The organism is Pseudomonas sp. NFR02, assembly GCF_900119375.1.
Taxonomy (GTDB): domain Bacteria; phylum Pseudomonadota; class Gammaproteobacteria; order Pseudomonadales; family Pseudomonadaceae; genus Aquipseudomonas; species Aquipseudomonas paracarnis.
The window spans coordinates 515577-573247 of sequence record NZ_FPJJ01000003.1 but is presented as its reverse complement, the minus strand read 5'-3'; the positions used below and the strand labels follow the sequence as shown (position 1 = coordinate 573247).

Genomic DNA, 57671 nt, shown 5'->3' with positions numbered 1-57671 from the left:
CGGCTTTATCAACACCCCGCAAGCGACGCTCACCACCGGCAAAGCCGTGATTGAAAACGGCCAGATCAATCGCTACCAGGTGGACCAGGGCAGTGTTGCTATCGAAGGCGCCGGCCTGAACGCCAGCAACGTCGATCAGTTCGAAATCATCACCCGCGCCACCACCATCAATGCCCAGATCCAGGCGAAAAAACTCACCGTCATCGCCGGTCGTAATGACGTCGACGCACGCACCTTAAATGCCACCGCACGGGCCGCAGATGGCAGCCAGGCGCCGGATCTGGCGATTGACTCGTCGGCGCTGGGCGGCATGTATGTGGGCGCAGTCAAGCTGGTGGGGACCGAGGCGGGTGTCGGTGTGAAGTTGTCGGGGGACATGGTCGCCGGCGGTGATATTCAGATCGATGCCGGTGGCCACGTGGTCATGGGCCAGACAACAGCGGCCGGCGCCATTAACGTGAAGGCCCGCAGCGTGGAAGCCCAGGGCGTGGTCGCGGCGGGCAGCGTGCTTGAGATGAAGACGCAAGGCGGCTTGCTCAATCAAAAAAGCCTGGCTGCGCGTGATCGCGTGGCGCTGCAAAGCGGTGGGGTGTTGACCAACAACGGCGTCATCGAAGCGGGTGTCAACGCTGATCGGACGCGCAATGCTCAGGGCGATATCCACGTCACTGCCGCCCAGTTGAATAACAACGGCAAGACCGTCATCGCCAGTCGTGACCTAGCCGTGAATGTGGATGGCACTCTCGACAACCGCGGCGGCACCCTTAGCGCGCAAAACCAGCTGAAGGTGACGACCGAAGAACTGGATAACCAACAGCAAGGCCGCGTGTTGAGCGCCTCACGCCTTGAGCTCAATGCCGGGCAGTTGCTCAATACTGACGCAGGCCTGGTGGTGGGCGACCGAGGGCTCAGTGGCCGCATCGGGCAGTTGGTCAATCGCAAGGGCGAGCTCTCAAGCCTTGCTGACGTCACCTTGCAGGTCGACAGCCTGGACAACGTCGCCGGCCTGATATCTGCGGGCCAGGCGCTGCGCTTGACTGCCAGCGCGGCGGTGAACAATCAAAACGGTCGCCTGGTGGCCGGGCAGATGGTGCGGGTCAACGCGGGGCAACTGGACAATAGCCAGTCAGGCATCCTCACCAGCCAGGGCGAGCTGGGGCTGAATATCGCCGGCACGTTGGATAATCAGCAGCAGGGCCGCATCGAATCGGGGGCCGCTGCACAGGTCAATGCCGGGAACTTCAATAACCAACAACATGGCGTGCTCGCCAGTGGTGGCGCCCTTGAACTGGCGGCCGGCCCGGTCAATAACAGCCAAGGTGGATCAATCTACAGCGCCAAGGCTCTCAATGCCCGTGTCACCAGCCTCGACCAGCATGACCAAGGGCGCATTTACAGCAATAGCGACCTAACCCTGGACCTGAGCAACGGCCACCTCGACAACCACGATGCAGGTTTGATCAATGCCAGTGGCCAGCTGGCGCTGAATAATCTCAATAGCGTCGACAACCGCAGTGGCGAGATTTCCAGTGCCCGTGGGTTTAGCGTCGCGGCGAACAGCCTCGACAACCGCGCTGGCAAGCTGCTCAGTGATCAAGCCTTGGGCTTGCGTATCGCCCAGGCACTGAACAATGGTGCCGGTCAGATTGCAGCCAGCGGCCTGGATATTGACGTTGCCAGTTTGCTCAACGACCAACGCGGTCGAGTTCACAGCCGTGATCGGCTTAACGCCCGGGTGGGTGGTTTGCTCGCCAATCAAAGCGGAAGTTTCAGTGCCGATTCAGGCGCACAGTTGACCGTAGGTCACCTGGACAACAGCAATGGCGGCCAACTCTTCAGCCAAGGCGATTTGAGCCTGAACCTCAATCGGGGTCACCTCAACAACCAAGGCGGCTTGATCAACTCCCCAGGCCAGTTGTTGCTGACTCAACTGAACAGCGTCGATAACCAGGGCGGCGAAATCTCCAGCACCCAAGCCTTCGATCTGAATGCGGATCAACTCAATAACAGCGCCGGCAAGTTGCTCAGCGAGCAAGCCTTGAGCGTGCGCATTGCCCGCGCCCTGGACAATACCAAAGGTGGGTTAACCGCCAAGGCCCTGGAGGTACGTGCGGGCACACTGATTAACCAGGCCGGTCGACTCGCTGCGGTGGAGGGCCTCAACCTGCAAGTCGATGGCGAGCTGGATAACCGCAGCGCGAAGGTGCTAGGCAAGCACCTGGTGCTTGGGGTTGGGACGCTCAATAACGACCAGGGCCTGGTGCAGGGTGATGGAACGCTGGTGCTCCAAGCGGGTGGCGCGATCAGCAACCAGGCAGGCACATTGGCCGCCGGGCAAAGCGTGACCGTCAACAGCGCCAGCCTGGATAACCGTCAGGGCACCCTGACCAGCAATGCGTCGCTGACGGCGCGTATAGCCGCGAATATGCTCAACCAAGCGGGGCTGGTGAGCGCCGGCACTGACTTGCAGGTGAACGTTGCTGACTTGAACAACTCGCTCAACGGTCGTATTGCCGCTCAGCAGGTACAGATCAGTGCACAAGGCATCGATAACCGCGCGGGCGGTAGCCTGTACGCCAAACACCAACTGGGCGTCGATGTTGGCGGTCAGTTGAACAACGCCCAAGGCACGCTGCGCAGCGATGCTCGCCTGACCATCAATGCCGGTGGTTTAACCAACGATGACGCAACGCTATCGAGTGCTGGCGAGCTGAAGATTGCAACGGGCAACCTGAGCAACCAAGGCGGAGAACTGCGCAGTGCCACTCAGTTGGGGATGACCGTTACTGCACTGGACAACAGTCGTAACGGGCATGTCGTAAGCCAAGCCGATGTAAGCCTGGATATGCAAGGTGGTTACCTAAACAATAACGGTGGTTTGATCAACGCGCCGGGGCAATTGCTGCTCAAGCAACTGGGCAGCGTTGATAACCAGGGCGGTGAAATTTCCAGCGCCCACGCCTTTGAGCTGGCGGCAACCGCCTTGAACACAGCGGACGGCAAGTTACTCAGCCAACAAGCCTTGACCCTGCGAATCGCCCAGGCACTGGATAACACCCGTGGCCTGATTTCCGCGGCAGCCTTGCAGGTCAGCAGCGCCAGCCTGGACAACCAGGGCGGCAAACTGAGTGCCGTTTCCGACCTGAACCTCGGCGTAGAAGGTGTGCTGGACAATCGCAACGGTGAATTGCTGGGTCAGCACTCGACAGTCGAAGTGGCTGCGCTGAACAACAGTCAAGGGCGCATCCAGGGCGATAACCGCTTGATCTTGACCAGCCACGGCGCGGTCAACAATGACAAAGGCACGCTAGCTGCCGGTCAGATGCTGACGGTCAATGCTGCCAGCCTGGACAACCAGTCCAAGGGCCGTCTGACCAGCAAGGGTGAGGCGCACCTTGTGGTGGGTAGCGTGGATAACCGAGGTGGCAGCATCACGTCGGTCGGGCAGTTGCAAGTCAAGGGGGACGAGCTGGACAACCGTCAGGCCGGGTTGCTCAATTCGGGTAAAGCCATGAACCTGTCCATCGGCAAGCTGGACAACCGAGGGGGTGAAGTTTCCAGCGTTACCGAACTGACGATGATGGGCCGTGAGCTGGACAACAGCAATGCCGGTCGCGTACTGGCCAATAGTACGCTCCAGCTGACGCTCGCCAGGCTGAACAACCAGCTCAAGGGCCTGATTTCTGCGCAGCAGGATGTCAACCTCAAGGCAACCAGCCTGGATAACAGCGCCCAAGGCAGTGTCTACGCCAAACGCAACCTGGACGTGACCCTGGCCGGGCAGGCTGACAACAGCCAAGGCGTCATGCGCAGCGACGCCGCCTTGCAACTGCGCAGCGCCAGCTTTGGCAACAACGGCGGGCGTATCAGCAGCGGCGGGGCGTTACTGTTGAGCGCCGCCAATGCCCTCGCCAATCAGAACGGCGAGGTGCTCAGCGCTGATACGGCGACGGTGAATGCAGGCAGTGTCGACAACAGCCACGGGCGCATTGTGGCTGACGGTGCACTGCAACTGACCACAGGCGTATTGCTTAACCAACATCAAGGCCGTGTCACCAGCGCTGATCGCCTCAACCTGACAGCGACCGACGTAGACAACCGCTTCGAGGGCCGTATCGCCAGTGGCCAGGCGCTCAACGCCAGCCTCAGCAGCCTTGACCAGCGCGGAGCCGGTGAGTTTTACAGCAACAGCGAACTGACCCTGGACATGAACCAGGGGCACTTGAATAACGCCGATGGCTTTATCAACGCGCCAGGGCAGTTGTTGCTCAAAAACCTCAAAAGCGTCGACAACCGTAACGGTGAAATTTCCAGCGCCAAGGCCTTTGCCTTGCGTGCCGACACCCTGGACAACAGCGGCGGCAACTTACTCAGCGACCAAGGCTTGACCCTCAAAATCGAACAGGCGTTGCTTAACGTCAAAGGGCTGATTTCAGCCGCTGGTGTCGAGCTGGGTGCCTCGCGCCTGGACAACCGTGAAGGCAAGGTCAGCAGCGCTCTGGATGCGCGCCTGGCGGTCAATGAGGACCTGCTTAACGACCAGGGCGAAATCGTCAGCGCAGGCCACACGCAGCTGAAGGCGGCCAGTTTGGATAACACTGCCGGGCAGGTGCTCGGTGATGTCAGCCTGGATGTGAAGGTCAAGGGCGCGCTGAATAATCAGGCCGGCACGCTCGGGGCCGGCACCTCGTTGAACGTGCAGGCCGCCAGTCTGGATAACCGCCAGGCCGGGAAACTGGGCAGCGACGGCCAACTCAAGGCCACGATTGATGGGTTACTGGACAATCAGGCCAAAGGGCAAGTGTTGGCCAAAGGCGCGATGGAACTGCGTGCCGGTCGTCTGGATAACCGCGAAGGGCGGCTGACCGGGCAGGACCTGTTGACGCTGCACAGCGCCAACGTCGACAACCGTGGTGGTGTGATCCTTGCCCAGAAGGACCTTCAGCTCAATGTGGGTGAGTTGGACAATCAGCAAGGTTCGCTCAGCAGCAAAGCGGCCCTGAGCTTCTCCGGACAACAATTGCGTAATCAGAAGGGGCTGGTGAGTGCAGCAGGGCCCCTGCGACTGACTGCCGATAATGTGCAAAACGCGGCTGGCCGAATCGCCAGCCAGGCGGATCTACAGGCAACTATCGGTGTACTGGCCCAACAGGGCGGTGAACTGGTTGCCCAGGACGAGCTGAGCTTGAGCGGGGCTTCCCTGGACAATCGCGATGGCGGCCTGGTAGGCGCCACAAAAGCGCTGAAACTGACGGTCGACGCCATTGATAACCGTGCGGGCGAGATTTCCAGCCAGAGCAGCATCGACTTCAAGGCGCAGCACCTGGATAACAGCGCGGGCAAACTGATCGCCGGTATCGCATTGGAACTGGCCGTGGCCCATGTGATCAACCAGGCCCAAGGGATGATTTTCGCCCGGGACAACCGCTTCAACGGCGCGCGCCTGGATAACGGCCAAGGCACTTTCGCGGGCCAGCAATCGCTGAGCATGTCGCTGGTCGCCATTCCCGGCACTGAACTGGATGGTCGGCTGGATAACCAGCTGGGCAAAATCAGCAGCGAAGGTACCCTGCAGGTGAGCAGCGCGACGCTCAACAACGACGCGGGTGCCGTCTCTTCGGCGGGTGCGCTCACACTTGCTGCCAGCGGTGCTATCACCAACCAGGGCGGCGTCATGGAGACCGATGCCGCCCTGACGCTCACCAGCGCGAGCCTGGACAACGGCCCCAAAGGCCTGCTCAACAGCCGTGGCGCGCTGACCCTGGCCACCGGCACGCTGAACAACACTGGCCGTATCACCAGCGCTGATCGCCTGGACCTGGCAGCCACCCAGGTGGCCAACAGCGGACGTATCGCCAGCAGTAAAAATCTTACCGCCGCGATCACCGGCCTGAATCAACAGGGCGGTGAACTGTTCAGCAACACCCAGCTCGACCTGGACCTGAACCACGGCCAACTGAGCAACGTGGGTGGCCTGATCAATAGTCCGCTGCTGATGTTGAAAAACCTGGCTGATATCAATAACCAGCGCGGCGAAATTTCCAGCCAGCAAGCCTTCGTGCTGGCGGCTCGCAACCTGGATAACGGCGGTGGCAAGCTGATCAGTAACCAGGGCCTGATCCTGCAGATTCAAGACGCTTTGGGCAACGCCAAAGGTGCGATCAGCGCAGCCGCCCTCAACGCCAACAGTGCTCGCTTGGACAACACTGATGGTTTGCTCAACAGTCGTGGCGTCATGGACGTCTCTGCCACCCAGGCGCTGGATAACCAGCGCGGAACGCTGATTGCCGACGGCGCCATGCGGCTGTCTTCCGCTCGACTCGACAACCGTGACGGTGATGTATCGGGCAAAGCCTTGGTGACGGTTGATATCGATCAGGTCGATAACCGCGGCGGTCAACTCATCAGCACCACAGCCGTGGATGTGCGTGGTGCGGTCCTGGACAACCGCAAAGGCCTGGTTGGCGCCGATAAGGCGGTGAAACTGCTGGTCGATCGGGTCGACAACCGTGGTGGCGAACTATCGACCAACGCCGACCTGACCGTTACAGGGCACACCTTGGATAACAGCGATGCGGGTCGTGTGCTGGCCGGGCAATCCTTAAACCTTACGCTCACCCAGCTGCTTAATCGCAACCAAGGCCAGCTCAATACTCAGCGGCTGATGCTGAGCGCTCAGGACCTGGACAACAGCAACGGCAAACTGCTCGCCCAGCAGCTTCTGCAACTTGAGCTGAAAGGGGAGCTGAATAACACTCAAGGCGTGCTCAACAGTGAAGGGCGCCTGCGCGTCGATGCGGCGAGCGTAGTCAACCGTCAGGGGCGGATTTCCAGCGCCGACGCGTTGGTGCTGGGTTCGCAGGGGGCTCTGGACAACGAGGGCGGTGAGCTCGTGACTGACAGCACGCTGCAACTGCGCAGCGCTAGCCTGGGGAACCAGAAGGGCGTGCTCAGTGGCAAAGGGGCGGTCAGTGTAACCACTGGCGCGCTGGATAACACTGGGGGCCGTCTCACCAGTGGCGACACCTTGGAGCTGAAGGCTGGGCTACTGAACAACAGCGCCGGCAACATCGGCAGTGCCCAGGCCCTGACGGCCAGCGTCGATGGGCTTGATCAACAAGGTGGCAAGCTGTTCAGCAACGCGGGCCTGACCCTGGACCTGAACAATGGCCAGCTCAACAACCAGCAGGGCCTCATCAACGCGACCGGGCCGCTGGTGCTCAACCATCTCAATGGTGTGAACAACCAGGCCGGTGAAATCTCCAGTGGCCAGGCCTTCAATATCGTGGCGCGCAACCTGAATAACAGCGGTGGTCGCCTGCTCAGCAACCAGGGCCTGACACTGCGTATCGACCAGGTACTCACTAACATCAAGGGTTTGGTTGCAGGTGCAAGCCTGAGTGCGCAAGCGGCCGTGGTCGATAACAGCGGCGGTACGCTCACCAGCCGTGGTGCCCTTGAATTGACCAGCACGGGGCTGCTGAGCAACGGGCAACAAGGTTTGATCAACGCCGCGCAGGCATTGATAGTCAACGCGGGCAACTTCAATAACCAGGGCGGCAGCCTGCTGGGTACCAGCGCGCTGACGCTCAATGCGTTGGCCGTGGACAACAGCGCCAAAGGCCTGATCAACAGCCAGGGCAGCCTGGAACTCAATGCCCTGAGTTTAGACGCCAGTGACGCCGGCGAGGTATCGGCCAAGGGTGATATGGACCTCACGCTCACGTCCATGGCCTTGCGTGGCGGCAGGTTGATAGGTGAGCAGCGCCTGAGCGTCGACTTGGCAAACGGTGATCTGGATAACCGCAAGGGCCTGATCTTTGCCAAAGGCCCGTTGACCTTAAAACGCCTACGCGACCTGCAAAACCAGGGCGGCGAACTGTCCAGCCAAAATGCACTTAGCTTGACGGGGCGCAGCCTGGACAACAGCGCCGGCACGCTTATCAGCCAACAGTTACTCACGCTCAATGCAGGCGACGTGGTTAACCGCGGCGGCCTGATATCGGGTTGGCAGGGCCTCAACCTGATCGGCACTCACTTGAATAACCGTGACAAAGGCACGCTGTCCAGTCGCAACGGCGACCTTGACGTGCGCCTCAGTGGCAGCTTGCTCAACAGTGGCGAAGGGGCGTTGGCCAGCCAAGGGCAGTTGAGTGTCAGCGCCGCGAGCCTGGATAACAGCAACAAAGGTGTTATCTCCAGCGGCGCGCAGCAGACCTTGAACGTGATTGGCGCATTGAACAACACCCAAGGTGGGTTGATCGACAGCGGCTCGACGCTGGATCTGAGCGCGGCCGACCTCGACAACAGTGCCGGTAATATCACGGCCCTGCGCAACCTGAACTTCCTGGGTGGCAACTTGCTCAACACCGGTGGCTCGCTGATGGGTAACGACCATCTGGTGCTCAACCTGCAAGGCAACCTTGGCAACGTCAACGGCAAGATCGCAGGCACTGGGTCGTTGGTACTCCAGCGCGCCATCGAGGTGGATAACCGAGGCGGCCAACTGGCCAGCCAGGGACGCCTGTCATTGGCCATGGGCGGCCTGAACAACAGCCAAGGCGGCACCGTCGCGGCCAAAGGTCCGCTGGCCATCGATGCCAGCGCCATCGTTCAAAACAACGCTGACGGTTTGATCTACAGCCAGGACGGCGACCTGCGCATCAACGCCTTTGGCCTGACGAACGCGCAGGGCAAGTTGCAGGGGCAGAACGGCCTGCGTGTCGAGGTCAATGGCGATCTCGACAACCAAGGCGGCAATATCATCAGCCAGACCGGTGACGTGCACCTCAAGGCCGGGAACCTCGACAACCGTAGCGGTGTGCTCGCCAGTCTCAAGGGCGCCATTGAAGCCGGTGTGGTGGGAGTGCTTCGCAATGGCCATGACCTCAATGGCAGCCCCAAGGGCGGCTTGATTCAAGGCCAGCGCCTTCTACTCAATGCCGGTCAATTCGATAATCAGGGCGGCTATCTCGGCGCGCAAACCAGCGATGCATGGCTGACGGTTGCCACCCTCAATAACCAGCAGGGCGCGTTGTATGCCAAGGGCCTGATGCGCATCAATGGCAGCGCCCTGGAAAACAGCGCCGGCCAGATTGCCGGTGACCAGATCGCGCTTGGCCTCGATGGCCAACTGACCAACCACAACGGCCTGATCGAAAGCACCAACAACCTGACCGTGGCCGCCAACGCCATCGATAACCAGGGCGGCAAGTTGCGCGCCCTGGGACGCGCCGGCAAGACAGAGTTCCAGATCGGCAGCGTGTTCGACAACCGTAACGGCGCCGTGGAAACCGCCAACCAGGACCTGACCCTGGCGGCCGCCAGCTTCCAGAACAACGGCGGCCAATTGCTGCATGTGGGTGAGGGCACATTCGACATCTCGTTGCCCAACGTAACCGGCGCGGGCGGCACTGTTGTAACTCGTGGTGGCCTGACTCTGAACGCGGATACCTGGACCAACACCAGTGTCATTCAGGCAGGGCGATTGAACGTCAACGTCAATCACTTTACCCAGACGGAAACCGGGCAGTTGCTGGCTTCGACGCACCTGGAAGGTAAGGGTGGCAGTTGGGTGAATAACGGGTTGATTGCCAGTGATGGCACGCTCAGCCTGGGGCTAACGGGGACCTACGGCGGCAGTGGGCGTATCAGCAGCGTAGATACCCTGAACGTCGGCGCCGCTTCGTTAAACCTTGATGCTGCTTCAAGTATTACGGGGGGCCGGGGGGCTACCATCAGCGTCGCAGGCCAAATGACTAACTCGGGCCGTATCAGCGCCATGGGCAATTTGGCGATCAGTGCTGGAGCGCTGACTAACGCGGGCACTCTTGGCAGCAGTGAGGGCATGCTGATTGACACGCAGACCTTGCTCAACGAGCGCGGCGCGATCATCAGCGGTGGTGACATGTCGCTGCTGGCCGAGAGTTTTACCAATAAAAACGCGGATGTTTACAGCCTGGGCAAACTCTTTGTCGCCCGGGATATACAGGGCAATTGGGCGGGCACCCTGAACAATATTTCGGCCAACCTGGAAAGCGCGGGCGATATGACGCTCCATGTGGGCGCGATAGAAAACAAAAAAGAATTCTTCAATGTTTCATCGACATTGGTTTCCGGCGCTATCGGGATGAGAGGCACGTCGGCACGGGCCGGGCACATGGTATTGATGGAAGAATATGAATCCAAGGTGGATGCGGAGTCGGTGTCCGCAAGCATCTCGTCCGGCAGGAACCTGGATGTTCAGGGACGTAGCCTGTTGAACTCTGCCTCGGTTATTTCGGCCACCGGCAATATCAGTGCTGCGCTGGAAAACTTCAGTAACGTTGGCGCCACATTAGGAAAGTATTCGGTTCTCAAGTCTTTCGACCTTCCTAACCTCAAGGAAGACAAGAATATCTCCCGTTTCTGGCGTTCGATCATGGATTACAACGCTGCGAATGATCCGTCCTATAAGCTTCAAGGCTCCGGTTCGAGACGCGCGGGAACCCTGCATTTCTGGGATCAAAACTGGAACGAGTCGATGGTGACGCCCTACACAAGAATGGGGGGGACGGCTCAGCGACAAACCAACCTGACGTTTGGTTGGAAAACGTACACGACCTTCAATGTCAATTTCCAAGCCCTGTTTCCTGCGCCAGCCTACAACGCGGGCACCAGGTCGGCATTACCGGCCACTCTGAGTGGAGTCAATTTCTACGATCAGCGGATGATCTCCAAGCCCGGCAGTGCAGGCACTGCCCAAGCCATCGTTCAGGCTGGCGGTGCGGTTCAAATCAATGCCAGCAAGAATCTGGTCAACAGTGTCATCCAAGAGGGCCAGCCGATATCGACAGGTTCCGGACGTGGGTTTGATGCCACTCGTCCAGTCAATAATGCTGTTGTTGCAATCGACTTGAATGCGCAGCTGCCACCGGACTTGGCCCAACAACAAGTCAACCCCTTGACGCTACGCGGGTTCACCTTGCCCACGGGCACTCACGGACTGTTCCGCCTCAGTAGCCGGGCGGGTGAGGATGCCCAGGCCACCCAAGCCACCAGTGGCCCACAAAGCTGGACCATGGGCGGTGCGACCCTCGGACTGGCTCAACGCCAGGATGCACAACCGGCGCTTGAAACGCGCACCTTCGATTTCAAAAGCGTCACTCAACAGGGCGCAGCTACGCGTCAGGTGGACTCCACTGCACGTCAGGTCAGTGGTGTCACCGCCACCACCAGAACACTTAACGTTGCCGGGGCCGGCGATGTGGCCAACGGCAGTGGCTGGACGCCCAGCCAGATCACCCCAGGTGAAATCGCCCGGGGCGACGGTATCAACGCCCAAGATCCGTCCAGCGGTTCAACGCCGCCAGTGGCGAAGGTCACAGGGCCTGCGGATCAGCCAGACCTGGCGCTGACCCAAAGGGACACCCACGTTCAGGTCGCCACACCGGGCGAGCCCGCTCGGCCGACGTTGAACATCCCTGGCGTGACGCCGGTTATGCCAGGCGTGCAGCCGGTGGTGAACACACCCGTCGCACAAGGTGCGGGCAGCAGCCCAACCCAGGTCGCGGAGGTGATTGCCCAGCCGGTCAATGCGCTGGCGCAAACCACTCCGGTCGCCAGCCAGACCATCAACCGCGTGCAAGGCTTCACGCCTACCGCGCCAAAGTCGCAACCACATAAATACCTGATCGAAACCAACCCGGTGCTCACCGACCTCAAGCAGTTCATGAGCTCCGACTACTTGCTCGCAGGGCTGGGTTACAACCCGGACGAAAGTGCCAAGCGCCTGGGCGACGGGCTCTATGAACAACGCTTGATCCAGCAGGCCGTGCAAGCACGCACAGGGCAGCGTTTTATCGACGGCCAGAACACCGACGAAAAGCTGTTCAAGTACCTGATGGACAATGCGATCCAGAGCAAGCAGCAACTGAACCTGGCAGTGGGCGTTACCTTGACCTCGCAACAGGTCGCGGCGCTGACCCATGACATCGTCTGGCTCGAACAGCACGAAGTGAACGGTGAAAAGGTGCTGGTGCCGGTGCTGTACATGGCCCAGGCCGACAATCGTCTTGCACCCAATGGCGCATTGATCGCAGGCAACGACCTTAACCTGATCGCCGGCGAAAACCTGGAGAACGCCGGGACCCTGCGTGCCACCAACAACCTGTCCGCCAAAGCGGGCAATGACCTGATCAACAGCGGCTTGATCGAAGCCGGCAACCGCCTCGACCTGCTGGCGGGTAACAACATCGTCAACAAGTCCGGCGGCATCATCGCCGGACGCGATGTCACGCTGACGGCGATCAAGGGGGATGTGATCAACGAGCGTGCCGTGACCCGCACTGGTAACGGTACTGCCGAGCGACGCGACTATCTCGACAGTGCGTCACGCATCGAGGCTGCCAATGACCTGACGATGAATGCAGGTCGTGACATCGCCAATACCGGTGGCGTACTGCAAAGCGGACGTGACACCACATTGGTCGCTGGCCGCGATGTGCACATCGATGCCGTTGAGCAACGCAATGGCTTGGATCTGGGCAGCCGCCTGCGCACCGAAACCGTGACGCAAAACGGTGCCAGCGTGGAGGCAGGCCGTGACCTCAAGGTATCGGCAGGGCGTGACTTCAGCGCCATTGCCAGCCGCATCGACGCCAAGCGTGACTTGAGCATTACGACCACCGAAAACCTGAGCATTTCGTCGGCCGCCGACGAACAGCATTCCTCCAGCAAGTCCAAGAAGGTCACCCAGTCCAAGGACCACATCAGCCAGGTTTCCAGCGTGCTGACGGCCGGCGGCGATGTGTCGCTCAATGCCGGTAAAGACCTGGAACTCACCGCCAGCCGGATTGCCGGGGGCGGCAACGTGACCCTCGATGCACAGCGCGATGTGAGCATCCTGTCGGCACTGGACGAAGACGCTTCGTTCTACTCGAAAAAGAGCAAGGGCTCATTCGGTCGTAGCAAAAGCCAACAGCGGGAGAGTTACGACAGCACCAACGTGGCCTCGGTCGTTGAAGCCGGTAAAGACCTGACCATCAATACCACCAAGAAGCCTGATGGCGGGATGAGCATCGATGGCGGGCGTGACGTCACCGTGATCGGCAGCCAGTTGAAGGCCGGTGGCGACATGTTGCTGGGGGCCACGGGTGACATTGCGGTGTTGTCGGGTGTCGAGGAGCATGGTTCCTACAGCAAGAAGACCAAGTCCGGGTTCCTGGGGCTGTCCAAAAGTGGCAAAAGCCAGTTGAAGACTACTGCGAGCCAAGTGGGCAGTGAGTTGGAGGCGGGCAATGACGTGGTGGTGGCGGCAGGTAATGATGTGCGGGTGCGGGCCAGTGAGATTAGTGCCGATAACGACACTGAACTGCGCTCCGGGCTGGTCAATAGCACGGGTGATATCAACCTGATTTCTGCGAACGACACGGCCTATAGCCGCAGTGAAGAGCACAAGAAGAAGTTTGGTTACACGGAAAGGCCAACATCGGTTGCCATTTCGTCCGCTAAGAAGGCCGGTCGTGAAGCTCAGAGCAGCACCAGCGTGGGCAGCCATGTAAGTGCCGAGCGCGATGCAACTTTGCAGGCTGAGCGCGACATCAATCTGGTTGGCAGTGGCATCAGCGCAGGGCGCAATGTCAACCTGGATGCAGGGCGCGACGTCAATGTGGTCGCCGCGCAAGACACCAGCAGCGAACGTACGTGGGAGAAGAAAAAACAGACGGGTTCAAGCATTTCCAGTAACGGCGATGGCATCAGCCTCTTCGCCGGCACCGAAGGCAGTTCGGAGAAAAACCGTGTCGAACACAAAACCGCTTCCGGCAGCCAGATAAATGCCGGGCAAGATGTGGCGATCAACGCCAAGCGTGATATCAACCAGCGCGGCTCTGATGTGGGCGCTGCCAATGATATCGAGCTGACGGCGGGTAGAAATATCAATATCGACGCTGCGCGTGAAAGTGTGCTCACCGAGCAGATACGCGAGAAAGAGAGCAACGGCCTGGGTGTTTCGATCAACCATAACTACGCTAATACCAAGGACGCTGTCAGCGGAGCAGGGAAAGGCGAGGACAATGTCAGCAAGGGCTCAAGCACGCTCAAAGCAGTTGATTCGGTCAGTCAGTTTGTCAGTGGGCCGACGCTGGACGGGAAGTTCGGCAACAGTAAGCAGACCAACAGCCAGCAGGTTATCGAGCAGACCAATCGCTCTTCGACGCTAAGCGCCGGTAACGATCTGCACCTTAACGCTGGCAACGATGTGTTGGTGAAGGGAAGCCACCTGGACGCCGGACGTGACATCAATATCAAAGGACGTGACGTCACGCTGGACGTGGCCAAGGGCGGGATTAGTGAAGAAACCACCCACACCCAAAGTTGGGGCGGCATTCATGGCGGTACCAGCGGCGGGATCAAGTTGGGCGCTGGCGGTAGCTTCGGCACGGCTACGGGCGAGAGTTCCCAAGGCTCGTCTACGGCTTCACAGCTGGAAGCCGGTCGCGATATCAACCTCAAGGCCAGCAATGACCTGAACTTGGTTGGAACGCAGGCTAAAGCTCAGCGAGATATCGAGCTGAATGCCGGCAACGATTTGAACATTCGTTCGGCGCATAACGACAGCAACAGCGAAAACAACCGCCACAGTGGCGGCGGGGAAGCAGGTCTGACGTTTGGCTCTGAAGGTATTGGCGTCTACGTCAGCGTCAGTATGGGCAAGGGTAACCTGGAGCGAGAAGGCCAACGCCAACAAGAGGCTTATCTCTATGCCGGCGACCGCCTGGGTTTCGCCAGCGGCAAAGACACCACCATCGGCGGAGCGAACCTCAGAGGCGACGAAGTGGTGGGGCGCGTGGGCGGCGACCTCAAGGTTTCGTCGGTCGCTGATACGGGCAAGGTCAAGGGCAAAGAGTTTGATATCAGCGTTACGGCCACCATCGGCCCGGGTGCGGGTGTCAGCGGCTCGGTCGGCTTTGGCAAGACCACAGGCAAAACGGACTGGGTCGAAGAGCAAACCCGTATCACCGGCAAAAATGCCGTCGATATCAGAACAGAGAACCATACCCAGATCGACGGAGCCGTCATCGCCGCTGACAACGGCAACCTGAAACTGGACACCGGCACCCTCGGCTTCAGCGATATCGCCGGGCAAGACAAAGAGCATGGGTACTACCTGAACGTAGGCGGCACCTATAAAGCCGGGAGCAGTGAAAGCAAAGGCAACACCGTACAAGACAGCAGCCAGGCGGGCAAAGGCAAGGAAGGTAAGACCGGTTGGAGCGTTGAGGGTTGGAACTACGAGAAAGAACGTGAACAGATTGTCCGCGCCACGGTGGGGGCAGGTGAAGTCGTTGTGCGCAAGGATGCTGAGACGGGAGGTGACTCTACGGCCGGGTTGAACCGGGATGTGGGTAAGGCCTATGAGATCACCAAGGATGATGAAAAACGAACGGATTTGTATGCGAGTAGTTCGTCCATTGATGCTGTGCTCAAACCTGGAGAAACGCTGAAGCAATGGTCTGATGGGCTACTCAATTACGATAAAACGGCGTTGGACAACTTCAACAAGGCCGCCGGGGCATTGCATGCATTAGTCAATCGAGTGGAAGTCATGCAGGGCCGTCCGATGGATGCTCGTGCAGAAGCCATGGCCGGCAAAGACTTGGCAGAAAGCACGCTTGAAGCCCTCATTCTCTCTGGTATGAGTCCTCGATCGGCAATGGCAAAAATGGGGGATCCCGAATTCATCGACAGCGTCCTGAGAAGTATGGCGTCGTTAAATGGGATCGAACCCCAGGTGCTTAGCGACGCGCAGAAGCTTGTTGAGTCGAGCACCTATAAACCCGACCCTCAGGCAGTGGTACTGGATACGTCGGAAGTCAACCCGACAGGGATTGAAGAACTTCAAGGTCTGATTCGTCAACTCGGGGAAATACAGGCTTATAAAAACAAACATCCTGAGAGTGTGGAAGCCATAGCCTATGTGTTGGCCGCGGCTCAAGGCCCGAAAGGGGTTGCTCAATTCATTGCGATGAAGGCTGTTGAGGGGACCGAGGCGGGGCAGGCGATCTCGAAGAATATAGACAAAGCGAATGCGTTCGTCGGAAAGAAAGTCGCTCAAATCATCGAAGGGACCGAGCTGAATCCGACGTATGACAGCGACAAATATCTGATTGGCGGTGGTGAGCTACTTTCCAGTATTTTATTTGGGGCGATGCCTGCTCGAAAAGGTAAGGGCGGTAAAGATTCCGAGGCAAATTCTCCTCGCCCTCTTGCCGAACCTGTCTATAGGACAAATAAGGAGGCCAAGCAGGCTGCAGAAGCATTGGGGTATAAAAAAATCAACGAAACAGTTCATGATGGGCAGGCTGTTTTCAAACAGGGGAATTTGTATATCACTAGGGACCTTGACGGACATAACGGAGGAGCATGGAAAGCAGCTAAATCGGTTAAAGCGCTTGGCTCGAAAGATACGAGACTGGGTACTTTTGACGTGAATATGAAACGTATTGGTGATTGAAATGAAAAAAACTGAGATGCCGGATTGGATTACACGTGGGAAGACCATTTCTGAATTAATTGAAGAATTACGCTCATTTGAGGATCAAACTCTTATGGTTGAGATTTCAGTTGACGGTGGCGTAAGTAAAAAGCCAATCAGCTTGGTTGGGAAGGAAGATGGTGTCTGTGTTTTATTTAATTGCGAGTCGGATTTTTAACGCGGGCTATGGTAGTGCCGGGGGGGCGTAGAGCAGAATAGATGGGGCTACGGTGACTCTACCCGACACTGCGGCCAATCGAATTACGGGCAAGGTCAAATGCAAAGAATTCGATATCAGCATTATGGCGAAAAAAAAAGGGGACAGATTTGAATGGCACTTAATTAACAGCTAACAGGCTGATCTGATTACAAAAAAATGAAGAAAAGGCCGCCCTTGGTCTACGGTGATAGTTGTGAACACACACCACTCGAACAAGGACAGCCCGCGTGAATCGCAGACCTCAAGTCGTCAGGCATCCACCCGCCATCGTCATGACTTGGCCTGCGCCGAGTACGTTGGTTGTCGGGTGGCCCGCCAATGCAGGATTTGCTGTTGAATATTCCAGTGAATAATCTGCTCGTAGAGCTTCTCGACGAAAGCGACATCAAGTTCGGCTTCTACCGCCCATAGTCGCCGCTCCTCAAGCATGGCCGCGACGCGTTCAGGTGCTGGAATGTCCTGTTCGTTGGCTTTGAACTGCGCCGCAGCCTTTACGTAACGCAGGCGTTTTTGTAGCGAGTCAAGGATCTGGCGGTCAAAAAAGTCGATGCCCGCTCGAATGTCATTGAGGTTCTCGCAGGCTTGTGGCGGTTTTAGCGGCAGCATGAGGCTGGTCTCTTTCAATAATGGGTACGCAAGTTGAATGACGCCGCGGGCAATCGCTCGACGACCGTTTGTTCAGTGAATGCTCGCTTGGATCGAAGGGTATTCAGTTGAGCTTCGGCAACCACTTCGTCGATCAAGGCGTCGATCATGCTGCAGTCGTGATGATGAGGTGTGGTGATCAGGTGTGCCGAATTACCGGAGGTGGCCAGGCAGTATTTCGTCGCAATTCTTTCTGATGGGCAAGGGAACACGACGGTGATGGAGTTTTCGTTGCGCCAGGCATCAATGCCCGAGGCCTGGAAGCGGTCGACGGCGTACTGTGCCGTGTCCAGGCTGTGTTTGATTCGATGGCGCCATTCAGCCCATGAGTAGCTGCGCAGTGCCGCCCACATCATCAGGGGTGTGTGGCCGTTGCGCGAGCCGCTGATGGTCTTGTCATGGGCGCGGATATAGTCCACTTCCACTGAAATGCGCGCGACGTTGTTGCGTTTGGCCACGACAATTCCGCAAGGAATGGGCGAGCCGATCATCTTGTGGCCGGAGACGCAGATCGAGTCGATGCCGTCGGCAAACGAGAAGGGTTGTGGGTGATCGACGAAGGGCAGGATCATCCCGCTCAAGGCCGCATCAGCGTGCAGGTAGTAGTCGTGGCGGGCAATGCCTGCCTGTTGCAGGCGTTGCTGGATGGTCACGATATTATCCACGGCTCCACGCATCGTGGTGCCGATGTTGGCGAAGATGATGGGGTGACGCTCCTGGTCGGCGGTTATTTTTGCCATCAGGTCGTCGTAGTCGATTTCGCCATTGGGCAGCGATTCGACCGCACGGCATTTGATCCGCAATAATTTGACGATCTTTGCCACGGAGTAGTGGGTGTCTTTCGAGTAGTACAGGGTGCCGTCCGGAAACAGTTCGCGTCCCAGGTAGCAGCCAAACATATTGCCTTCCGTCCCGCCATTGGTGACGTAACCCCAACTGTCTTCAAGGGCAATGTTGAACAGCTCGGCGAAATACGTCATGACGTCTTTTTCAAAGTCGAACGAGTTCAACAGGTAGTTGCTGTACTCGTTCCAGTCCCCGCAGTTGTTAATTGAAAACTGCAAGAAACGGTGCAGCTGGGAGTAATCAAAATCGGCTGATTCGGGATACCCAATGTTGAAATACTGATGTGTCACGCAGTGCTGCCAGAAGCCTTCAAGCTTGCTTTGGTCGGCAGGGGATAAAGTCATGTCTAACTCCTTTTAAAACGACTGGGTGACGCCGCCCGGTCAGGCGGCTATCTGCCTCGCGTCTACCAATGACCACCAGCTGCTGAGCGTGGGCGAATCCGCCAGTTCTTCGAAGCTGACGGCAATGCCACGCTCCTTGAGTTCGGCAGCGAGTCTCATCACTTGCAAGGAGTCGAGGCCATAGAAAATCAGGTTTTCCTCGGGGTCCAGGTCTTCACAGTCCTCGACGAGTTGCCGCACGCGAGTCTGCAACCAGGCGCGGGTGGTTTCCGCTGCCAGAAGCTGACGCAGATGCTTCTTGTCAATCTTGCCCACGGGGGTCAGCGGCATGGTTTCGATTAACCGGATGCGGTCGGGCAGTTTGTATTCGGCGATGCCGAGTTCCATCAGGTGACGTCTGAGCGCGGGCGGCTTCAGGCTCGGGTTGCGTGAGACGACGAACGCGCAGCTTTTTTCTCCCAGCCTGTCATCGGGCATGGCCACCAAGCCCGCGTGAGTCACATCAGGATGGAGGACGATGAGGTTTTCGATTTCCTCCGAGGCGACTTTTTCACCGCCACGGTTGATCTGGTCCTTGACCCTGCCGACCACGCGCAAATCGCCGCTGGGCATGAGTTGGACGAGGTCGCCGGAGTAGTAGTACCCCTCGTTATCGAACGCCTGGGCATTTTGTTCGGGGCTTTGGTAGTACCCGCAAAAAGTGTAAGGGCCACGTGTGGCGAGCATGCCAGGTTCTCCGTCCGGGACGGGGAGGCCTTGTTCGTCAACGATTTTGATTTCATCGTCGGGGCTGATCGGACGGCCCTGGGTAGTAAAAATCTGTTCGTCGGAGTCATTTAGCCGGGTGTAGTTGATCAGGCCTTCGGCCATCCCGAATACCTGTTGCAGCTTACAACCGAGCACGCCGGGCACCTGGCGTGCCAGCGAGTCGGCAAAACAGGCGCCACCGACCTGGAGGAACTCAAGCGATTGCAGTTGTTCTTTATGCTCCGGCGCTGCCTGCAGCCACAAGGCGGCTGCACTTGGCACCAAGGCCACAGTATTGACCTCTTGGCGCTGGATGATCGAAAAACAGGTCAAGGGCTCCGGGCTGGGCGCCATGATGATGCAGCCGCCAGCATGCAGAACACCGAGGGCGCCGGGGGAGCTGAGCAAGAAGTTATGGGCGGCAGGTAGCGCGCATAGAAAGCGCGTGCGTGGCGTAAGTTCGCATACTTGCGCGCTTGCCCTGGCGTTGTAGTAATAGTCGTTGTGAGTGCGGGGGATGAGTTTGGGGGTGCCCGTGCTGCCGCCTGACAGTTGGAACAATGCGACCTCGCCGGGCCCCGAGGGGGAGACGTTCACGTTGCTCTCGCTCGGCGTATTGATCCAGTCGGCGAGGTTGTTTTCGTGACGTTGCTCGCCCAATAGCAAGATGATGTCTGGACTTGAACCCACCTCCTTGAAGTCGGCGATATAGCTGTCGTCACGGAAGACTTCATGCTCGCGGGAGGCAATCAACAACGTTGGCGCGATTTGTTTGGCGTAACTCTTGAGTTCAAGTTTGCGATGGCTGTAGAGCGCGTTGAGGGGGGCGATTCCTGACTTGAGCAGGGCAAAAAGGACAATGTAAAACTCCGCGATATTGGGCAACTGCACCAGTGCAGTGTCACCGTTGCCAAGCCCGCTGGCGGCCAGTCGCGAGGCCAGGTTGGAAGACAATTGGTCCAACTCGGCATAGCTGAAGTGGCGATCGCCGCAAATAATCGCGGGGGCGTCGGGTTGCGACTGGCTGCGTTCCTGAAGGAGGTGGGTGAGCGGTTTGTCGAGCCAATAGCCTTTGTCCCGATAACGCTGTGCGCTTTCCAGAGGCCAGTGGTTAAATTCAATAGTCATAGTATTCACGTGTGAAAAAAAATTCGAGTTAGTGGGCCAATCCGCAGGCGCGCAGCATGGTGCCAAGCTTGGTCTGGACTTCTGCCCATTCGGAGTCGGGGCTTGAGGCTTCAACGATGCCTGCGCCGGCGAACAGGCGGACCTTGTTTCGCCTGACCGTGCCGCAACGAATCGTTACGACCCATTCGCCATTGCCCTGGGCATCGCACCAACCCACCATGCCGGTGAACAGGCCGCGCTCGAAGGGTTCGACGAAGCGAATCAGGCGCCGGGCGCGCTCGGTGGGGAAGCCGCACACAGCCGGTGTGGGGTGCAAGCGGCAGGCAAGCTGCAAGGCCGATACAGCCGGGTCTGCCAGCGTACCTTCGATGCGGGTCGAGAGGTGCCAGAGCGCGGGCGTGCTGATGAGGGAGGGGCGTTGCGGCACATTCAGCTGCGTGCACAGTTTCCCCAGTTGGCTGACGATGTCCTGGGTCACGAACCCGTGTTCGTAGTGATCTTTTTCCGATGTCAGCAACCAGTCTGCATTGCGCCGGTCGGCTTCTGGATCGGCCATGCGCTTGGCTGACCCTGCCAGCGGGTTGGACAGAAAGCTCAGGCCTTCCTTGCGGACCAGAAGTTCGGGACTGACACCGATCAGCGTGGTGCCATCAGGCATTGGCACACGGAAGTGGTAGCCGCTCGGGTTCTGGGCTTTCAGGTTGTGCTGCAGGGCACTCACATCCACATCGTTTGCAAATATCAGCTCGCGTTGAACCGAGAGCACAGCCTTGCGTACGTCGCTGTGGCGGAAGTTGACGACGGCGTGTTCCACCGCCCGTTTGAAGGCCTGTTCGTCCGGAATGTTTTTCTGTTCGATCAACTCAGGCAGCGTCGACATACCCGTTTTCGCGTGGATGTCTCGGGTCCGCCATTGCGCGTGTTCGGGAATGTAGAGGCAGGAAGGTTCAGCAGGGTCGAAAGGGATGGCGCCAACGATGATTGGGTTGCTCTGGCCAGCTTCGCGCGCCCGATCAAGCGCTTGCGCAATTGTCTGCTGGAACAGGCTATTGGCGTCATCGCCGCCAATGGCAGGTGTTTCAATTCTCTGCAGCATCCCGGTGACCGCTAACTCGCGATCGCCGGATGTGAACGAAAAACTACGTTGTACCTCTGCGAGTTGCACCTCTTCCATCTCGGTCGTTCTTAGGGTGCCCGTTCTCATTTGGGGGAAGCCTCCGTGGCCTAGGGATAAAAAGAAACTTGAAATAGAATCATTATCGTTTCTAATATGTGATGCTAATCATTACGATTTGTCAATCACATGAGTGAGCCATGAGAGAGTTAACTTCAATGCAAGCCGCCTGTTGGATCGGGCGGACTGCTCATGCGTTTTTAGGGAAAGTTTCAGCTCATCTGTATGCCGAATTCGATGGCCATTGCATTGAGCTGGAGCGGCTGCGCAAGGCACTTGAGCAGGTATGTCGGCTGCACCCCATGCTGCGAGTCAGGCTGAATGCGGAAGGGCTTCAATCCATTGCTGCGATGGACCAGTCACCGCTATTGGAGGTGGAGGATTTACGTTCGATAAGTGAAGAGGAGGTTGCGCAGCGCCTGCTCTGCAAGCGTGAGGAATGGACTCATCAGCAGCTTGATCTGTGTCAAGGGCCCGCAGCACGGTTTTGTGTGAGCCTGCTGGCCAATGATGCGTTTCGGCTGCATGTCGATACGGACATGATCGCCATTGACCCATCCAGTTTTCGCACGTTGATAGAAGACCTGGCAGAGCTCTATGAACATCCAGAGGCCGCTCTGCCACACACGCCATCGTTCTTCGACTGGTATGACAAAGCGCGCACCGATAGCGCACTTAAAACGGCCCGCGACCGGGACCGTCGCTGGTGGCGCGAGCGTCTGTCTGATATCACGCCGGCGCCGACGTTACCTTTTCTTGAAACCCCGCCTGACCAGCCGCACAGCGATCGACTCAGCACATGGCTGGGTCCAGAAGAGCGCCAGGCGTTACAGCGTCTCGCCCGCGAACGCAGAATAACGCTGTCTACCTTGATGATGGGGGTGTTTGCAGCGGCCCTCGGCGCCCAAACGGGAGACAAGCGATTTCGCCTCAATGTCCCTACGTTCTGGCGACCTGCGCTGGTGGGCGAGGTTGAGCGGATCGTCGGCGATTTTGCCAACATGCTGATTCTGGATATCGATCTGGAGGCGGCCCGGAGCCTGGCCGAGCTGTGCAGGCAACTGGCAGGCAATATGGTGGATTTGCTCGAGCATTGCGCTTATCCCGGGGTGAACCTGATGCGCGACCTGTCGCGTCATCATGGCGCTGCGCAACTGGCCCCTGTTGTGTTTACCGCCGGGCTGGATCTGTCTGGCGCAGACCTTCTTTCTGAGCGGGTGCGGCGAGTGTTGGGCCCCATGAACTGGGTGGTTTCCCAAGGGCCTCAGGTTGCGCTAGACGCGCAGGTTGTCTGCGCCGACGGCGGCATCTTGATCAATTGGGATATCCGTCTGGATGCGTTACCACCCGCCTGGGTGTCGGAGTTTTTCGACCGTTTCGTGCTGATGGTGCGCGAGGTGGCCGCTTGCTCCGCTGTTCTGGACCAGCCACTCTCCCAGCCAGCGGTTGTCGCAAAACCACTGACCGCTTTACAGCAGGCTTATTTGCTTGGGCGCAGCGCGCAGATGCCGCTGGGTGGTGTGGCCATGCAAGAGTTTCGCGAGTACCGCGGCGCTATGGATCCGGCACTGCTGCGGAGCCGGCTGGTCGAGATGGTCCAGCGCCACGAAAGCCTGAGAGTACGCATCGACGCGCAGAAACTCGTGCAGTTCGTCAGCGATGAGGTGCAGTTGAACCTGGACGAAGTCGACCTTACGACCTTATCGCCAGAAGAGGCGCTCAACTACGTCGAGGCGCGCCGCGAGGCGTATGCGCATGCGTTGTTCGAGCTGGACCGTTCGCCCTGGAACGTCACGATCTTCAAGCTTCCGGAGGGCCAGTTGAGCGTCTTCGTACGCCTCGACGCCTTGATTCTCGATGGGCGCTCAATCGCCACCCTCATGGTCGAGCTGTTCGACGGCACAACTGGCGAGGAGTCGTTCCCGCAGACGGCATCCGAGCCAGAGGATTTGGACAGTAAGCGCAAGGCAGATTCCGTTTATTGGAAAGCCAAGCTTGCTGCGGTCAGCGGGGCACCGCGGCTGCCGTGGATCACTGCGCTGGATCGGGTGGGCGCTTCACGCTACGAGCGACAGAGCCTGCTGATCCCCAAGCCTACGTTCGGCGCCTATTGCAAGTTGGGCGCGCGGCAGCGGCTGTTTAAAAACACCACGCTAATGGCATTGGTGCTCGAAGTGCTCTCGCACTGGCTCGATGAGGGTGGTTTGTGTGTTGCGGTGCCTGTTGCCCCGCAAACGGTCGGTGCCTTTGCGAATCGCTCGAGCTTTATCGCGATCAATTGGAGCGCCGAGCCAGATGGTTTTGCCGAACGCGCTGCCAAGCTGCAAGTAGATGTGCTGGAAGGGTTGCAGCACCTGAGCTTTTCAGGGGTGGACCTTGCTCGTTTGCTGTTCGAGTCCCATGGTCCCGGCCCGGTGCTTCCGGTGGTGATCACCAACGGGTTTTCCTGGCCAGTCTCGGCGCAGGGCAGCCCGATGAGCCTGCACGGCGGTCTGACCCAGACGCCACAGGTGGCGATGGATATTCGCTTCTCGGCCAATGCCGACGGCGAATTGGTGTTCGATATCGACTATGCACGCGCAGTGCTGGAGCCGGAGCTTGTCAGCGCCGTTTTGAACGCAATCGAAAAAGCGGTCGACCAAGCCACCACAAGCGGGGTTTTGGCCGTTGATGCCAAGGCGATAATCGAAAAAGGCCACTACCGTTTCAATAGTCGGGTCACTGAAGCGTGCCGCGAAGGGTTTCTCGACAGGATCGCGACCAACATTTTTGATCGGAGCAATACCAAAACTGCTCTTATCAGTGGTGATCGGCTAATCAGCTATGCCGAACTCGGCCACAGCGTGTGCTGCATCATCGGGGCATTGAAAGCGCGCGGATTATCACGTGGGCAAGTCGTCGCCATCTGCCTGCCTCGCAGCCCGGAACATACGATGGTGACGTTGGCGTGTGCTCTGACAGGCGTAATCTGGGTTCCCATCGACATTTCAGCGCCGGCCGAGCGGTTGCGTTACCTGCTGGAAAACTGTCAGCCCGATCTTGTGGTGATTGCCCAGCATGAGTCTGTCGGCTCAGTCACGGCTACACCGGCGGAACTCTTGGCTGTGCAGACCCAGGCGATGCCCGTGCTGGATGACCTGTCGTTAAGCGACGCCCCGGCCTATTACCTTTATACCTCGGGCACCACTGGTAAACCCAAATGCGTGGTTCTGAACAACCGAGCCACCGCCAATGTCGTCGGCAGCACCCTTGAACGTTGGGCTGTCACCGAGCGCGATGTGTTCATGTCCGTGACTCCACTTCACCACGACATGTCGGTGTTTGACGTTTTCGGATGCCTGACGGCAGGGGCAACATTGGTGCTTACCGGGGGTGGCGAGGAAAAGGACGCCGTACGCTGGAACCAGTTGATCGCCCAACATCAGGTGACGTTGTGGTGCTCTGTGCCCGCTATTTTGGAAATGCTCCTTTCATGCCGCACCAGCCATGATTTGAAGAGCCTGCGTTTGATTGCCCAGGGCGGTGATTACATCAAGCCGGCCGTGATCGCCGAGTTGCGTGAACTGCTGCCGTCATCTCGGTTGATTTCCCTGGGGGGGCCGACGGAGACCACCATCTGGAGTATCTGGCATGAAATTACGGACGATGACCGTGCGCTGATTCCTTATGGAAGGCCCTTGCCCGGAAATAGCTACTTTGTCCTAGACCCACGAGGCGAGCATTGCCCGGCAGGCGTAGTTGGCCGAATTCACACCGCCGGCGTCAATCTCGCGCTGGGGTACCTCGAAAACGGCGAGTTGGCTCAAAGCGAGTTCGTGACCGTCACTGATGAACATGGCCAAGCCGTTCGGGCGTTCCGGACCGGTGACTGCGGGCGTTACCGCCGCGACGGTACCTTGATCTTCGACAGTCGGGTAAATGGCTACGTGAAAGTTCGCGGTGTGCGGGTATCGCTTCCGGATATCGAGATAGCGCTGATCAATCATCCGTCGCTCAGGCACGTGTTGGTCGTGGATTACGGCGAGCAGCGCCAAGGCGAGGTCTGCATTGGCGCTTTGTATGTCTGTCAGCAGGGCGGCGAAGAGCCGACCACCACCGAACTCCGCAACTTCGCCCGTCAGCACCTGCCGCACTCCCATGTGCCCACGCGTTTGCTCAGGGTGGACGCGTTGCCGCTGTCGCAGAACGGCAAGCCTGATCGTCAACGGGCCCGCAGCCTGCTTACGGCTTCGGTAAATGACGCAAGTGAGCCCGCTGCGATGAGGCGCTCGACCCCACGCAACAAGGTATTGGATATCTACTTGAGCGTACTGGGGCGACCGCTGGCGGATGGGGCGAATGCCAGCGTGGACTTTATTAGCCTTGGGCTACGGCCCCAGCATTTGAAGGCGATTTCGGCGCGGGTCCAAGAGGATTTCTCGGTGCGCCTTTCGCCAGGGCAGCTCCTACGCTGTCGCAATGCACAAGACGTTGAACGCCTGCTCATGGCTGAGAGTTCCTGAGCGTGTAACGGATGTTGATATAAGCGCGGTGGCGCGCCTGCGCGCACGTCAACTGCAATAACCAAACAGTTGGGCCTAGGGAGATGGATTGGATGATGGATGTACAAAGTGTTGATATTACCGGCGTTGGCATTGGCCCCTTTAATCTGGGTTTGGCCGCGTTACTGTCCAAGCATCCTGGCGTGACCGGTGTATTCCTTGACCGGAAAGCGGAATTTCGCTGGCATGAAGGGCTTTTGTTACCAGGCACAACGCTTCAGGTTCCGTTTCTGGCCGACCTGGTGACGATGGCGGATCCCACCCATCAGCTCAGTTATCTGAACTACCTGCATCAGCACGATCGCCTGTACCCGTTCTACTATTACGAAAACTTTCAGGTGCCTCGCCGTGAATACGATCACTACTGCCGCTGGGCGTCGCAGCAGCTGCCAGCCTGCCATTTCGGCGAGGAGATCTGTGATGTGACGTATGACGCCAACGCTGGCCAGTTTCTGGTAGAGAGCCAATCAGTGTCAGGCTTCAAGCGCTATTATCACAGTCGGGACCTGGCGATTGGTGTCGGTACGGCGCCTGTATTGCCCCAGTGGGCACAGGTCAAGAGCACCGCGCCGGTGATGCACTCGGCGGAGTTCGGCAAGCGTCAGCAACAGTTGTCGAAATGCCAGCGGGTCACGGTCATTGGCTCCGGCCAAAGTGCGGCCGAATGTGTGTTGGCCTTGTTCAGCGAGTTGACACCCGAGCGGATTGCAGCAGGGGCGTCGATTCGCTGGATCACACGCTCAGCGGGTTTTCATCCCATGGAGTATTCGAAACTGGGGCAGGAGTGTTTTACGCCGTCCTACATGGAGTACTTCCACAGCATTCCGAGGGAGCGACGCCGTGCCATCGTTGCAGGGCAAGGGCTGCTGTACAAAGGCATTAGCTTCTCGACCATCGCTGATATCTACGACCTGATCTATGAACGCTCGATTGGCGGCAGTGATCCGGGCCTGACGTTGCTATCCAATTGCGAGGTGCAGGCCGTGGAAGAGATTGATGGCATGCTGAAAATCGCTTACCGGCACCGTGAATTGAACCAGACCGGCACTCTTGAAGCTGATGCCATTGTGGCGGCGACAGGCTACGGGCATACATGGCCGCAGTGGTTTGAAAGGCTCAAGGGCGTGGTGCTTGAAACCGATGAGTATGGTGACTGTATCGTCCAGGACGATTTCACCGCACGCCGCTGCGATGCAGGCACGGGCCGTGTCTTCGTGCAGAATGCGGAGATCTTCCAGCATGGTGTTGGTTCGCCGGACTTGGGGATTGCGGCGATTCGCAATGCAACGATTATCAACCAGTTGCTTGGCCAGCCTTACTACCGCTTGCCCAAACGGTCATCGTTCCAGCGATACGGGATGCATGAAGCGTAGAGCCGAGGGTTGAGGGTCTTGGTAGCATTACCAAGACCCTGATCAGGTTATAGGTGGATATGGTTAAGGGCGGTGCGGGCTGCGTCGGGCGTCGTAAACAGCGCGAACACCTGATCTATGGTCGTGCTCAGGCGCGCCATCTGTGCTGCGCTGTAGCGGTCCGAACGGTAAGTAATGACCAGGCGCAGCGAGCGTTTGCCGTCGATCGTGTTCTCCATGATTTCGAACTGAATACCGAACATCGATTGGTTCTTGTCCGGGTCAATCTGCCGGTAGCGGATCGTCCCGGCGTCCGGTGTGCTCAGGGTGCCATTCAAGGCGTTGTTGGCGTGTATTTGAATGTACACGTCGAACAGCAGGCCGTCTGCGGGCGTCATGCCGAGGGCCTGTTGGATCTGCTCCATCGGAATATCGGCATAAGCCATGGAATCATTGATCAGGCGAGTGGTGTTTTCAATCAGTGCGCCAACGGCCTGCTGGGGATCGAACTGCACCCGATGCGCCACCATCGTGGTGAAGTAACCGACCGTTTCATAAAACCCTGGGTCGGTGCGGCCGGAGGCGGACGTACCGATCACAAGGTCTTTCAAATTACCGAGCTTATGCAGGGATAACGCAATCGCCGTATAGACCACACCGAACAGCGAAGCGTTATTCCGTCTGGCGAAGGCATACAGGTTATCGGTGAGCGCCTGGTCGGGTTTGATTTCGAACCATTGCGCGTTCGTCGACACTTCGCTGGCCGGCACGCTGGCCTGATAGTCAGGGGACGGCAGTGCCAGGCCCTGGGTTGCGCCGCGCAACATGCTCGTCCAGTAGTCGAGATGCTGTTGATTGATGCCAGTGGCCTGTTGTCGTAGGGCGAACTCATGGAATGACGGTGCAGGCGCTGACCAAGTGGGTGCTTTGTCTGCTGCACGGGCGAGGTAGGCCTGAGCCAGTTCCTCCATCATCACGTTGAGTGACCATTCATCAATGGCCATGTGGTGGATCAGCAATGACAGGGTTTGGCGTTGGCGTTGCGGGTCGTAAATGAAGCGAACCCGTAGGGGTAGCTCGCGGGTCAGGTCGAACTGATAGGTGGCTTCGCTTTTGAGCGTTGCACCCCGGCTTTCCTGGCTTGGCCAGAACCACTTGTATTCGGACAGCTGCTCGAACGGCACGATCTGCTGGTACGCCTCAGAGCCCTCGAAGTGGAAGGTTGAACGCAGGCTGGCGTGACGCTTGAGCAGGTCACGGAAAGCTTGCTCGAACAGTGCTTCATCCACCTGGTCGAGGAAGTCCAGGGCAAAGGGCAGGTTGAAAATTGTCCCGAACTCAAAGGCTGCGTAAGCCCGCCCAAGGGAGGCTTGGGCCAGCGCGAAAGGTGCCCTCTGTACGTCTTGCTGGCGGTCCATGGCAACAGCAGTTGCATCGTTTTGCTCGATGATATGGGCGTGTGCAGCCAAGGCGGCGGCCGACGGCGCGCTGAAAAAATCATTGAACTGGACTTCAATGCCATGGCCGCTCAGCAGCTTGCCAATGATGCGTGTGGCCAGTAGCGAATGACCGCCGAAATCAAAGAAATCATCAGTGAGTTGCATGTCAGGCTCTACCAGGGCCGCTCGAAACTCATCAAGAATAATCGACGCAACGTCGTCGTTGGCCGCAGGCTGGGCGGTGGGCGCACTGATGGGTGACGATAGCGCTTCACCATTCGCCAAGCCGTGCAACCAAGGCGTATTGCTGGCCGAGTGGCCTATATAGGCGCTCAATACCTGGTGATACAAATGGTCTTCCTGGCAACTCTGATCGAGGACCTGATGGAGTATGAAGCCAAGGATAGTGTCTTGCCCGGTTTGGATAATCAACGCCTTGAATGGCGGCTGGCTTTGCGCGTCCCAGGGCGCCATTTGCTGCGCGCGCAAATGCTCGGTGGCCTCTACGTCCGAGTGTAGATGCATGAGCTCAATGCAGGACTGCCAGTCAGCGGCGTGCACTTTGTGCACTTCGCCATCGTCGTTGAACAGGTAGCGCGCATTCAGATCGGGGAGTGTTTCGATAACGCTCCTGATCGCTGACATGAGTCGTGAAAGGTCAATGTCGGCGTCGAATCGCCAGGCGCTGAAGTGCTTGAGCACGCGTTCGGGATATTGCTGCTGCAAGAGCCAGAAATGCTCTTCGTTATCAGTGACAGACAGTTTCGGTAACGAGTCTGGATTGAGTTCCATCATGGAAATTTCCCGCCTTATCAAACTGAACAGTAAGAAGTAGAGAGGGCACCGCAGTGCCGACAGGCCGATCCTCGGTCTGCTGCAACGCTCAGAAATCCAGGCGCAAGAGAAGGTGCAAGCAACTCACATTTGCAGGGGGTCAATGAACGCCGTATGATGTTAAATAATAATCATACCTATTCGCATTAGTCAAAAGCTGATCGCGAATTGACCGTCTCAGGAGAGGTGTTGTGAACAACGGAGCGTTCGCGTCCACGCAGCAATTTGAAAAGCTCTATGTCGACCATCACGGTTGGCTATGCAGCCTGTTGCGCCGCAAGTTGGGCAGCTCGGTCGATGCCGCTGATCTCGCTCACGATGTCTATCTCAATCTCATCAAGAAAGGCCGGGTTCCTTCCACCGAGGATTCTCGCGCCCACCTGACCCAAATCGCCAAAGGCATGGTGATCGATCTTTATCGCCGACGTCATCTTGAGGCCCGCCATCTGGAGGCGCTCAAGTTGCAGGCCGAACTGTTGGTCCCGTCAGAGGAGCGACGTGCCCTCGTGAGTGAAGCGCTGGCTCAGATCGATGACGCATTGCGCCGCAAGCCAGCCAAAACCCGCCAAGCGCTGCTGCTGTGCAAGTTGCATGGTATGGGCCACCGCGACATTGCCTGCGAGTTGAAAGTGTCGGTGTCTTCCGTCGAGAAGTACATCGCGTCTGGCCTGCGAGCCTGCTACCCATTCGTGCCCGGGCTGGTGCCTGGCACCGCCTCATCGATTAATGAACGTCTCGATTGAGGATTTTGCGTTGCCGTTCGGAATACAAAGTACGCAGCGCATACCACTCAAACCTAAAGGAAGCCAGGTGGCCTTCAGGCTACCTGCAGTGGTTATTCAGGAGAACTCATGAGTGCTACAGATGAACCCGGCGTTGCCGGCACGGTATCTCAGATACTCAGACCCATACGTGGGCAACTGATAGTCGCGGCGGTATTGGCCGCCATCGGTACCATGCTGACGCTGGTGCCCCTGGCCGGTATCGCCCATATCGCACAGCTTGCAATGGCCCAAGATGAGGTGGCGACAGCCTGGAGCCAGATGCAGGATCAAGTCTGGCGGGTTGTCATCATCAGTCTGGCCTGCCTGTTTCTCGGGATGACCTTGATTTCGCTGGGCGAAATGGCTGCGCACCTGGCCGACAACCGCATCACTGGCCATTTGCGCCGGGCGATTACCCGCCGTCTGGCCAAGGTGCCATTGGGATGGTTTACCAGTCGGGCTTCCGGCGAGGTCAAGCAAGCGATGCAAGACGACATTGGCACGTTGCACAGCCTGACCGCGCACTTCTTTACCACCTTGGGTCGTACCATCGGCGCAATTCTTGTTTCGGTTCTCTACCTATTCGTCATGGACTGGCGCATGGCGATTGTTTCGCTGTTGCCGTTCCCGCTGTTCTTCCTGTTTTTCTCCAGGGCCACCAAGGCCAGTGGGGCGAACATGCAGTCATTTGGCGCCGGCATGGCACGCATCAATAATGCAGTGGTTGAGTTCGTCAATGGCATTCCTGTGGTCAAGGCTTTCGGGGTCGAGGGCAAGGCCCATGGCAGCTACCGCAAGGCGGTTGATGGCTTCGCTGAGGCCTTTACCGACTTCACCCGCCCGCTGGTCAGCGCGATGGCCAACGCTCACGCGATGATTGCCCCGGTGGCGGTGCTCGGCGTAGTGCTGACGTTTGGGACGCTTTGGGTGAGCCTGGGCTGGATCACACCGGTAGACGTGTTGCCCTTTGCCTTGGTGGCGCCGGGAATCTGTGCGCCGCTGTTGCTGCTGAGCTACGTCACCCATGACTTGAACAATGCTACGGGCGCAGCGCAGCGCGTTCATACGCTGTTGCAAACGCCCGTGCTGGAAACCTTGGCAGCTGCCGCGCCAGCGTTGCCGGAAAATGCCGAAATACGTGTCGAGCAGCTCGGCTACAGCTACGACGGCCAGACCCCGGTGCTCAAGGACGTCAACTTCACCCTCAAGCCGGGCACGGTGACCGCGATTGTCGGTGCTTCGGGCTCCGGCAAGTCGACCCTGGCCCGTCTGTTGCTGCGCTTCTTCGACCCGAGTGAAGGGCGCATCACCTTGGGCGGCGTCGACCTCAGGCACATCGAGAGCACGCAGTTGTACCGGCGCATCGGTTTTGTGTTGCAGGAGGTACGCCTTATCCATGCCAGCCTGCGCGACAACATCGCCTTGGGCCGCCCCTCGGCCAGTCAGCAGGAAATCGAAGACGCAGCCCGCACTGCCAATATCCATGAGCGCATCTGCGCCTTGCCGCGAGGTTACGACTCGGTGATCGGGGAGGATGTACAGCTTTCCGGCGGCGAGTTGCAGCGCGTGAGTATTGCCCGCGCCATATTGTTGGACCCACCACTGCTGGTGCTCGACGAAGCCACGGCGGCGGCCGATGCCGAGAACGAGGTGAAGCTTCAACAAGCACTGTCGCGCTTCGCCCGGGGCCGAACCTTGATGGTGATCGCGCACCGCCTCGATACGGTGATGCATGCTGACCAAATCATCCTGATCGACAACGGCACGATCTGCGAGCAGGGACGCCACCACGAACTGCTCGCCCGCAACGGCCGCTACGCTCGAATGTGGGCGCTGGGCGGCTACGAACAGGCCAAGGAACAGGCGGTATCGTCATGCTGAAAACCTTTAATCAACTGCTGGGCGAAGATGCCCGCGTATTGCGCCGCTACCTTTGGATGACGCTCGTCTACGGCCTGCTCTGCGGGCTGACGATTGTCACTCTGGTACCGGTGCTCACTCGTCTGCTGAACGGTGATGTGCGCTCAGCAGGGCAATGGCTGACTGCGCTCGTGATCGGGGTGCTGGTTTGCTGGGCCTTGCGACGGACGGTGGAGAAGGCGGGTATCCGCGTCGGTATCGCTGTTCTGCAGCGTGGTCGTCATCGGCTGGGCGACCATGTGGCGCGTTTGCCGGTCGGTTGGTTCAGCGCACAAAATACCGCACGACTGAGCCACTTGGCCTCCCAGGGCATGATGGAATTGGCTCAGCTTCCGGCCCACGTTTTCACGCCGTTGATCACAGGGGTGGTCACACCGGTTGTAATCCTTGCCGCGTTGTTCAACTTACATTGGCAAATGGGATTGATCGCGCTACTGGCTTTACCCCTCTTGTTGGGTATCTTTGCGCTGACCGCTCAACTGGGGCAGCGCGCCGACCAACGCTTTCAGCACAGCGCCGCGCAGACCAGCCAGCGCATGGTCGAGTTTGCCCAGGCACAATCGGTGCTGCGCGCCTTTAATGGCGAGGACGGCGGCACCCAGTTTCTCGAGCAGGCCATCGGGCGCCAGCAGCAGTCTGCAAAGCGGCTGATCCACGTCTCGGCGATGTCGGTGGTGTTCAATGCCTGGGCGGTGCAGGCCGGCTTCGCCGTCTTGCTGGTGGCTGCCACGCTATGGCTGGGTGATCAGTTGAGCGCAAGCCTGGCACCGTCTTCGGTCATCGCTGTGATCGTGTCGTTGCTGTTGGTCAGCCGCTTTATCGACCCGCTTCTGGAGGTCGCAGGTTATAGCGAAGTGCTACGTGGCGCGCGCGGTCAGCTTGATGCCGTGCGCGAAATCTTCGAGGTCGACCCTTTGCCGGAGCCGCAGGCCCCGCAAGCGCCGGTCGATGGATCGGTCGTATTGGAAAACGTGAGCTTTTGCTATGCCGAGGATCAGGCCGATGTGTTGCGCGATGTCAGCCTGCGTATCGAGCCCGGCAGCATGACGGCGCTGGTCGGTGCTTCTGGCTCGGGCAAGACCACCCTGGTGCGGCTGATTGCGCGCTTTTTCGATGTGACGCAAGGCCGTGTGCTGGTGGGCGGTGTAGATGTTCGGCAGATGTCCAGTGGGCAGCTGGCCGGTCAGATCAGCCAGATCTTTCAGGATGCTTACCTGTTTCAGGGCAGCATCGCCGACAACATTCGCATCGGTAAACCCGATGCCAGTGATGCCCAAGTGATGCAAGCAGCAACACAGGCTGGCGTCCTGGAGATCATCGAACGCTTGCCCCAAGGCCTGGACACGCCAGTAGGCGAGGGCGGTGCACGCCTGTCCGGGGGAGAGCGACAGCGAATCTCCATCGCCCGTGCGCTGATCAAAGAGGCGCCGATTTTGTTGGTCGATGAGGCCACCGCCGCTCTCGACGCCGAGAACCAAGCGGCGATCGCGCAAGCGTTGGCGCGTTTACGCGGCACGCGCACGCTGATTGTCATCGCGCACCAGCTGTCGACAGTGGTCATGGCCGACCAGATTCTAGTGCTCGATCACGGCCAGATCAGCGAGCAGGGCTCCCATGCGCAGTTGAATGCCAAGCCAGGGCTCTACGCGCACTTTCTCGCCCAACGCCAAGCCACGAAAGGCTGGCGGATTGCTGGAGAATCAGACGGTGAGGGCGGTTCTTGAGCCGTGCAATCTTACTCTGCGTGTTTGCCGTGCTTTGTTGCCTTTCGTTGATGGTGGGGGTCAAAGAGGTTTCCTGGACGGCACTGTTCACGTTATCCGATGACGCTTGGCTGACACTGACTGCCAGCCGCCTTCCGCGCCTGGCCGCCCTGATTCTCACGGGGGTGGGGCTGGCCGTGTGCGGCGTGATTCTGCAGCAGATCGTGCGCAACCGCTTCGTCGAACCGGCAACTTCCGGCGGGCTGGATGCAGCAAAGCTGGGCATTCTGATTTCATTGACGGTGGCCCCCGCTGCCGGTGCGGCCGGCCGTATGCTGTTTGCCTTGGCGTTTTGCTTTGCGGCGAGCCTGCTTTATGTCGCGATCATCCGCCGCATCAAGTTCAAGAACACCGTAATGGTTCCGGTCATCGGCCTGATGTACGGCAGCGTATTGAGCGCCATCGCCGAGTTCTACGCCTATCGTCACAATATCTTGCAGAGCATGCAGGGCTGGATGCTCGGAGACTTCTCGAAGATCGTCCAGGGCAATTACGAGATCATCTACCTGATCTTGCCGATAGTCGTGCTCACTTATCTGTTCGCGCACCGCTTTACTGTACTCGGCATGGGCGAGGGCATGGCCGGCAGCTTGGGCCTGAACTACACGGCAAATGCGGCGTTGGGGTTGATGCTGGTGGCGGTCACCGTTTCCGCCACGGTCATTACCGTAGGGGCCATTCCCTTTGTCGGGCTGGTTATTCCCAACCTGGTGGCGTTGCACTACGGCGAGAACCTGGAGCGAACATTGCCCATCGTCGCGTTGTGCGGCGCGTCGCTGTTGCTGGCGTGCGACATTCTCGGCCGCTTGTTGATCTATCCCTTCGAAGTGCCCATCGGTCTCACCGCGGGAAGCGTAGGCGGTGTGTTGTTCCTGGTGTTGCTGATCAGGAAATACGCATGAGGCGTGTGGCTACCCGCTATGGTCTATGGGCACTGGTGCTGGTCCTGGCGATAGCGTTCCTGTTCTTGGGCTCAGGCTTTGACTTCGAGTACGTCATTCCCAAGCGAATGACCCGTTTGGCCGCGATGGTTATTGCCGGAGTATGCGTTGCTTATTCTTCGGTGATTTTCCAGACCCTTGCCGGCAACCGAATACTGACGCCGGCGATCATGGGGTATGAGGCAATCTACCTGTTGTTCCAGGCCTTGCTGATCCTGGTGCTGGGTACCCAGAGCCTGGTGCTGTTGGGGCGTAACGGTAACGTATTGTTGTCGATCCTGTTGATGCTCGCTTATTCAGGGCTCATTCACCGTTGGCTGTTCCATGACGGACGCAACAACGTGTACCTGCTGCTCCTGCTTGGGCTGGTACTGAGCATGGTGATGGGCACCTTTACCCAGTTTATCCAACTGAAGATCAGCCCTGGTGAGTTCTCGATCTTCCAGGGTTTCAACTACGCCTCCTTTAATAAGGCGCAACCCACGCAAGTGATCTATTCGGGGCTGCTGGTGGCGGCGGCGTGCTTTATCGCGCAAAGAAGCCTGCCGGTGCTCGATGTGTTGTCGCTGGGGCGTGACCAGGCGATTTCCCTGGGTGTCGATTTTCAACGCAGCGTGCGCCTGCAACTTGCGCTGATCGCGATTCTGGTGGCTGTCTCAACCAGTCTCGTCGGGCCGACGGCCTTCATGGGCGTGTTTGTGGCAAACATCACCTATGCGCTTGCCCGCACCGCCCGGCACCGGATTACATTGCCCATGAGTTGCGCCATTGCCATTGGCATTTTCATCGTCGCCCAGTACATGGTCGAGCAGATGTTCAACTACAACACCTCCGTCAGCATTCTCATCAACCTGGTGTGCGGCGGGTATTTCCTCGCGCTGATGATTCGAACCCGAGGCGCTTCATGATTTCCCTTCGTCACGTCTATAAGACCTACGGCACCAAGCACGTCCTGAGTGACGTCAGCGTTCAGTTCCCGCCAGGGCAGGTGACTTCGCTGATTGGGCCCAACGGGGCAGGCAAGACTACCTTGCTGATGTTGATCGCACGTCTGCTGGCGCCGACCCGCGGCGAACTGCTGATTGGCGGGCGTAGCATTGCGGATGTGCCCATCCGCGAATATGCCAGGCGTGTCGCCACCTTACGCCAGACACCCGATTTCAACCTGCGGCTGACCGTTGAAGAATTGGTGGCTTTCGGGCGTTTCCCTTATAGCCGAGGGGCGCTCACCGTCCAGGATCGCCAGGTCATTGACGAAGCCATCGAGTTTCTGTCGTTGCAACCATTACGCCTTTCTTACATCGACGAGCTGAGCGGCGGGCAGCGGCAAATGGCGTTCCTGGCAATGACCATTGCCCAGCAAACCGATTACCTGCTGTTGGACGAGCCGCTCAATAACCTGGACATGAAGCATGCCGTACAAATCATGCGTGCGCTGCGCCGCTTATGTGACGAACAAGGTCGCACCGTGATTCTGGTGGTGCATGACATCAACTTCGCGGCCAACTACTCCGATCATATCGTGGCCATGAAAAACGGCGCGGTGCACTTGCGTGGCCCGGTAGCGGAGGTTGTCACCGAGGCGCACCTGCGCGATCTCTTTGATTTGGATTTCGAGATTCTGCAGAGCGAGCAGGGGTTCGTCTGCAACTACTTCAACCCATCATTATCAAGGGAGCAGATATGAGTATTGGTAAGGCAAAAACAATCCGTGGGGCACTGCTGGCGGTCGCGGTGGCGGCCGGCCTGCAGGGCTGTGACAAACCCTCGGCACAGGCGTCCGCGCCAGTCGCTGCGCATACGCACTACGAGCCGATCAAGATCGAGCATCCACTGGGTAGCACGATGATCACCCAGCTCCCCCAACGTGTGGTGGCGTTCGATATGAGTGAACTCGATACACTCGACCAGCTGGACGCGCCGGTGGTGGGTATCGCCAAGGACTATGTCGCGAGTTTCCTTACCCAGTACCGTGACAATCCGAACATCATGGACGTGGGGTCGACCATCCAACCCAACCTTGAACGGTTGCATGCCCTCAAGCCCGACCTGATCCTGATCTCGCCGCTCCAGGCGCAAAGTTACGCAGAACTGAGCCAGATCGCACCGACGCTCTATGACGATGTGGACCTGACCAACCAACACGGCAATCTCTTCGCCACCGCCAAGGATCACCTCATGACCCTGGGGCGCATTCTAGGCAAAGAAGCGTTGGCTCGTCAGAAGGTTGCGCAAATGGACGCCAAGGTTGAACAGACTCGGCGCGTCACCGATGGGCGCCCGGAGAAAGCGCTGATCGTTTTGCATAACAACGGCGCATTCACCTCCTATGGCGTGAAGTCGCGCTACGGTTTCATCTTCGACACCCTGGGCGTAAAACCCGCCAGCACCGACATCGAGGCTGGCTTACATGGCCAGCCCATCTCCAATGAATTCATCCAGCAGGCCGATCCCGACATTCTCTACGTGATCGACCGTACCGCAGTGATGGAACGGCGGCCGGCGCTGGACATGAAGAGCCTGGATAACCCGCTGCTGCGCAAAACCAAGGCCTGGACCAACGGACGTGTGATCTTTGTCGACGCCCAGACCTGGTACCTGTGTACCGTCAGTGCAACGTGCCTGGGTCGCATGGCCGACGAGGTGGTTCAAGGCTACAAGGGCTGACCCGCTGTGCTTGGGGGCGCAAGGGCGGGTGCCGTGCAGGCACTCGCCTTTATTTTCAAAAAACACAAATGCTAATGATTGTTATTGAGGGTTTTGCCTTCTGGTTCGGAAAGCCTAGTGAGCACATACACATTCTCCGAATCAAAAGGAATTCAGCATGTCGGAACGCTGTCGCCAACATCGCGCTACCCCTGATTCACCGCAGGCTGCGCAACGCTTTACTTTGAGTCATATGTTCACGGCTGTGCAGATGGCGCTGGTACTGGGGCTGACGGCGGCGCCCACCGCCGCGAGCGCTGCCCCGCAAGCAGGCACAAGCAGCGCCAGCCTGGAATTGTCGGAAACGGTGGTGGAGGGCGTCCTGGACCCCGCTACAGGTCTGCCGCCGGCTTATGCTGGCGGGCAGGTTGCCTCCGGCAGCCGCGTTGGGCTGTTGGGCAACAAGGATTTCATGGAGACGCCTTTCAATACCATCAGCTATACCGATGAATACATACAGAACCGTCAGGCGCAGGATATCGGCTCGGTGATCGGTGCGACCGACCCCTCGGTGTACGTGCCCACCAAACGCAGCAACTTTGAAACCTTTTTCATCCGCGGCTTCTACAGCAACGCCGATGACATCACCTTTAACGGCCTGGTCGGCATGGCGCCGAATATGCGCGGCTCTACCGAATTGGCGGAGCGCATCGAAGTGCTCAAGGGCCCTTCGGCGCTGCTCAACGGCATGCCGCCAAGCGGCAGTGTAGGTGGCAGCATCAATCTGGTACCCAAGCGCGCCGGCGACGAACCGTTGGCACGCTTGACCACCACTTATGAGTCCCGAGGCCTAGGGGGTGTGCACGCGGACCTGGGGCAACGTTTTGGTGATCAGAAGCAGTTTGGTGTGCGCTTCAACGGCGTTTACCGTGACGGCGATACCCCCGTGGATAATCAGCAACACAAAATGGCACTGTCTTCCCTCGGGCTGGATTGGCGTGGCGAGCGGGCTCGGATATCGCTCGATTTCTACAAACAGCGTGAACGCATTGATGGTCTCAACTACTTCGGGATCAACACAATTGCCCCCAACGTCACCCACTTGCCAAGCCCCAAGAAGGGCGATTATGCGTTGGCACCCAAGTGGGCCTACACCATCAACAACACCACTACCACGATGGTGCGGGGCGAATACGACCTGACGGATTCGCTTACTGCCTACGCGGCGTGGGGGCAGCGCGATGGTGGTTACAACGCGATGATCAACTCAAGCACCCTGGTGAACAATGTGGGTGGCATCAGCTCTTCGGCCATTCGTTCGATTCGCAGTGGCACCCAGCAATCGGGTGAGGTCGGGTTGAAGGGCAAATTCCAGACGGGCCCCGTGGATCATGCCTGGACCATCGCCGCGACCCGTTTTACCTCCGACAACAGTTTCAAGGACGCGAGAGCCGCCATCCCCGGCACCACAAATTACGACAACCTCGACTTTGGCAACGCGCCGACCTTCCCGGGCTATGGTGCAACCACCTCGCAAACCAGGGCCAACCTGGGCAGCTATGCGATTGCCGATACGCTGTCCTTCGCCGAAGGCCGTGTGCAATGGACCGTAGGCGCCCGTCGTCAGCGCGTGCAAAACACCACCGACGCTTTCGGCCCCAGGGCTTCGAAAACCAGCTATGACGAAAGCCGTGTCTCGCCCGCCACCGCACTTCTGGTCAAGGTGACGGATGAGGTGTCGCTCTATGCCAACTACATCGAGGGCCTCAGCCAAGGCGCGTCGGCCCCTGACTCGGCAGAGAACGCAGGTGCGGTCATGCAGCCGTACCAGACCAAGCAATACGAACTGGGGACCAAGGTAGACCTGGGCTCTTTCGCCCATACCGTCAGCCTGTTCCAGATTGAGAAGCCCAGTGCCTTTACCGATCCGCTCACCAATGTCTTCGGCGTCTACGGCGAGCAACAAAACCGTGGCGTGGAATGGTCGTTCTTTGGCGAGTTGCAACCAAGATTGCGCCTGATGGGCGGTGCGACCTATACCCAGGCAGAAATGACCAAGGTGGTCACCGGTGGTGTCAAAGACAAGCAAGTGACAGGCGTGCCCAAGGTGATTGCCAAGCTAGGCACGGAGTATGACCTCCTCGACGTCCCTGGGTTGACCCTGACCGGCAACATCAACCACACGGGCAAACAATACGCGACCAACGATCATCGGGTGTCGCTGGACTCGTACACCACCTACGATGTGGGGGCTCGCTATGCCTTCAAGGTCGAGACCAAGCCTATGACCTTGCGCGCCACCGTGCAGAACGTCACCAATAAGGCGTACTGGCTTGGTTCGTGGAACGGCGGGGATGGCAGCGGCCTTTCTGGCGGCTTGGGCGCGCCGCGCACGGTATTGCTCTCGGGTACGGTAGATTTCTGAGGGTTTGCAAGTCCAAAAGCACTGGACCCTGGCGAGGAATGCCATAAACGAAAAAACCCGCCAAACGGCGGGTTTTCAAGGGTTCCACAAACAGTGCTGGCCGTCAGTGGAACAGGAGATGGTGCCCGAACCCGGAATCGAACCGGGACGCCCTTACGAGCGGGGGATTTTAAGTCCCATGCGTCTACCAGTTTCGCCATTCGGGCGGTAGCGCGGTGTAACAGGGTTGGGAATATATAGATCCAGCCGCTTCAGCGCAACCTCCAAGCCGGTTTTCCCGCATAAAGATGCGCAGGAAAAAGCGTGGCAGATCAGTGATCTACAGGGCCTTTGTGTCAAGTCCCGATGAACGCAAGCCACCCAGGAACAAGCCCCATAAATGACAGTCATAGCGATAGGCCATTTCGGCATTTCGCAAGGAGTCGTTTGATGCTCAGTGTCCGTAAGCAGGCTTGGATCATCGCCGCAGGTGTGGCGGGTTTGTTGGGCATGGCCATGCTCAGCCCGGCGCAGGCGGGGAGTGCGGTGCAGTGGGGTGAGTTCAGTGCGTCGTCTTCAGACAAGTTGACGGCCGGCTCGATGGATGTGGGCGGTGCCTATGTGTTGAAGCCGTCGGGTGTTTCCGTTGGTGATGTCGAGGCGCTGCAGGCTGGGCAAAAACAGAGTCAAAGCGAATTGCAAGGCTTGAAAAGCAAAGTGGAGGGCCAGGAGCGGGCGTTTGATGAGTTCAAGCGCAAGGACGGCTCGAGTGCCAGTAGCAGTGACAGCCAGCTGTCGAGTCTCAAGCGTACGGTGGATGAGCAGAAGAGCACGATAGAGCGGCAGAAAAGCGAAATCGATGGCCTCAAGCGAAGCCTGGATGATGTGAAGCGCAGTGTGGAAAACTTGAGCAGCAAGGTGAGGTGACAGCACCGATGCTGTGGGCAATACAGGGCAGCTGTGGGAGCTGGCTTGCCTGCGATAGCGATGTGTCAGTCACAGGTATTGAACCTGTTACACCGTCATCGCAGGCAAGCCAGCTCCCACATTGACCGTGTCGGCATTTAGTCAATCAGCGCCAGCAAGTCGGTCACTCCCACGTCCACACCCGCCTGGCTGAGCAGCGTCGTCACCTGGCCGCGATGGTGGGTCTGGTGGTTGAAAAAGTGCACCAGCAGGCCGAAGAAGGGTTTCTCGGCGGCCACGCCGCGCATGTTGTGATAGCGCAGGTGTTGATCAAGGTGGGACTCGTGCAGGCTGTTGGCCCAATCGATGATCAGTTGATCCAGCCAGGCGCGATGGGCCGATAATTCAGCAAGGTTGGCGAAGGCCAATTGCTTGAGGTCACCGGGCGTAGCAATGCCGTTGAGTGGCGTCAAGGCCGCAAAGTGGGCCGGGTGTTCGGCAAAGCGTTTGAGCCAGACGGTGTCGCCCAGCATCAGGTGGTTCAACGTGCCGAGGATCGAGCCGAAAAACGCCTGGCGGTCCAGGGTCAATTGTGCGTGCGTGAGGGTGCCGGCGGTGTCGTAGACCTTGCGGTTCATCCATTGGTTGTAAGTGGCCATCAACGCAATATGCTCGATGCGATTCACCGCTGTTCTCCCTTTTCGGCGTGATGGCGTCATCATAAAGCTTGCCCGCCCGACGGTCATGGTGTTCCATCAGGGGAGGACTATGTTTGATCAACGCCACTATTGCGCCCCGGAGGGCGACACCATGAATACCAGCGATCTACTGGAACAACTGTTGCGTGCAGGGCAGCAAGGCGGCGGAGCTGCGGGCGGCGGCCTGGGCGGGTTGCTTGGAGGGTTGTTGAAGGGCGCCGGCACCGGCAATGCGTCTGCGGCGGGCGGCGGTTTGGGTGGTTTATTAGGTGGCCTGGGTGGCTTGTTGGGCGGCGCGCCGGCGGGTGGGGCCACCCAAACGCGTAGCGGCGGTGGGATGAACTACGCGGCGCTGGCGTCCCTGGGCATGGCGGCGTTCCAAGCGTACCAAGCGTGGCAACGCCAACAGGCTTCGGCCCCGCAGCAAGCTATCCAGACCGTTGACCAGCTTGAAGGGCCTGAAGCCGAAGCCCATAGCCACGGCGTACTGCGTGCGTTGATCGCGGCGGCCAAGGCCGATGGCAAAATCGATGCGCAAGAGCAGCAAATGATTTCTGCCGAGATTGGCCGTCACACCGACGACCCTCAGTTGCAGCAGTGGCTCGACGCCGAAGTCGCCAAGCCCCTGGATGCCGCCGATTTTGCCGAGTATGCCAATGACCGGGCACTTGCTGCGGAGATTTACCTGGCGAGCGTGATGCTGGTCAACGATCAGCAGGACGCCGAGCGCAATTACCTCGACGACCTGGCCGGTCAGTTGCAAATCGATCCGCAATTGCAGGTGCATCTGGAGCAGCAGGCCAAAGCCTAGAACCTCAGCGTCGCCCCAGTGGTCAGCCACTGGGCGCGATCGCCAATCAGGCTGCGCCCGACCAGCAGGTCCACGTCGACACATTCACCAATGTGCAAACGCGGCCCAGCCTGCCAGGCCTGTTCGCCGCCTTCCTGGCCATAACGCTCGCCAATCAGCGTGAGCTTCTCTGCCAACTGATATTCGAACCCCGTGCCCCAAGTCAGGCGATGCTGTTGATCACCGTCGTTGTAGGCGTGGCTCCAGCCGGCGTTCAGGTTCAGGCGCAAGGGTGCCAGGGGTTGCCATGTGAGTGGGATGTTCAGATCTGCGCCGTCGAACCCGTGATGGCGATCCAGCGCGACATGCGCCCCGACCGCAATCGCCAGTTCCAAGCCCAACTCTTGTCGTGACAGCACCTGCACCTTGGCTTGCGGGTTGATCTGCGTCTCGCCTTTGCCTGCATCCACGGCCCGTGACAACGCGGCGCCCCATTGCACGGCAGGCATAGCGCTGAACGTGCACGCGGGCGACAAGCTGCTGTTGTGGGTGCTGCCCGCGTGCCGATGGGCGCTGTACCAGGCGTCGACGTTGCATTCCCCCGGCGCGTTGATCGCACCGTCATCAACCACATAAGCGCCGCCTGCGGCTTGGGCTTTTGAAATCAACGCGACGACAAAGACCAGGCCCAGGGTCATGCCGATAAAGATCAAGTTGCGCTGCAATGCACGGCGCTTTGCTGGCGGCAGTAACAGCAGGGTGTGACGAGAGTGGCGTGCGCGATATTTGGTAAACCCGTCGCGGCGTGCCGGCGTGTATTTTTTGTGCATGATGCACCTCGCTTGAATTCAGCTTTCTACGGTCAGCACCGAAATGCCGCTGGCTTTGGCCTGGCAAACCAGCTCCGAGGTATCGTCACCACCCGGCAGGGCAATGATCAGGTCGGGGCGGCTGTCGGCCAGCATGAAGTGGTTGCGCTGGCGTTCCGCCTGTTTGCCATGGCGCTGCCAATTGGGTGGATAACGCACCACGTCGATACCGATTTCCCGCGCCCATTCCTCGATCTCACTGCCCAGGAACTGGTTGCCGCCGTGAATCAGTACCTGCACCGGGCGCAGGCGGTGGTAAGCGTCCAGCACATGGCGGGACTTTTTGGTGTCGGCGTAATGACGACCTGCACAGATCAACACGCGCATGAGCAAATCCTTGTATTGCACGCAGGCGACCAGGCAGCCGCCTGCGTTTTAACGGCGAGGAGGGTCAGTACCACTGCTTGAAGCGGCGGATGTAGATGGTCTTCATCAGTTGGGCGACGCAGCAGTAAGCCAGCAAGGTGCCCACCAGCCATGGGAAGTACGCCAGCGGCAGCGGTTGCAGGCCCACCAGGGTGCCCAGCGGTGAGAACGGTACGTAGATGCCCAGGGCGATCACGATGCAGGTCATCATCAACACCGGCCAGGCGGCCGTGCTCTGGAAGAACGGGATCTTGCGGGTGCGCAGCATATGCACCACCAGGGTTTGCGAAAGCAGCCCCTCGATAAACCAGCCGGACTGGAACAGGGTCTGCATTTCCACGCTGTTGGCCGAGAACACGTACCACATCAGGGCAAAGGTGGTGATGTCAAAGATCGACGAGGTAGGGCCAATCCAGATCATGAAGCGGCCGATGTTTTTCGCATCCCACTTGCGTGGCTTGGCCAGGTATTCCTTGTCCATCTTGTCCCACGGCAGGGCCAGTTGGGAGATGTCATACATCAGGTTCTGCAGCAGCAGATGGATCGCCAGCATGGGCATGAACGGGATGAACGCACTGGCCACCAGCACCGAGAACACGTTGCCGAAGTTGGAGCTGGCGGTCATGTTCAGGTACTTCATGATATTGCCGAAGGTTTCGCGGCCCTTGAGCACGCCTTCTTCCAGCACCATCAGGCTCTTTTCCAGCAGGATGATGTCGGCCGATTCCTTGGCGATGTCGGTGCCGCTGTCCACCGAAATACCCACATCGGCATCCCGCAGCGCCGGTGCATCGTTGATGCCGTCGCCGAGGAAGCCGACGGTGTGCCCGTTAGCTTGCAGGGCCTTGAGCACGCGGGATTTTTGCAGCGGCGTGAGCTTGGCGAATACCGTGCGCTCTTCTACGCGGCGCAGCAGGGTGGCGTCGTCCATGGCTTCGATTTCCACGCCCAGCAGCGGCTGGCCGGGTTCCAGGCCAACCTGGCGGCAGATCTTGCTGGTGACCACGGCGTTGTCACCGGTCAACACCTTGATCGCCACACCAATCTGTTGCAGCGCCGCAATCGCCGGGCCTGCGGTTTCTTTCGGTGGGTCGAGGAAGGTCAAGAAGCCCTGGATCACCAGGTTGCGCTCGTCGCTGGTGGTGTACTGCTGGCGGGCCAGCGCTTTAGGGATATTGCGGGTCGCTACCACCAGCACGCGGAAACCGTCTTCGTTGTAGTCATTGGCGAGTGCCAGCAGTGCCTCACGACGGCGGTCATCCAGGGGCAAGGCTTCGCCGGCCTCCATGACATGGGTAGAAATGCTCAGCATCTCTTCCACCGCGCCCTTGCAAACCAGCAACTGGTCACCGGCGGCATCCTTGACCACGATCGACAGGCGACGACGGACAAAGTCGAACGGCAATTCATCGACCTTGCTGTAGGCAAACGGCACCTGGAACTTGGGGTTTTGTTCGGAGAACTGCACCACTGCCTGGTCCATCAGGTTTTTCATGCCGCTCTGGTGAAAGCTGTTGAGCCAGGCCAGGGACAGCACGGCGTCATCGCGCTGGCCGAAGGCATTGACGTGATGTTCGAGGATGATCTTGTCCTGGGTGAGGGTGCCGGTCTTGTCGGTGCACAGCACGTCCATCGAACCGAAGTTCTGGATCGCATTGAGGCGCTTGACCACTACTTTGCGCTTGGCCATGGCCGTGGCGCCCTTGGCCAGGTTGGCGCTGACGATCATCGGCAGCATTTCCGGGGTAAGGCCGACGGCGACCGCCAGGGCAAACAGGAAGGCATCACCCCAATCGCCCTTGGAGAAGCCATTGAGGAAGAACACGATGGGCACCATCACCAGCATGAAGCGGATCAGCAGCCAGCTGACACTGTTCACGCCCCGGTCGAAGGCGGTTTGCACCCGCGAGCCGACAATCGCCTTGGCCAGGGAGCCAAAGTAGGTGCGCGGCCCCGTTGCCACCACCACTGCTTTAGCGCGACCGCTGACCACGTTGGTGCCCATGAAGCAGATGTTCGGCAAGTCCAGCAAGTTGCCCTGGTCGGCGGCCAGGGTAGAGGCGGATTTTTGCGTGACATCGCCCAGGGTGTCGTACTTCTCCACCGGCAAGGCTTCACCGGTCAGCACAGCCTGGCTGATAAACAGGTCGCGGGACTCGATCAGGCGGATATCGGCGGGGATCATGTCGCCAGCGGACAATTGCACGATATCGCCGGCCACCAGGTCACGCATCGGCACTTCGCGCAAGGTGGGCTGAGCACCAACCTGCTCGCGGCGCAGTACGGTGGCGGTGGTGCGTACCATGGCCTTGAGGGCCTCGGCGGATTTGGCCGAACGGTGTTCCTGCCAGAAACGCAGCAGGCTGCTGAGCAACACCATGGTCATGATGATGACGACCTTGGTCGGGTCGGCTTCTTCGCCTTCCTGCATCGGCAGCCAGCAGTCAGTCACAAAGCTGATGCCACCCAGGGTCAGCAGCACGTAGATGAACGGGTTGTTCAGAGCCTGCAGGAACTGGACGATAGCGTGTGGCGGCTTGTCGTGGGCGACTTCGTTATAGCCTTCTCGTTGCAGACGCGCCGAAGCGTCCAGTTCGGTCAGGCCGTCCTGGGTGGCCCGTACATTGGCGAGGGTGGCCGCCAGGCCATTGTGGGCTTCACGGGCGGCACGCATCGACAGCTTGGTGTCGGCAGCGGTGCCATTTTTTTTGTGCAGAGGCGTGTTTTTTACGGCGCTCATTGTCTGTACTCCTGTCGCCAATTCTCGACAAAACATACCCGGTACTTACCTGAATACAGGCGAGCGAAAGCATGCCGAGCCGCAAACTTTGCGATCGGTTTAAATAAGGTGTTCACATAACTTCTGAAGGGCCCGCTAACAGCGCGTTAGTTAACGAGCGTGCAGCGGGCTACTACTGGATTTGTTCATAAAGAACTCCAGGGTCATCAATAAGAAAGTTGCTGTTTCCAGCTAGCTCAGGCGGCGCGAGTGCTCAGGTAAAGACCGAGCATCAGGCGCGCTTGCGCCAGGCGGGAAACCTTGGGTCTCTGCGGGTCTTGAGGGTCAGCATGATCCCAATGCTGCACCAGGTGGCCGCTTTCAGGGCAGATGCGCCAGTGCGCCAGCGGCGGTGCCGGGCGCACTTGAGGGGAGGGTGTGACAAAGGTCGAGCGGGTTGGCGAAAAGCCCGCCGGCGCTCGGCACAGCTTGGCGCGCAGGGCGGCGACCAGTGTGCGTGTATCAGGCAAAACAAGGAGTTGGAAGGTCATAACACACCTCGGGACCGGACGGGCGACCGGTGAGGCAGTTACGATGGAGCATCAAGCTCTAGCGCAGCTTACCGGACCTGGAACGCGAGTCCTGTCATATTCTGGGTTTGGCGCCCGATGCCCGCAGAGGCGGTGCTCGGACAGCGACTAGATACTGTGTCCATTGGCTTCTTTTGTGAGGTTTAAAAAAGGCCCCAGTTGCGGGCACGGGCAATCTACTCAGGGCGTCACAGAATGTCAACGCATGATTAATTAAATTAGCCCGTGTTCAGAGTTTGTTCAGACAAGAGGCATGCAAGTTATTGGCTGGATAACTTTATATACCGTGCGCGGCGAGTATCGCCAGATAAATCAATACTAAACCGCACGCCGCATAACTAACACGTTGCCAGCTAGGTGATGCGTTCTTGCGTAGCAGGTTCACCAAGGCGGCGGTAAGAAAACACGAGAGTACCGACGCCAGCATGAAGCCGGCAAAAAACATCAGGGTCTGCCCGTGACTGGGGGTGGTGCCGACAATCCCCGACAGTGCGCTGCCCAAGGCGCCCCAGTAGACGATGTTTTTCGGATTAGCCAAGGAAATCGCCGCGCCCACCGCCAACGCATTTTTGCCTGAGCTGGCAGGGGCGTTGTCGGTTGCGGGTAACTGCCAGGCATCAATCAGGCTGCGGATGCCCAGCCAGGCCAGGTAGAGCGCACAGACGATTGTAAGTGGAACCCGCACTGCATCATGCTGAATCAGCAGTGCGATACCGGTGAGGCCAATCACGGCCCAGACGGCGTCGCCCACCAGTGAGCCGAACTGCACCAGCAACGCCGGCGTGAAGCCATGGAGCAAGCCGCGGCGCAGAGTCTCTGCCAGCACGGCGCCGGGAGAAAGGCAAAATACAAAACCGAATACCAGCGCATAGACAAAGATCGACAGCATGCTCAGTTCCTTTCGAGAAAGTGCCAGAGCATACGTCAGTCCGAGAGAGGGATACCACGTCCTCTGTAGGAACGTTCGCGATGGCGGTATGTCAGCCACTCAATCTTCAACTGAGCCACCGCAATCGCAGGCAAGCCAGCTCCCACACTGGTCATGCATTGCCCACAGAGTCAGCGCCTGTCACAGGACCCTGTAGGAGCGGCGTTGAGGCAATGCGGTGGAGTTCAGCCTTCAATTCATCCGGCGATAGACGTGCAAAGGGCAGCGCAAAAAACGCTTCGCAGCGTGCGGTGATAATGTCGAGGGTGGCCTTGAATGCTGCCTCTACTTGCGCCTCATCACCCTGCATCTCGGAGGGGTCTTCCAAGCCCCAATGGGCCTTCACCGCCGGGCCAAAATACACCGGGCACGCTTCACCGGCTGCTTTATCGCACACGGTGATGACCACATCCGGCGGGCAGCCTTGAAAGGCATCATTGCCCTTGCTGTACAAACCTTCGATGCTGATGCCCGCCGCCTGCAGCGTGCTCAGGCTACGGGGCAACACCTGGCCCGTGGGAAAACTGCCCGAGCTGACCGCCTCGAAACCCTCTGGCGCCAGGTGATTGAACATCGCTTCGGACAAGATGCTGCGGCAACTGTTGGCGGTACACATGAACAGGACTTTCATGGCGCGTTCCTTTAGAAACTCAAGCGCAAGGCGAGGGCGGCCAGGGTGATCAGCAGCACGGGCAAGGTCAGCACGATCCCGACCTTGAAGTAGTAACCCCAGGTGATAGTGATGCCTTTGCGCGCCAGGATATGCAGCCACAGCAAAGTGGCCAAACTGCCTATGGGAGTGATTTTCGGGCCCAGGTCGCTGCCAATCACGTTGGCGTAGATCATCGCGTCCTTGACCACGCCCACAGCATGGCTGGACTCGATGGACAATGCGCCAATCAGTACCGTCGGCAGGTTATTCATCGCCGATGAGAGCAGCGCCGTCAGCAACCCGGTGCCCATGGCCGCGCCCCACACACCATAGGTGGCGAAGGTGTCGAGCCAGGTGGCCAGGTAGTCGGTCAGGCCGGCGTTACGCAGGCCATACACCACCAGGTACATGCCCAGGGAAAAAATCACGATCTGCCAAGGCGCTTCCTTGAGGACTTTGCGCGTGGAAATCTTATGGCCCTTGGCGGCAATCACCAGCAGCAGCACGGCGCAGACGGCGGAAATCGCACTGATGGGAATACCCAGAGGTTCCAAGGCGAAACAGCCGATGAGCAGAATACCCAGTACCCACCAACCGGCGCGGAACGTCGCAGGGTCATGGATGGCACTGCTGGGGTCTTCCAGGTCAGCCGGGTCGTAGGTTTGAGGAATGTCCCGGCGAAAAAACCACAGCAGCACTGCCAGGGTCGCGGCCACGCTGACCAGGTTCACCGGCACCATCACGGCAGCATATTCGTTGAAGCCGATCTTGAAATAGTCCGCCGAAACGATATTCACCAGGTTCGACACCACCAAGGGCAGGCTCGCCGTATCGGCGATAAACCCGGCGCCCATGACGAAGGCCAGGGTCGCCGCCGGGGAAAAACGCAAGGCCAACAGCATCGACATCACGATAGGCGTCAGGATCAACGCCGCACCGTCATTGGCAAACAGTGCCGATACCAGCGCACCCAGCAGCACCATATAAGCAAACAACCGCCGGCCGCGGCCACGGCCCCAGCGCGCCACATGCAGGGCCGTCCAGGCGAAGAAGCCGGCTTCGTCCAGCAACAGGCTGATGATGATCAGCGCGACAAAAGTACCGGTGGCGTTCCAGATGATGTGCCACACCACTGGGATGTCCGCCAGGCTGATCACCCCACAGGCCAGCGCCAGGATCGCGCCCAGTGTGGCACTCCAGCCGACGCCCAGACCCTTGGGTTGCCAGATGACCAGCACGATGGTGACGAGGAAAATCGCAATTGCGACAAGCATGAATAAAAGCTCCGATGGCTCAGCAGCAGGTGCTGGCCCGTTGTGGTCTGTCGCCCATTGCATTCAGACGCAGTGCGTCATCCTGCAACCATGGCTGGTTGGCTTGCAGAGTGGTGTCCAGCACCTGAGTAACCCAGGCGGGCAGTGCCGGATTGATGCGGTAGTAGATCCATTGCCCTTGACGTCGGTCCACCAGCAGCCCGCAACTACGCAATTGCGCGAGATGACGGGAGATTTTTGGCTGGCTGTCGTCCAAGGCATGGATCAACTCACACACACAAAGTTCGCCTTCGCGCAGGATCAGTAAGGTCACCCGTGCACGGGTGGCATCGGCCAGGCACTTGAACAGGGCGGTCGGGATGAGGAGGTCTGACATGATCAAGGACTTTTCAAGTGGATATATTCGAATATACGTATTTCCACATATATAGGTCAAATCTTGTTTCAATTGATATGGATCAAAGGCCTTTGAAACCGCCACAACTGTTTGAAATTAAAATGAAACACAAATGTCCTAACGTGCCTGCCCATTGCTGATGAAGGAAGACCCCGCGTGACCCGAGCCACCCGCAACCTGCGCAAGACCCTGGATTCCGTCGCGGAAAATAACGAAACCGCGGCCTTTGACCTGATGCGCGCCGTGGAAAAACTCGGCGATGAAGTGCTGCGCCAGCGCCTGCTCAATACCATCCACCGGCTGAACCAGGATGCGTATGAATTGCGCGAAGCGCGGGATTCGGTGGAGCAGGTATCAGTCAAGCTCGCCTGAGCAAGATCGTTCAAGACAAGCCTTCGTTCGTGCTGGCATGCTTGTCGACTGTCTGTCGATGAGCCGTTTTCCATGCCCACTGCATTGCCTCATTACGCCTTCACCCGCGGCGCCATCGCCGTCATTCCCTTATCCCTGGCCTGTGCGCCCTGGGGGTTGCTGGCCGGCTCCATGGCCATCGACGCGCAATTTACCCCGCTGCAAGCCCAAGGCTTGTCTGCCATTGTGTTTGCCGGTGCCGCACAACTGGTGGCCATCGGCATGGTCAAGAGCGGTGCCAGCCTGATTTCCATCGTGCTGACCACCTTGCTGCTGACCTCCCAGCACCTGCTCTATGGCATGCATATGCGTCCTACACTGTCTTCGCTCAACACCCGCTGGCGCATGAGCCTGGGGTTTTTGTTGACCGATGAATTCTTTGCCCTGGTCAACCACTATGACCGCCAGACCTTCAATCGCTGGTACGCCCTGGGCGTCGGCCTGACGTTTTACCTGATCTGGAACCTCTTCACCCTTGCCGGCATTGTGCTGGGCAAGAGCATTCCCGGCCTTGATCAATTGGGGCTGGAGTTTTCGATTGCCGCCACCTTTATCGCCTTGATCACCCCCGTGGTGCGCGACGTGCCCACGGTGGTATGCGTTGCCGTGGCACTGCTGAGCTCGGTCTGGTTGAGTTATCTGCACTGGGAGTCGGCGGTGGTGGTCTCGGGTGTGTTGGGTATGAGCGCGGGTTATGCCTGTAAACGGCTGGGAGTGGGGCAACGATGATTTACCTGATGATTGTGGCCATGGGCCTGGTGGTGTTCTTCAACCGTTACCTGTTTATCGAGCCACGCTTGCCGGTACGGCTCAATCGCGGCGCGCGTGAATTTTTGGGCTTCGCCGTGCCGGGCATGCTCACGGCGATCTGCGGGCCGATTATTTTTCTGGCTGACCATCGGCTTAACCTGAGCCCGAGCAACCCTTACCTGCTGGCCGGCATCTGCGCCGTGGCGTTGATGTATTGGACGCGCAGCGTATTGACCACCGTGCTATTGAGCATGGCGCTGTTCTATCTGTTCCGTTGGTGGTTTTGATACCTAGGCAAAAAAAGCCCGCGGGGTGGCGGGCAGAAGGGAGACTTCCAAAAAATGAGCCTGGCCACTATAGGCGGCGTGTTTGCCTTTCACAGTGAAACAAAGTTCATGGGCGCGTCAGTTGGCTTTCGCACAGTGGTAGAGTCACGGTTTTTCCAAGGAAGCAATGGCATGCACAAAGTGGTAATAGGCGCATTGATACTGGCGGCACTGGCCGGTTGTGCAGGTTCCAAGATGAAAGAGGCGCGCGCAGGCAGCCCCTACAAGACCCTGGCATCGGACAAGGCCACTCTGGTGGTTGCCCAATGCATCCAGTTCGGTTGGCAGGATGAAAGCGTGTTCGGCATCGATGCCGGCGGCTTCAAGGAAGCGACCGAGGCGGGTGGTTTTACGGTGTACACCACCGGTGGCGATTACTTTGTCGATGTACTCAGCACCGGCGCGGGTTCTACGGTCAACTACTACGCCGCACAGGACAATATGCCAGCCAAACGTCGCCTGGCAGCACTGGCCACTTGTCTGTAAGTCGGTTGCCTTAGTCATATTCAGAAACGCCTGGCGGGACAGCCGCCGGGCATTGGCTTATGATTCACTCGCTCGTTCGACGTGATGGCTCTTTACCGGTACACGGATGTCGAGGCTTAAACGTCGAACGAGCTCCTCCACCCCACCTCAACGGGGCATGAAACCCAAGTGCCAGCGTCGCGGAATCAACAGTGTCGCCACCCCCAAGGCCCCAGCCAACGCACCACTGACCCACAATGCGCGCAGGCCCATCTGCTGTTCCAGCAGTGCACCGATCACAGCGCCAATGAACATTCCGCCCCACGGAATCAATTGCACGCGCCAGCCATTGCGGCGCTCGCCCAATAACCAACGGCCCAGCCCGCGACCAAAGCGTGACAGCGCTCCGGTGACGTAGGTCAGCCCCACCGGTAACCCGTTCACCTCTTCGACGGCCGCATTGAGCATGCCCATGGCAATGATCGCTGCGAGCAACGCGGGCAAGGTATCGGTCGATGGCCACAACGCCGCAGCACAGAGCAAGGCGCCGATGCACAGCAATAAGGGCAACGCATGGCGCTTGCTGAAACGGCTGACCAGCACGCCCAAGGCATTACCGACCACGAAGGTGGCGACCAGCAGCACCAGCCGCCCGGTGAGCCCCAGGTCGCCCGCACTGATGGCCACCGCCAGGCGCGTGGTGTTACCGCTCATGAACGAGACGAAATCGCCGCTGGCCATAAAGCCGATGGCATCGGTCATACCCGCCAGCACCGACAGACAAGCCACCAGCATCAAGCCCACCCGCCCGCGCCAGCGCTGTCGATGGGCGAGCGTGGCATTGGTGTAAGGCTTGCGAGACGAAGGCAGCATGGGGCCGGTTTCCTCGGTGAGATTATCCGGCCACTACCGTAGGACGCTTTGCCTGTCTGCGCAATAACCTCAGACACGCTCCAGTTGCCAGCCGGTGGCGTGCCACGTCAGATGGTGAGTCGGCTCAATCGCCTGCAAGAATGCCTCGTCGTGTGATACGGCCAGCAGCGCGCCGGCAAACCCCTTCAATGCCTGCTCAAACGCCAGCACCGACTCCAGGTCCAGGTGATTGGTGGGTTCATCCAACAGCAGCAGTTGCGCCGGTGTTTCACGCCAAAAGGCTACCGCCATCGCAGCTTTCAAGCGCTCGCCGCCGCTGAGTTGCCCTGCCGGCTGCGTAACCCGCAGCGCGTCCAACTGCAACAACGCCAGACGTGTGCGCAGTTCGGCTTCGGCCAGGGGCGTGTCGAGCAGGTTGAGTTGCTCGACAAGGCTGCGACGGTCGTCCAGCAGCGCCAGGTGCTGATCGATGTACGCACTGGGCACTGCTACGCTGCACTCGCCACTGACCGCCTGCCAGTGGCCGGCTAGCACTTTGAGCAAGGTCGATTTGCCGCAACCGTTCGGCCCACGTACAGCAACGCGAGCTGGGCCTGTCAGGTTGACCGTCAGGTAGCTGGCGGGTGCCAGGGGATCAAGCCAGGGCAATTGCGCCTGCTCCAGCACCAGTACCTGGCGGCCATTGGGGACGGTCGAGCCTGATAATGCGAGCAGTGTGGGCGTCTCATCCACCACGCGCTCGTACGCCTGGCGTACCTGGGCGTCGAGTTGGTTTTTGCACGCATGATGGGCGCTGCGCACGCTGCTGACGACCTCCGTTGCTGCGCTTTTCCAGCGCGCCTTGGTAAAACGGTCGACGTTGGCGGTCTCGGCCTGTTTACGTGCGCGTGCGGCGTGGCGCTGCAGGTCGTCGTGATCTTTTTGCAGGCGCCGACGCTCGCGGCTGCGGGCCAGACGTGCCTGTTCCCACGCAGCAATCGCGGCCTGCTGGTGAGTGTCGCGTTGCTGGCGATAGGCATCGTAGTTGCCGCCATACACCTGAATGCCCAGGGGCGACAGCTCGATGATGCGGCCCATGGCATTGAGCAACTGTCGATCATGGCTGACCACCACCAGGCCACCGCGCCAATCGCGCAACACACGCAACAACCAGTCGCGCCCGTCAGCATCAAGATGGTTGCTGGGCTCATCCAGAATCAGCAACTGCGGCGCAGCCAACAACGCCCCGATCAGCGCGACCCTGGCGAGTTGGCCGCCGCTGAGTTGATCGGCCGGGGTACTGCCACTGAGAGTCTGCAAACCCGCTGCATCCAGTGCCTGACGCAGGCGTTCGGCGAGGTCCCAGCGATCGTCGATCAGTTCCAGGTCACCGAGGCGTGCATCGCCCTGGCCCATTCGCTCAAGGGCAGCCAAGGCCGCGGCAGTTGCGGTGATATCGGCGATGGTTTGCCCTGGTTGAGCCGTGATGGCCTGGGGCACATAGGCAACATGGGCCGGTTTTTTCAACGTGCCGCAGGAGGGCAGCAGCACGCCGGCCATCAACTTGGCCAGGATACTTTTGCCCCGTCCATTGCGCCCGACGATACCGGTAGGCGTTTGATCAATGGACAGGTTCACGTCGGCCAGCAAGGTTTCGCCATTGGCGAACTGGAAAGACAGGTGTTGCAGGGAAACAAGCGCGGGCAGCCGTTTGACGTCAGTCATCAGCACCTCCAAAAAAATGTCGAACAGGCCAACAAGCGCGCCAGGCGGCTCGTTGCAGATACATTTTGGAAGGCTTAGTTGTTCACGTCGGCGGTCATCCCGTGAGTCAGAAGGGAGGCAGAGCCTAACCCACCTAAACTTTGTGCGGCAAGTCTTCGGCCAGTTTTTCCAGGAACATTGCCAGCGCGACTTCTTCGGCTTTCAGGCCTTTGCGCACTCGCGGCTTGGGCAGCTTCGACAATTCACCGAGGCTGAAATGCTCAAGCACCGCCGGGTGGATATAGCACTTGCGGCACACCGCCGGCGTGTTGCCCAGCTGCCGGGCGACATCCTTGACCATCGCCACCACATGCCGCTTGGCGTCGGATTCGGGCTGCCACGCCAACTCGCGCAACACCGCCAGCGCCATTGCTGTGCCGGCCCAGGTGCGGTAGTCCTTGGCGGTAAAGTCTTCGCCGGTCAGGCGGTGCAGGTAGTCGTTGACGTCCTGGGAGCTGACGGTATGCCGCTCACCGTCTTCGTCCAGGTACTGGAACAGGTTTTGCCCTGGCAATTCCATGCAACGCTTGACCACCCGGGCCAGGCGCCGATCCTTGACGCTGACTTGGTGCTCCACGCCACTCTTGCCACGAAACTGGAACTGGATCTCGCTGCCCTTGATGTCCACATGGCGGTTGCGCAGGGTGGTCAGGCCGTAGGATTTGTTTTCGCGGGCATATTGGGTATTACCGACGCGGATCAGCGTGGCGTCCAGCAACATCACCACCGTTGCCAACACCTTTTCGCGGGTAAACCCTGGCTCGGCAATTTGTGCTTCGAGCTGTTTGCGCAACCTGGGCAAAGCGGCGCCAAAAGCCTGCAAGCGCGAGTACTTGTCGCTGTCGCGCACCTCGCGCCAGCGTGGGTGGTAACGGTACTGCTTACGGCCACGGGCGTCGCGTCCGGTGGCTTGCAGGTGGCCGCGAGGGTCGGCGCAGATCCACACATCGGTGTAGGCGGGTGGCACCGCCAAGGCGTTCAGGCGTTTGATTTCGTCCGCGTCGGTAATGCGCTCGCCTTTGGCGTTCAGATACTGGAACTTGCCTCGCACTTTTTTACGGCGGATGCCGGGCTGGGTGTCATCCACATAATGCAGGTCGCGAGGCAGGTCGGCGGGTAACGAAGAGTCAGGCATGGGGCGGGTTCCTTGGCAACAAATCAGGCCGGTATGTCTGATTGACCGCAGCGCCCTGCGGTCGTGCCAAATGCTTAAGCCAGTACGGCCACCGCCTTGATTTGCGCCCACAACGTCTGGCCCGGATGCAGTTGCAATTGGTCGCGGGAGAAGCGCGTGATGCGCGCCAGTAACGGCGTGCCGCCGGCGTCCAGGCGCACCAGCACATGGGCGCTGTTGTCCGCGCCGATAGTCTGGGTGACGGTCACCGGCAAGCGATTGAGGATGCTGCTGTGTTCTTGGGCCTGCAGGCTCAGGCTTACATCCCGCGCCTGGACCTTGACCCGCAGCGGGTTGCCCACCGCCAGCGGGACATGGGCCACGCGCATCTGCAACGGGCAATCGGGCAACTGCAGAGTGAGCAACTGATAGTGCGTGTCGTAGGCAACGACGCTGCCGGCGATCACCACGCCAGCATCGTCGCCCAGCGCCAGAGGCAGGTCGAGGCGCGCCAGGGTCTCGCCGATCGGGCCACTGGCCAGGGCCTTGCCGTCGCTGAGCAGGACGATATGGTCGGCCAGTCGCGCCACTTCGTCCTGGGCATGACTGACGTAGAGCACCGGGATATCCAGTTCGTCGTGCAGGCGTTCCAGGTAAGGCAATATCTCGCTTTTGCGCTGGCTGTCCAGGGCCGCCAGCGGTTCATCCATCAACAACAACTTGGGGCTGGTGAGCAAGGCGCGGGCGATGCCGATGCGCTGGCGCTCGCCGCCGGACAAGTGTTGCGGATGACGCTCAAGCAAGTGCCCGATACCCAACAGTTCGGTGGCCTGGGCCATGTCCACGCGCCGTTGCGGGCGTGGGATACGTTTGAGGCCGAACTCCAGATTGGCGAGCACCGACAGGTGAGGAAACAGGCTCGCCTCCTGGAACACATAGCCCAGGGCGCGTTTATGCGGCGGCACAAACAGCCCTTTGCGGCTGTCTTGCCACACCTCGTCGTTGATTTGCACAAAACCGTGTTCGGCGCGTTCCAATCCGGCGATGCAGCGCAGGCACGTGGTCTTGCCGGAGCCAGAATGCCCGTACAGCGCGCTCACGCCACGGCCGGGCAATTGCAGGTCCACATCCAGTGCGAAGGCGGAATATTTCAGGTGCAGGCGTATATCCATCATCGCGATCAACTCCAGCCCATCTTGGTTTTACGGCTGGAATAGAGCGCCAGCAACACGAGGAAGGCGAATACCACCATGGCCCCGGCCAGCCAATGGGCCTGGGCATATTCCATGGCTTCGACGTGGTCGTAGATTTGCACCGAGACGACACGGGTCTTGTCCGGGATATTGCCGCCGATCATCAGCACCACGCCGAACTCACCAACGGTATGGGCGAAGCCCAGAATCGAGGCGGTGATAAACCCAGGGCGTGCCAGCGGCAGGATCACCGTGAAAAACGTATCCCATGGGTTGGCGCGCAAGGTCGCGGCCACTTCCAGCGGGCGCGTGCCGATGGCAGAAAACGCATTCTGCAACGGCTGCACCACGAAGGGCATGGAGTAGATCACCGAGCCAATCAC

37 protein-coding genes and 1 tRNA gene (2 of these 38 cut by a window edge) are annotated in these 57671 nt (G+C 59.0%); 18 read left to right on the top strand and 20 right to left on the bottom strand.

The genetic code is table 11. The annotated features are described in order from the left end of the window. Positions 1-16495 carry the 3' portion of a hemagglutinin repeat-containing protein gene (locus tag BT199_RS12860; RefSeq protein WP_083535074.1) on the top strand. 494 nt of this gene lie to the left of the window's left edge, so 16495 of the gene's 16989 nt are visible here — the last part of the coding sequence; its start codon lies beyond the left edge, outside the window; it ends in the stop codon at positions 16493-16495. Between the two features lies 1 nt (position 16496). Further along, positions 16497-16694, top strand: coding sequence for a hypothetical protein (locus BT199_RS12850; RefSeq protein WP_032872340.1), 198 nt, complete (start codon positions 16497-16499; stop codon positions 16692-16694). A gap of 312 nt (positions 16695-17006) precedes the next feature. Here the strand turns inward: BT199_RS12850 and BT199_RS12845 are convergent, their stop codons facing one another. The 4 genes from BT199_RS12845 to BT199_RS12830 are packed head-to-tail and all read right to left on the bottom strand — an operon-like array spanning position 17007 to position 21620. Then, the gene (locus tag BT199_RS12845) at positions 17007-17342 is read right to left on the bottom strand and encodes an isochorismate lyase (RefSeq protein WP_014718554.1); all 336 of its coding nucleotides are present in this window, start codon (positions 17340-17342) and stop codon (positions 17007-17009) included. A 14-nt stretch (positions 17343-17356) separates the two neighbouring features. Then, complete coding sequence (locus BT199_RS12840) at positions 17357-18571, bottom strand: histidine decarboxylase (protein WP_014718553.1); 1215 nt, start codon at positions 18569-18571, stop codon at positions 17357-17359. A gap of 39 nt (positions 18572-18610) precedes the next feature. Beyond that, positions 18611-20446 carry a (2,3-dihydroxybenzoyl)adenylate synthase gene (locus tag BT199_RS12835; RefSeq protein WP_072434609.1) on the bottom strand — a complete coding sequence of 612 codons (1836 nt, stop codon included), beginning with the start codon at positions 20444-20446 and terminating at the stop codon, positions 18611-18613. Positions 20447-20474: 28 nt separating this feature from the next. After that, a complete protein-coding gene (locus tag BT199_RS12830) occupies positions 20475-21620 on the bottom strand; it encodes an isochorismate synthase (RefSeq protein ID WP_019817100.1) in 1146 nt (381 codons plus the stop codon). 140 nt (positions 21621-21760) lie between these two features. On the opposite strand from BT199_RS12830, the gene BT199_RS12825 reads away from it, so the two are divergent. After that, positions 21761-26122 carry an amino acid adenylation domain-containing protein gene (locus BT199_RS12825; protein ID WP_072434608.1) on the top strand — a complete coding sequence of 1454 codons (4362 nt, stop codon included), beginning with the start codon at positions 21761-21763 and terminating at the stop codon, positions 26120-26122. A gap of 95 nt (positions 26123-26217) precedes the next feature. After that, complete coding sequence (basC, locus tag BT199_RS12820; RefSeq protein ID WP_032903017.1) at positions 26218-27534, top strand: putative histamine N-monooxygenase; 1317 nt, start codon at positions 26218-26220, stop codon at positions 27532-27534. A gap of 47 nt (positions 27535-27581) precedes the next feature. Here the strand turns inward: basC and BT199_RS12815 are convergent, their stop codons facing one another. Continuing rightward, entirely contained in the window at positions 27582-29747 is a 2166-nt protein-coding gene (locus BT199_RS12815; protein WP_072434607.1) for a condensation domain-containing protein, read from the bottom strand. A 230-nt stretch (positions 29748-29977) separates the two neighbouring features. Between BT199_RS12815 and BT199_RS12810 the strand changes: the two genes are divergently transcribed. The 8 genes from BT199_RS12810 to BT199_RS12775 all read left to right on the top strand — a co-directional run bounded on the left by BT199_RS12810 (position 29978) and on the right by BT199_RS12775 (position 40245). Beyond that, positions 29978-30529, top strand: coding sequence for a sigma-70 family RNA polymerase sigma factor (locus BT199_RS12810; protein WP_014718547.1), 552 nt, complete (start codon positions 29978-29980; stop codon positions 30527-30529). Positions 30530-30637: 108 nt separating this feature from the next. After that, the gene (locus BT199_RS12805; protein WP_072434606.1) at positions 30638-32431 is read left to right on the top strand and encodes an ABC transporter ATP-binding protein; all 1794 of its coding nucleotides are present in this window, start codon (positions 30638-30640) and stop codon (positions 32429-32431) included. Continuing rightward, positions 32425-34194, top strand: a complete 1770-nt coding sequence (locus tag BT199_RS12800) for an ABC transporter ATP-binding protein (protein WP_072434605.1) — start codon at positions 32425-32427, stop codon at positions 34192-34194. Before BT199_RS12805 ends, BT199_RS12800 begins: the two co-directional genes overlap by 7 nt. After that, positions 34191-35135 (top strand): ABC transporter permease, encoded by a 945-nt coding sequence (locus tag BT199_RS12795; protein WP_014718544.1) that lies wholly within the window; start codon positions 34191-34193, stop codon positions 35133-35135. Before BT199_RS12800 ends, BT199_RS12795 begins: the two co-directional genes overlap by 4 nt. Continuing rightward, entirely contained in the window at positions 35132-36082 is a 951-nt protein-coding gene (locus BT199_RS12790; RefSeq protein ID WP_072434604.1) for an iron chelate uptake ABC transporter family permease subunit, read from the top strand. The genes BT199_RS12795 and BT199_RS12790 overlap by 4 nt, the downstream gene beginning before the upstream one ends. After that, positions 36079-36861, top strand: coding sequence for an iron ABC transporter ATP-binding protein (locus BT199_RS12785; RefSeq protein WP_019817091.1), 783 nt, complete (start codon positions 36079-36081; stop codon positions 36859-36861). The genes BT199_RS12790 and BT199_RS12785 overlap by 4 nt, the downstream gene beginning before the upstream one ends. Further along, positions 36858-37841 (top strand): siderophore ABC transporter substrate-binding protein, encoded by a 984-nt coding sequence (locus BT199_RS12780; RefSeq protein WP_019817090.1) that lies wholly within the window; start codon positions 36858-36860, stop codon positions 37839-37841. Before BT199_RS12785 ends, BT199_RS12780 begins: the two co-directional genes overlap by 4 nt. Before the next feature lie 157 nt (positions 37842-37998). Next, positions 37999-40245 (top strand): TonB-dependent receptor, encoded by a 2247-nt coding sequence (locus BT199_RS12775; protein ID WP_072434603.1) that lies wholly within the window; start codon positions 37999-38001, stop codon positions 40243-40245. 119 nt (positions 40246-40364) lie between these two features. Here BT199_RS12775 and BT199_RS12770 read toward each other — a convergent pair. Then, positions 40365-40451 (bottom strand) — tRNA-Leu (locus BT199_RS12770). A 223-nt stretch (positions 40452-40674) separates the two neighbouring features. Between BT199_RS12770 and BT199_RS12765 the strand changes: the two genes are divergently transcribed. Next, positions 40675-41151, top strand: coding sequence for a hypothetical protein (locus BT199_RS12765; protein ID WP_072434602.1), 477 nt, complete (start codon positions 40675-40677; stop codon positions 41149-41151). A gap of 137 nt (positions 41152-41288) precedes the next feature. On the opposite strand, the gene BT199_RS12760 is transcribed toward BT199_RS12765, so the two are convergent. Beyond that, complete coding sequence (locus BT199_RS12760; protein ID WP_072434601.1) at positions 41289-41816, bottom strand: DinB family protein; 528 nt, start codon at positions 41814-41816, stop codon at positions 41289-41291. Positions 41817-41940: 124 nt separating this feature from the next. Here BT199_RS12760 and BT199_RS12755 point away from each other — a divergent pair, with 124 nt between their 5' ends. Then, the gene (locus BT199_RS12755) at positions 41941-42639 is read left to right on the top strand and encodes a tellurite resistance TerB family protein (RefSeq protein WP_072434677.1); all 699 of its coding nucleotides are present in this window, start codon (positions 41941-41943) and stop codon (positions 42637-42639) included. Here BT199_RS12755 and BT199_RS12750 read toward each other — a convergent pair. From BT199_RS12750 to BT199_RS12715, 8 genes are all read right to left on the bottom strand, one after another. Further along, positions 42636-43448 carry a hypothetical protein gene (locus tag BT199_RS12750; RefSeq protein WP_072434600.1) on the bottom strand — a complete coding sequence of 271 codons (813 nt, stop codon included), beginning with the start codon at positions 43446-43448 and terminating at the stop codon, positions 42636-42638. The genes BT199_RS12755 and BT199_RS12750 overlap by 4 nt on opposite strands. 18 nt (positions 43449-43466) lie before the next feature. Beyond that, on the bottom strand, positions 43467-43814 hold the full coding sequence (locus BT199_RS12745; protein WP_003191350.1) for a DUF2493 domain-containing protein: 348 nt from the start codon (positions 43812-43814) through the stop codon (positions 43467-43469). Positions 43815-43878: 64 nt separating this feature from the next. Continuing rightward, positions 43879-46593, bottom strand: coding sequence for a magnesium-translocating P-type ATPase (gene mgtA, locus BT199_RS12740; RefSeq protein WP_072434599.1), 2715 nt, complete (start codon positions 46591-46593; stop codon positions 43879-43881). A 236-nt stretch (positions 46594-46829) separates the two neighbouring features. Further along, positions 46830-47123, bottom strand: coding sequence for a hypothetical protein (locus tag BT199_RS12735; protein ID WP_014718533.1), 294 nt, complete (start codon positions 47121-47123; stop codon positions 46830-46832). Positions 47124-47439: 316 nt separating this feature from the next. Beyond that, positions 47440-48051, bottom strand: a complete 612-nt coding sequence (locus BT199_RS12730; protein ID WP_014718532.1) for a LysE family transporter — start codon at positions 48049-48051, stop codon at positions 47440-47442. A 151-nt stretch (positions 48052-48202) separates the two neighbouring features. After that, the gene (locus BT199_RS12725; RefSeq protein ID WP_072434598.1) at positions 48203-48721 is read right to left on the bottom strand and encodes an arsenate reductase ArsC; all 519 of its coding nucleotides are present in this window, start codon (positions 48719-48721) and stop codon (positions 48203-48205) included. 11 nt (positions 48722-48732) lie between these two features. Continuing rightward, positions 48733-50016: an arsenic transporter gene (locus tag BT199_RS12720; protein WP_014718530.1), complete on the bottom strand. Its 1284-nt coding sequence runs from the start codon at positions 50014-50016 to the stop codon at positions 48733-48735. Between the two features lie 19 nt (positions 50017-50035). After that, positions 50036-50392: a metalloregulator ArsR/SmtB family transcription factor gene (locus tag BT199_RS12715; RefSeq protein ID WP_014718529.1), complete on the bottom strand. Its 357-nt coding sequence runs from the start codon at positions 50390-50392 to the stop codon at positions 50036-50038. A 177-nt stretch (positions 50393-50569) separates the two neighbouring features. Here BT199_RS12715 and BT199_RS12710 point away from each other — a divergent pair, with 177 nt between their 5' ends. From BT199_RS12710 to BT199_RS12695, 4 genes are all read left to right on the top strand, one after another. Further along, the gene (locus tag BT199_RS12710) at positions 50570-50785 is read left to right on the top strand and encodes a hypothetical protein (RefSeq protein WP_003191339.1); all 216 of its coding nucleotides are present in this window, start codon (positions 50570-50572) and stop codon (positions 50783-50785) included. A gap of 72 nt (positions 50786-50857) precedes the next feature. Continuing rightward, entirely contained in the window at positions 50858-51553 is a 696-nt protein-coding gene (locus BT199_RS12705; protein WP_038450212.1) for an AzlC family ABC transporter permease, read from the top strand. Then, the gene (locus tag BT199_RS12700; protein WP_014718527.1) at positions 51550-51861 is read left to right on the top strand and encodes an AzlD domain-containing protein; all 312 of its coding nucleotides are present in this window, start codon (positions 51550-51552) and stop codon (positions 51859-51861) included. Before BT199_RS12705 ends, BT199_RS12700 begins: the two co-directional genes overlap by 4 nt. Before the next feature lie 171 nt (positions 51862-52032). Beyond that, on the top strand, positions 52033-52386 hold the full coding sequence (locus tag BT199_RS12695) for a hypothetical protein (protein WP_014718526.1): 354 nt from the start codon (positions 52033-52035) through the stop codon (positions 52384-52386). Positions 52387-52533: 147 nt separating this feature from the next. Here the strand turns inward: BT199_RS12695 and BT199_RS12690 are convergent, their stop codons facing one another. The 5 genes from BT199_RS12690 to modB form a co-directional block, all read right to left on the bottom strand. Next, positions 52534-53238 carry a YoaK family protein gene (locus BT199_RS12690; RefSeq protein WP_014718525.1) on the bottom strand — a complete coding sequence of 235 codons (705 nt, stop codon included), beginning with the start codon at positions 53236-53238 and terminating at the stop codon, positions 52534-52536. Between the two features lie 69 nt (positions 53239-53307). Continuing rightward, on the bottom strand, positions 53308-54942 hold the full coding sequence (locus tag BT199_RS12685) for an ABC-F family ATP-binding cassette domain-containing protein (protein ID WP_072434597.1): 1635 nt from the start codon (positions 54940-54942) through the stop codon (positions 53308-53310). Positions 54943-55075: 133 nt separating this feature from the next. Further along, positions 55076-56116, bottom strand: coding sequence for a DNA topoisomerase IB (locus BT199_RS12680; protein WP_072434596.1), 1041 nt, complete (start codon positions 56114-56116; stop codon positions 55076-55078). 74 nt (positions 56117-56190) lie between these two features. Further along, positions 56191-57270, bottom strand: a complete 1080-nt coding sequence (modC, locus tag BT199_RS12675; protein WP_072434595.1) for a molybdenum ABC transporter ATP-binding protein — start codon at positions 57268-57270, stop codon at positions 56191-56193. A 5-nt stretch (positions 57271-57275) separates the two neighbouring features. Further along, positions 57276-57671 carry the 3' portion of a molybdate ABC transporter permease subunit gene (gene modB, locus BT199_RS12670; protein WP_072434594.1) on the bottom strand. Its footprint extends 285 nt past the window's final position, so the window shows 396 of its 681 coding nt (coding positions 286-681); its start codon lies off the right edge, out of view — the gene reads right to left on this strand; the stop codon is at positions 57276-57278.

Bases quoted from the DNA above. Each gene is read 5' to 3' on its own strand.
- BT199_RS12825 (WP_072434608.1), top strand. From the start codon at position 21,761: ATGAGAGAGTTAACTTCAATGCAAGCCGCCTGTTGGATCGGGCGGACT.
- BT199_RS12815 (WP_072434607.1), bottom strand. From the start codon at position 29,747: ATGATGGAACTCAATCCAGACTCGTTACCGAAACTGTCTGTCACTGAT.
- BT199_RS12685 (WP_072434597.1), bottom strand. From the start codon at position 54,942: ATGACTGACGTCAAACGGCTGCCCGCGCTTGTTTCCCTGCAACACCTG.
- BT199_RS12715 (WP_014718529.1), bottom strand. From the start codon at position 50,392: ATGTCAGACCTCCTCATCCCGACCGCCCTGTTCAAGTGCCTGGCCGAT.
- modC (WP_072434595.1), bottom strand. From the start codon at position 57,270: ATGATGGATATACGCCTGCACCTGAAATATTCCGCCTTCGCACTGGAT.
- BT199_RS12690 (WP_014718525.1), bottom strand. From the start codon at position 53,238: ATGCTGCCTTCGTCTCGCAAGCCTTACACCAATGCCACGCTCGCCCAT.
- BT199_RS12800 (WP_072434605.1), top strand. From the start codon at position 32,425: ATGCTGAAAACCTTTAATCAACTGCTGGGCGAAGATGCCCGCGTATTG.
- BT199_RS12840 (WP_014718553.1), bottom strand. From the start codon at position 18,571: ATGACTTTATCCCCTGCCGACCAAAGCAAGCTTGAAGGCTTCTGGCAG.
- BT199_RS12735 (WP_014718533.1), bottom strand. From the start codon at position 47,123: ATGACCTTCCAACTCCTTGTTTTGCCTGATACACGCACACTGGTCGCC.
- BT199_RS12720 (WP_014718530.1), bottom strand. From the start codon at position 50,016: ATGCTTGTCGCAATTGCGATTTTCCTCGTCACCATCGTGCTGGTCATC.
- BT199_RS12745 (WP_003191350.1), bottom strand. From the start codon at position 43,814: ATGCGCGTGTTGATCTGTGCAGGTCGTCATTACGCCGACACCAAAAAG.
- BT199_RS12850 (WP_032872340.1), top strand. From the start codon at position 16,497: ATGAAAAAAACTGAGATGCCGGATTGGATTACACGTGGGAAGACCATT.
- BT199_RS12725 (WP_072434598.1), bottom strand. From the start codon at position 48,721: ATGAAAGTCCTGTTCATGTGTACCGCCAACAGTTGCCGCAGCATCTTG.
- BT199_RS12750 (WP_072434600.1), bottom strand. From the start codon at position 43,448: ATGCACAAAAAATACACGCCGGCACGCCGCGACGGGTTTACCAAATAT.
- BT199_RS12765 (WP_072434602.1), top strand. From the start codon at position 40,675: ATGCTCAGTGTCCGTAAGCAGGCTTGGATCATCGCCGCAGGTGTGGCG.
- BT199_RS12785 (WP_019817091.1), top strand. From the start codon at position 36,079: ATGATTTCCCTTCGTCACGTCTATAAGACCTACGGCACCAAGCACGTC.
- BT199_RS12730 (WP_014718532.1), bottom strand. From the start codon at position 48,051: ATGCTGTCGATCTTTGTCTATGCGCTGGTATTCGGTTTTGTATTTTGC.
- BT199_RS12845 (WP_014718554.1), bottom strand. From the start codon at position 17,342: ATGCTGCCGCTAAAACCGCCACAAGCCTGCGAGAACCTCAATGACATT.
- BT199_RS12755 (WP_072434677.1), top strand. From the start codon at position 41,941: ATGAATACCAGCGATCTACTGGAACAACTGTTGCGTGCAGGGCAGCAA.
- BT199_RS12805 (WP_072434606.1), top strand. From the start codon at position 30,638: ATGAGTGCTACAGATGAACCCGGCGTTGCCGGCACGGTATCTCAGATA.
- BT199_RS12695 (WP_014718526.1), top strand. From the start codon at position 52,033: ATGCACAAAGTGGTAATAGGCGCATTGATACTGGCGGCACTGGCCGGT.
- BT199_RS12780 (WP_019817090.1), top strand. From the start codon at position 36,858: ATGAGTATTGGTAAGGCAAAAACAATCCGTGGGGCACTGCTGGCGGTC.
- basC (WP_032903017.1), top strand. From the start codon at position 26,218: ATGGATGTACAAAGTGTTGATATTACCGGCGTTGGCATTGGCCCCTTT.
- mgtA (WP_072434599.1), bottom strand. From the start codon at position 46,593: ATGAGCGCCGTAAAAAACACGCCTCTGCACAAAAAAAATGGCACCGCT.
- BT199_RS12790 (WP_072434604.1), top strand. From the start codon at position 35,132: ATGAGGCGTGTGGCTACCCGCTATGGTCTATGGGCACTGGTGCTGGTC.
- BT199_RS12700 (WP_014718527.1), top strand. From the start codon at position 51,550: ATGATTTACCTGATGATTGTGGCCATGGGCCTGGTGGTGTTCTTCAAC.
- BT199_RS12835 (WP_072434609.1), bottom strand. From the start codon at position 20,446: ATGACTATTGAATTTAACCACTGGCCTCTGGAAAGCGCACAGCGTTAT.
- BT199_RS12680 (WP_072434596.1), bottom strand. From the start codon at position 56,116: ATGCCTGACTCTTCGTTACCCGCCGACCTGCCTCGCGACCTGCATTAT.
- BT199_RS12775 (WP_072434603.1), top strand. From the start codon at position 37,999: ATGTCGGAACGCTGTCGCCAACATCGCGCTACCCCTGATTCACCGCAG.
- BT199_RS12830 (WP_019817100.1), bottom strand. From the start codon at position 21,620: ATGGAAGAGGTGCAACTCGCAGAGGTACAACGTAGTTTTTCGTTCACA.
- BT199_RS12705 (WP_038450212.1), top strand. From the start codon at position 50,858: ATGCCCACTGCATTGCCTCATTACGCCTTCACCCGCGGCGCCATCGCC.